Annotated in this window: 53 protein-coding genes, 2 tRNA genes and 1 other RNA gene; 30 read left to right on the top strand and 26 right to left on the bottom strand. The window is 65.1% G+C overall.

The features are described 5' to 3' along the window. From BLP96_RS19965 to smpB, 4 genes are all read right to left on the bottom strand, one after another. Positions 1–276: transposase (locus BLP96_RS19965; protein ID WP_143005133.1), on the bottom strand; the 276-nt coding region annotated here is incomplete at its 3' end. Next, entirely contained in the window at positions 254–466 is a 213-nt protein-coding gene (locus BLP96_RS17375) for an Arm DNA-binding domain-containing protein (RefSeq protein ID WP_089688706.1), read from the bottom strand. The genes BLP96_RS17375 and BLP96_RS19965, both read right to left, overlap by 23 nt. 270 nt (positions 467–736) lie before the next feature. Beyond that, positions 737–1,115, bottom strand: a transfer-messenger RNA (tmRNA) gene (gene ssrA / locus BLP96_RS17380). A 40-nt stretch (positions 1,116–1,155) separates the two neighbouring features. Then, positions 1,156–1,647, bottom strand: a complete 492-nt coding sequence (gene smpB / locus BLP96_RS17385; RefSeq protein WP_089688708.1) for an SsrA-binding protein SmpB — start codon at positions 1,645–1,647, stop codon at positions 1,156–1,158. Positions 1,648–1,774: 127 nt separating this feature from the next. On the opposite strand from smpB, the gene BLP96_RS17390 reads away from it, so the two are divergent. Then, entirely contained in the window at positions 1,775–2,209 is a 435-nt protein-coding gene (locus tag BLP96_RS17390; protein WP_089688710.1) for a type II toxin-antitoxin system RatA family toxin, read from the top strand. Next, entirely contained in the window at positions 2,199–2,519 is a 321-nt protein-coding gene (locus BLP96_RS17395; protein ID WP_089688712.1) for an RnfH family protein, read from the top strand. Before BLP96_RS17390 ends, BLP96_RS17395 begins: the two co-directional genes overlap by 11 nt. A gap of 25 nt (positions 2,520–2,544) precedes the next feature. Here BLP96_RS17395 and BLP96_RS17400 read toward each other — a convergent pair whose 3' ends face one another. Then, positions 2,545–3,039 (bottom strand): outer membrane protein assembly factor BamE, encoded by a 495-nt coding sequence (locus BLP96_RS17400; protein WP_176761555.1) that lies wholly within the window; start codon positions 3,037–3,039, stop codon positions 2,545–2,547. A gap of 72 nt (positions 3,040–3,111) precedes the next feature. Between BLP96_RS17400 and fur the strand changes: the two genes are divergently transcribed. Then, positions 3,112–3,558 carry a ferric iron uptake transcriptional regulator gene (fur, locus tag BLP96_RS17405; RefSeq protein ID WP_089688716.1) on the top strand — a complete coding sequence of 149 codons (447 nt, stop codon included), beginning with the start codon at positions 3,112–3,114 and terminating at the stop codon, positions 3,556–3,558. Positions 3,559–3,640: 82 nt separating this feature from the next. Here the strand turns inward: fur and recN are convergent, their stop codons facing one another. Further along, positions 3,641–5,317: a DNA repair protein RecN gene (gene recN / locus BLP96_RS17410; RefSeq protein ID WP_089688718.1), complete on the bottom strand. Its 1,677-nt coding sequence runs from the start codon at positions 5,315–5,317 to the stop codon at positions 3,641–3,643. A 229-nt stretch (positions 5,318–5,546) separates the two neighbouring features. On the opposite strand from recN, the gene grpE reads away from it, so the two are divergent. The 4 genes from grpE to BLP96_RS17430 all read left to right on the top strand — a co-directional run bounded on the left by grpE (position 5,547) and on the right by BLP96_RS17430 (position 10,591). Continuing rightward, complete coding sequence (gene grpE / locus BLP96_RS17415; RefSeq protein ID WP_089688811.1) at positions 5,547–6,194, top strand: nucleotide exchange factor GrpE; 648 nt, start codon at positions 5,547–5,549, stop codon at positions 6,192–6,194. Positions 6,195–6,313: 119 nt separating this feature from the next. Next, complete coding sequence (gene dnaK / locus BLP96_RS17420; protein WP_089688719.1) at positions 6,314–8,248, top strand: molecular chaperone DnaK; 1,935 nt, start codon at positions 6,314–6,316, stop codon at positions 8,246–8,248. 105 nt (positions 8,249–8,353) lie between these two features. Next, positions 8,354–9,505, top strand: coding sequence for a molecular chaperone DnaJ (gene dnaJ / locus BLP96_RS17425; protein WP_089688721.1), 1,152 nt, complete (start codon positions 8,354–8,356; stop codon positions 9,503–9,505). A 186-nt stretch (positions 9,506–9,691) separates the two neighbouring features. Further along, a complete protein-coding gene (locus BLP96_RS17430; protein ID WP_089688723.1) occupies positions 9,692–10,591 on the top strand; it encodes a DMT family transporter in 900 nt (299 codons plus the stop codon). Here BLP96_RS17430 and BLP96_RS17435 read toward each other — a convergent pair. Genes BLP96_RS17435 through BLP96_RS17445 form a run of 3 tightly spaced genes read right to left on the bottom strand, consistent with a single transcriptional unit; the run spans position 10,569 to position 13,502 of the window. Next, the gene (locus BLP96_RS17435; protein WP_089688724.1) at positions 10,569–11,318 is read right to left on the bottom strand and encodes an ABC transporter ATP-binding protein; all 750 of its coding nucleotides are present in this window, start codon (positions 11,316–11,318) and stop codon (positions 10,569–10,571) included. The two genes, BLP96_RS17430 and BLP96_RS17435, sit on opposite strands and share 23 nt — an antisense overlap. Then, positions 11,312–12,406 carry a FecCD family ABC transporter permease gene (locus BLP96_RS17440; protein WP_218118630.1) on the bottom strand — a complete coding sequence of 365 codons (1,095 nt, stop codon included), beginning with the start codon at positions 12,404–12,406 and terminating at the stop codon, positions 11,312–11,314. The genes BLP96_RS17435 and BLP96_RS17440 overlap by 7 nt, the downstream gene beginning before the upstream one ends. Position 12,407: 1 nt before the next feature. Next, the gene (locus tag BLP96_RS17445; RefSeq protein ID WP_422666828.1) at positions 12,408–13,502 is read right to left on the bottom strand and encodes an ABC transporter substrate-binding protein; all 1,095 of its coding nucleotides are present in this window, start codon (positions 13,500–13,502) and stop codon (positions 12,408–12,410) included. Positions 13,503–13,870: 368 nt separating this feature from the next. Between BLP96_RS17445 and BLP96_RS17450 the strand changes: the two genes are divergently transcribed. The 6 genes from BLP96_RS17450 to greA all read left to right on the top strand — a co-directional run bounded on the left by BLP96_RS17450 (position 13,871) and on the right by greA (position 21,081). Further along, positions 13,871–14,149, top strand: coding sequence for a DUF2218 domain-containing protein (locus BLP96_RS17450; protein WP_089688728.1), 279 nt, complete (start codon positions 13,871–13,873; stop codon positions 14,147–14,149). Beyond that, positions 14,146–15,054, top strand: a complete 909-nt coding sequence (locus tag BLP96_RS17455) for a DMT family transporter (protein ID WP_245682302.1) — start codon at positions 14,146–14,148, stop codon at positions 15,052–15,054. Before BLP96_RS17450 ends, BLP96_RS17455 begins: the two co-directional genes overlap by 4 nt. Positions 15,055–15,124: 70 nt before the next feature. Continuing rightward, positions 15,125–15,928, top strand: a complete 804-nt coding sequence (gene dapB / locus BLP96_RS17460) for a 4-hydroxy-tetrahydrodipicolinate reductase (protein WP_089688730.1) — start codon at positions 15,125–15,127, stop codon at positions 15,926–15,928. A gap of 253 nt (positions 15,929–16,181) precedes the next feature. Then, entirely contained in the window at positions 16,182–17,327 is a 1,146-nt protein-coding gene (gene carA, locus BLP96_RS17465; RefSeq protein WP_089688732.1) for a glutamine-hydrolyzing carbamoyl-phosphate synthase small subunit, read from the top strand. Positions 17,328–17,377: 50 nt separating this feature from the next. Then, positions 17,378–20,608: a carbamoyl-phosphate synthase large subunit gene (gene carB, locus BLP96_RS17470; RefSeq protein ID WP_089688733.1), complete on the top strand. Its 3,231-nt coding sequence runs from the start codon at positions 17,378–17,380 to the stop codon at positions 20,606–20,608. Continuing rightward, positions 20,605–21,081, top strand: a complete 477-nt coding sequence (gene greA / locus BLP96_RS17475; RefSeq protein WP_089688736.1) for a transcription elongation factor GreA — start codon at positions 20,605–20,607, stop codon at positions 21,079–21,081. The genes carB and greA overlap by 4 nt, the downstream gene beginning before the upstream one ends. Positions 21,082–21,185: 104 nt before the next feature. Here greA and yhbY read toward each other — a convergent pair whose 3' ends face one another. Further along, positions 21,186–21,512 (bottom strand): ribosome assembly RNA-binding protein YhbY, encoded by a 327-nt coding sequence (gene yhbY, locus BLP96_RS17480; protein ID WP_089688738.1) that lies wholly within the window; start codon positions 21,510–21,512, stop codon positions 21,186–21,188. Positions 21,513–21,668: 156 nt separating this feature from the next. Here yhbY and rlmE point away from each other — a divergent pair, with 156 nt between their 5' ends. The 15 genes from rlmE (at position 21,669) to pnp (ending at position 37,482) form a co-directional block, all read left to right on the top strand. Continuing rightward, positions 21,669–22,316 carry a 23S rRNA (uridine(2552)-2'-O)-methyltransferase RlmE gene (gene rlmE, locus BLP96_RS17485; RefSeq protein ID WP_245682303.1) on the top strand — a complete coding sequence of 216 codons (648 nt, stop codon included), beginning with the start codon at positions 21,669–21,671 and terminating at the stop codon, positions 22,314–22,316. 209 nt (positions 22,317–22,525) lie between these two features. Continuing rightward, positions 22,526–24,514 (top strand): ATP-dependent zinc metalloprotease FtsH, encoded by a 1,989-nt coding sequence (ftsH, locus tag BLP96_RS17490; RefSeq protein ID WP_089688742.1) that lies wholly within the window; start codon positions 22,526–22,528, stop codon positions 24,512–24,514. Between the two features lie 100 nt (positions 24,515–24,614). Next, on the top strand, positions 24,615–25,472 hold the full coding sequence (folP, locus tag BLP96_RS17495) for a dihydropteroate synthase (protein WP_176761556.1): 858 nt from the start codon (positions 24,615–24,617) through the stop codon (positions 25,470–25,472). Next, entirely contained in the window at positions 25,472–26,821 is a 1,350-nt protein-coding gene (glmM, locus tag BLP96_RS17500; protein WP_089688744.1) for a phosphoglucosamine mutase, read from the top strand. Before folP ends, glmM begins: the two co-directional genes overlap by 1 nt. Positions 26,822–26,893: 72 nt before the next feature. Continuing rightward, positions 26,894–27,643 (top strand): triose-phosphate isomerase, encoded by a 750-nt coding sequence (tpiA, locus tag BLP96_RS17505; protein WP_089688746.1) that lies wholly within the window; start codon positions 26,894–26,896, stop codon positions 27,641–27,643. Between the two features lie 4 nt (positions 27,644–27,647). Then, positions 27,648–28,007 (top strand): preprotein translocase subunit SecG, encoded by a 360-nt coding sequence (gene secG, locus BLP96_RS17510; RefSeq protein ID WP_089688749.1) that lies wholly within the window; start codon positions 27,648–27,650, stop codon positions 28,005–28,007. A 23-nt stretch (positions 28,008–28,030) separates the two neighbouring features. Beyond that, a tRNA-Leu gene (locus BLP96_RS17515) sits at positions 28,031–28,117 on the top strand. Between the two features lie 135 nt (positions 28,118–28,252). Further along, positions 28,253–28,329: transfer RNA gene (locus BLP96_RS17520), tRNA-Met, on the top strand. 211 nt (positions 28,330–28,540) lie between these two features. Further along, a complete protein-coding gene (rimP, locus tag BLP96_RS17525) occupies positions 28,541–29,002 on the top strand; it encodes a ribosome maturation factor RimP (RefSeq protein WP_089688751.1) in 462 nt (153 codons plus the stop codon). Between the two features lie 40 nt (positions 29,003–29,042). Next, entirely contained in the window at positions 29,043–30,536 is a 1,494-nt protein-coding gene (gene nusA, locus BLP96_RS17530) for a transcription termination factor NusA (RefSeq protein ID WP_089688753.1), read from the top strand. Between the two features lie 28 nt (positions 30,537–30,564). Beyond that, a complete protein-coding gene (infB, locus tag BLP96_RS17535) occupies positions 30,565–33,123 on the top strand; it encodes a translation initiation factor IF-2 (RefSeq protein WP_089688755.1) in 2,559 nt (852 codons plus the stop codon). A 12-nt stretch (positions 33,124–33,135) separates the two neighbouring features. After that, entirely contained in the window at positions 33,136–33,543 is a 408-nt protein-coding gene (gene rbfA / locus BLP96_RS17540; protein WP_089688757.1) for a 30S ribosome-binding factor RbfA, read from the top strand. Beyond that, entirely contained in the window at positions 33,543–34,457 is a 915-nt protein-coding gene (gene truB, locus BLP96_RS17545; RefSeq protein ID WP_089688759.1) for a tRNA pseudouridine(55) synthase TruB, read from the top strand. The genes rbfA and truB overlap by 1 nt, the downstream gene beginning before the upstream one ends. Before the next feature lie 101 nt (positions 34,458–34,558). Beyond that, positions 34,559–34,828: a 30S ribosomal protein S15 gene (rpsO, locus tag BLP96_RS17550; RefSeq protein ID WP_089688760.1), complete on the top strand. Its 270-nt coding sequence runs from the start codon at positions 34,559–34,561 to the stop codon at positions 34,826–34,828. Between the two features lie 524 nt (positions 34,829–35,352). Continuing rightward, positions 35,353–37,482 carry a polyribonucleotide nucleotidyltransferase gene (pnp, locus tag BLP96_RS17555; RefSeq protein WP_176761557.1) on the top strand — a complete coding sequence of 710 codons (2,130 nt, stop codon included), beginning with the start codon at positions 35,353–35,355 and terminating at the stop codon, positions 37,480–37,482. Positions 37,483–37,699: 217 nt separating this feature from the next. On the opposite strand, the gene BLP96_RS17565 is transcribed toward pnp, so the two are convergent. The 11 genes from BLP96_RS17565 to dksA all read right to left on the bottom strand — a co-directional run bounded on the left by BLP96_RS17565 (position 37,700) and on the right by dksA (position 50,024). Beyond that, positions 37,700–38,875 carry an acetyl-CoA C-acetyltransferase gene (locus BLP96_RS17565; RefSeq protein WP_089688764.1) on the bottom strand — a complete coding sequence of 392 codons (1,176 nt, stop codon included), beginning with the start codon at positions 38,873–38,875 and terminating at the stop codon, positions 37,700–37,702. Positions 38,876–39,022: 147 nt separating this feature from the next. Further along, the gene (gene panD / locus BLP96_RS17570; RefSeq protein WP_089688767.1) at positions 39,023–39,403 is read right to left on the bottom strand and encodes an aspartate 1-decarboxylase; all 381 of its coding nucleotides are present in this window, start codon (positions 39,401–39,403) and stop codon (positions 39,023–39,025) included. A 49-nt stretch (positions 39,404–39,452) separates the two neighbouring features. Continuing rightward, positions 39,453–40,301: a pantoate--beta-alanine ligase gene (gene panC / locus BLP96_RS17575; RefSeq protein ID WP_089688770.1), complete on the bottom strand. Its 849-nt coding sequence runs from the start codon at positions 40,299–40,301 to the stop codon at positions 39,453–39,455. Positions 40,302–40,320: 19 nt separating this feature from the next. Continuing rightward, complete coding sequence (gene panB, locus BLP96_RS17580) at positions 40,321–41,112, bottom strand: 3-methyl-2-oxobutanoate hydroxymethyltransferase (RefSeq protein WP_089688772.1); 792 nt, start codon at positions 41,110–41,112, stop codon at positions 40,321–40,323. A gap of 111 nt (positions 41,113–41,223) precedes the next feature. After that, positions 41,224–41,721, bottom strand: coding sequence for a 2-amino-4-hydroxy-6-hydroxymethyldihydropteridine diphosphokinase (folK, locus tag BLP96_RS17585; RefSeq protein WP_089688774.1), 498 nt, complete (start codon positions 41,719–41,721; stop codon positions 41,224–41,226). Further along, positions 41,718–43,124 carry a polynucleotide adenylyltransferase PcnB gene (pcnB, locus tag BLP96_RS17590; RefSeq protein WP_089688776.1) on the bottom strand — a complete coding sequence of 469 codons (1,407 nt, stop codon included), beginning with the start codon at positions 43,122–43,124 and terminating at the stop codon, positions 41,718–41,720. The genes folK and pcnB overlap by 4 nt, the downstream gene beginning before the upstream one ends. Positions 43,125–44,093: 969 nt before the next feature. Further along, on the bottom strand, positions 44,094–45,488 hold the full coding sequence (locus tag BLP96_RS17595; RefSeq protein ID WP_089688778.1) for a sigma-54-dependent transcriptional regulator: 1,395 nt from the start codon (positions 45,486–45,488) through the stop codon (positions 44,094–44,096). Next, positions 45,466–48,438: an ATP-binding protein gene (locus BLP96_RS17600; RefSeq protein ID WP_089688780.1), complete on the bottom strand. Its 2,973-nt coding sequence runs from the start codon at positions 48,436–48,438 to the stop codon at positions 45,466–45,468. The genes BLP96_RS17595 and BLP96_RS17600 overlap by 23 nt, the downstream gene beginning before the upstream one ends. Beyond that, the gene (locus BLP96_RS20170; protein WP_163576102.1) at positions 48,428–48,604 is read right to left on the bottom strand and encodes a hypothetical protein; all 177 of its coding nucleotides are present in this window, start codon (positions 48,602–48,604) and stop codon (positions 48,428–48,430) included. The genes BLP96_RS17600 and BLP96_RS20170 overlap by 11 nt, the downstream gene beginning before the upstream one ends. A gap of 11 nt (positions 48,605–48,615) precedes the next feature. After that, on the bottom strand, positions 48,616–49,509 hold the full coding sequence (gluQRS, locus tag BLP96_RS17605) for a tRNA glutamyl-Q(34) synthetase GluQRS (RefSeq protein ID WP_089688782.1): 894 nt from the start codon (positions 49,507–49,509) through the stop codon (positions 48,616–48,618). 77 nt (positions 49,510–49,586) lie between these two features. After that, the gene (gene dksA, locus BLP96_RS17610; protein WP_089688786.1) at positions 49,587–50,024 is read right to left on the bottom strand and encodes an RNA polymerase-binding protein DksA; all 438 of its coding nucleotides are present in this window, start codon (positions 50,022–50,024) and stop codon (positions 49,587–49,589) included. 217 nt (positions 50,025–50,241) lie between these two features. Here dksA and BLP96_RS17615 point away from each other — a divergent pair, with 217 nt between their 5' ends. Together BLP96_RS17615 and sfsA are read left to right on the top strand one after the other, a co-directional pair. Beyond that, positions 50,242–51,402 carry an aminotransferase class I/II-fold pyridoxal phosphate-dependent enzyme gene (locus BLP96_RS17615; RefSeq protein WP_089688787.1) on the top strand — a complete coding sequence of 387 codons (1,161 nt, stop codon included), beginning with the start codon at positions 50,242–50,244 and terminating at the stop codon, positions 51,400–51,402. Further along, a complete protein-coding gene (gene sfsA, locus BLP96_RS17620; protein ID WP_089688789.1) occupies positions 51,402–52,127 on the top strand; it encodes a DNA/RNA nuclease SfsA in 726 nt (241 codons plus the stop codon). Before BLP96_RS17615 ends, sfsA begins: the two co-directional genes overlap by 1 nt. Positions 52,128–52,139: 12 nt before the next feature. Here sfsA and BLP96_RS17625 read toward each other — a convergent pair whose 3' ends face one another. From BLP96_RS17625 to proC, 5 genes are read right to left on the bottom strand one after another with little or no spacing between them, the layout of a single operon-like run. Continuing rightward, on the bottom strand, positions 52,140–52,598 hold the full coding sequence (locus tag BLP96_RS17625; RefSeq protein ID WP_089688791.1) for a DUF4426 domain-containing protein: 459 nt from the start codon (positions 52,596–52,598) through the stop codon (positions 52,140–52,142). Then, the gene (gene metW, locus BLP96_RS17630) at positions 52,595–53,206 is read right to left on the bottom strand and encodes a methionine biosynthesis protein MetW (RefSeq protein ID WP_089688793.1); all 612 of its coding nucleotides are present in this window, start codon (positions 53,204–53,206) and stop codon (positions 52,595–52,597) included. Before metW ends, BLP96_RS17625 begins: the two co-directional genes overlap by 4 nt. Then, positions 53,206–54,363 (bottom strand): homoserine O-succinyltransferase MetX, encoded by a 1,158-nt coding sequence (gene metX / locus BLP96_RS17635; RefSeq protein ID WP_089688795.1) that lies wholly within the window; start codon positions 54,361–54,363, stop codon positions 53,206–53,208. The genes metW and metX overlap by 1 nt, the downstream gene beginning before the upstream one ends. Before the next feature lie 46 nt (positions 54,364–54,409). Then, complete coding sequence (locus BLP96_RS17640) at positions 54,410–55,003, bottom strand: YggT family protein (protein WP_089688797.1); 594 nt, start codon at positions 55,001–55,003, stop codon at positions 54,410–54,412. A gap of 52 nt (positions 55,004–55,055) precedes the next feature. After that, positions 55,056–55,880, bottom strand: coding sequence for a pyrroline-5-carboxylate reductase (proC, locus tag BLP96_RS17645; protein ID WP_089688798.1), 825 nt, complete (start codon positions 55,878–55,880; stop codon positions 55,056–55,058). Positions 55,881–55,887: the final 7 nt, after the last annotated feature.

Raw genomic sequence — 55,887 nt, forward strand, 5'->3', positions numbered from 1 at the left:
GGGGTAGAGCCCACGCTCGCGGCAATAGGCGCTGAGTTCGGCCTCGTTCATCGGGGCCGTCTCCAGGACGATCTGGAATTTCTCCTGGCTGGTCCACTGGTCGGGCTCGTTCGAACGTGATGGCAAAACCTGTCCTCGTGCTCTGGCCTGTTTCCGCCAATTGTAGAGGGTTGTCGCGGTGATGCCTTCCTGCTCGGCCAGTTCCGGGATGGTTATGCTCATCGGCGGCGCCATCTTCTTGAGGATGGCTTCCTTACGCTCTGCGGGGTAACGCATGTTGATCACCTCTCAATCCGTTTAGGTGACAACTACGTTGACGCATAGGGTACTTCATGCGCCAGTACTTGCTGCCGGTTGGAGTGATCTCCAGGTAGAGGCCACCACCGTCGGCCAGTTTGACGGTCTTGTCCTTGGGTTTGGCGTTGCGTACGGCAGTTGCGGACAGCTTGTTGGTCAGGCGGCTCATGGGGGCATCTCGTCCTATGATGGTGTCTTGCCCCGCTCAAGATGCCCACAAGGCTGCGGCAAATGATTCGACTCCGCATGCATGCTGTGCTAGCGCCAGCATTGTTTTGGGGGCATCATCTTGAGGCTTCGACGTTATGCCCCCACATATGCCCCTTCGGATGGGGGCATGTCAAGGAATCTTCTGGGATCTTCTGGCAACAAAAAAGGGCCGTGAGGCCCTTTTTTGTGCGGTTCCTGGTGTTGTTTGGAACTACCTGGAACTGCTTGTTGGTGGAGGCGGCGGGAATTGAACCCGCGTCCGCCGGCACTCGCCCATTGGCTCTACATGCTTAGGTCCGTCTTTTCATTTAACGCCGCTGGCTCCGACGGGCAGGATCCAGCAGCGCGATTCCTCTAAAGTTTAACGATCGACGGGAGGACGCCGCCGACCGCGATCCCATCAGTCTTGGCTCATATCCCCTCCGCGATGAATGGGCACATCGCTTCGGGGCCGGGCTAGAAGCCAGCAGGTTTAAGCTGCCAGCGCGCCCTGAGCGTAGGTGTCGTCGTTTGCGACTATTTAGTCGTGATGTTGGATTTACGAGATACATCACGCTCTCGGCATGCACCGCAGGGGTTGTCACCGGCGTCGAAACCATGTCGCCCCCGTAACACGCATCCTATCAGGATACGCACCGTTACGACACCTCAGGCGCGGTTTTGTTCCCGCATGATGCGCCCTTTCTGGCGCTGCCAGTCGCGGTCCTTTTCGGTGGCGCGTTTGTCGTGGAGCTTCTTGCCGGTCACCAGCGCCAGTTCGCACTTCACCCGATTGCCTTTCCAATACAGCTTGAGCGGCACGCAGGTGTGCCCCTTCTCCTGGGAACGCGAGAAGATCTTGGCGATCTCCTTGCGATGCAGCAGCAGTTTGCGCGTCCGCGTGGGATCGGCCACCTCGTGGGTGCTGGCGGTGTTGAGCGGCATGATATGACTGCCCAGCAGCCAGGCCTCGCCGTCCTTGACCAGGATGTAGGTGTCGGTGAGCTGTGCCTTCCCGGCGCGCAGGCTCTTCACCTCCCAACCGGCGAGCACCAGGCCCGCCTCGAAGGTCTCGTCGATGTGATACTCGAAGCGTGCCTTCTTGTTCTGGGCGATGACGTTGTTGCCGGGGCCCTTTCCTTTGCCTTTCTTGTTGGCCATGGAACCTCGTGTCGTGTTCTGCCGGTGGCTTCGACCCTTCGATGTGGGGGGAAGCGTGATACCATTCAAGGCGTGAAACAACGGCTCATCATACGCCCTGGGCCCAGTGAAGTCAGCGGAGAGCGCAATGCCAACGGTCAACCGGTCCGCCCTGGTGCGGCACCCGCCACGGGACATGTTCGAACTGGTCAATGACTTCGAACGCTATCCGGAATTCCTGCCGGGGTGTCGGCATGCGCGGTTGCTCGAACGTGACGATTCGCACCTGATCGGCGAGATGACGCTGGGTCGGGCCGGCATCGAGCAGAGCTTCACCACGCGCAACGACCTGATCGAGCCAGAACGCATCGAGATGTCGCTGGTCAGCGGACCTTTCAAGCGCCTGCGCGGACGCTGGCTGTTCCTGCCCATGGGCGAGAATACCTGCAAGGTGTGCCTGGAGCTGGAGTTCGAGTTCGCCAATCGCCTGCTCGGCATGGCATTCGGCAAGCTGTTTCAGCAGGTGGCTGGGCAGCTGGTGGACTCTTTCACGCGCCGCGCTGACGAACTCTATGGCCGCTAGCGATGCCACGCCTGCCGAAGGCGCGACCCTCACCGTCGAAGTGGCTTTCGCCCTGCCCGAGAAGCAGCGCATCGTCTCGTTGCGAGTGCCTGCCGGCACCACTGCCAGCCAGGCCGTTCGGCAGGCGGGGCTCGAGGCACTCTTCCCAGAGGTGGCGCCGGCGACATTCGCCGAGCCTGATTTGGGCATCTTCGGGCAGCGCTTGCGCGACCCGGATGATCATCGCCTGCGTGACGGAGATCGAGTCGAGGTCTACCGGCCGCTCACGATCGATCCCAAAGTCGCCCGTCTGGCGCGTGCTGGCCGCTGAGACGGGCGGTCAGGCAGTGCACCGCTCAGTCGACCAGTCCATCATCGTCTGATGGTTCTCCGCCGGAGGGCACCGTGCCTCCGGTCTCCGGTGCGTCAGGAGTGGTGCTGGGGGCCGGTCCCGGCAGCGCTTCCGTGGGATCGGTGCCCTCGACAGCCGGTCCGGCTCCCTCCTGCGGACGCAACTCGATATCGGTCTCGAAGTCGCCTTCGCGATCGATGTCGGCGAGCTGACCGTTGCTGAAGGTGAGGGTCAGGCGGCGCTGCTGCACGTCGCCGTAGGCTTCGTCCAGGCGGAAGACATAGTCCCACTGGGTGGCATCGAAGGGAGCCTCGAGAAGGGGGCGGCCCATCACGTCCACCACCTGCTGCTGGCTCATGCCGGGTCGCAGTTGTTCGACCATGTCTTCGGTAACCAGATTGCCCTGGGGCAGGTCGCGTTTGTAGACACCTACGTAGCTGCAGCCACCGGCCAGGGAGAGGGCAGCAGTAAGACAGACGGTTTTGATCAGCTTTTGCATTTGAGTCGGTTCTTCACTATCGTGGATTCGGTCGATCATACCCGACCCTACCTGATACTGCGAAGAGCGACCATGGCCGACCAAAACCATGAACTGCGCAAGGCGGGCCTCAAGGTCACCTTGCCGCGCGTGAAGATTCTGCAGATCCTCGAGAACGCTGAAGGCCAGCATCACCTCAGCGCCGAGGATGTCTACAAGACCTTGTTGGATGCCGGCGAAGACGTAGGCCTGGCGACGGTGTACCGCGTGCTGACGCAGTTCGAGTCGGCCGGCCTGGTCATCCGCCACAACTTCGACGGTGGGCATGCCGTGTTCGAGCTCTCACAGGAAGAGCATCACGATCACATGGTGTGCCTGGAAAGCGGCGAGATCGTCGAGTTCTTCGATGAGGTCATCGAGCGGCGCCAGCAGGAGATCGCCGAGGAGCACGGCTACGAACTCGTCGATCACGCTCTGGTGCTGTACGTGCGGCCCAAGGGCTCGAGCGCCACTCGACAGGAAGGCATCCAGAAGAAGTAGCCTGTCTTGCTGATGCGATTTTCGATTCCCCGGTACGCTGCTTTAGCGCACCGGGGTTTCGTCGTGCGTGGATTTCGGGCGGTCAGTGATGAGCGCTGAGCTGACCGGCATCGAGCATTTCACGGGCATGTGCCAGGGTCCGGTCGGAAAGCTTCACCCCGCCCAGCATGCGGGCCAGTTCGCTGACCCGGCCGGCCTCGTCGAGTAGCGCCATCTCGGTATGGGTGGCTTCTTCGCGTGCCTGTTTGGCGATGTGCAGATGCTGGTGGGCCTGCGCCGCCACCTGTGGCAGGTGGGTCACGGTCATCACCTGGCCGCCGTCGCCGAGGCGGCGCAGCAGGCGCCCGACGATTTCTGCAGTGGCGCCGGAGACGCCCACGTCGACCTCGTCGAACACCAGGCTGGGAATGGTGGAGTGCTGGGCTGCCACCACCTGAATGGCAAGGCTGATGCGTGACAGTTCGCCTCCCGATGCCACCCGGGCCAGGGGGCGCGGGGGTTGGCCCGGGTTGGCGCTGATCAGAAAGCTCACCCTTTCCATGCCTTCGGCCTGGGGCGTTTCGCGCTCGCTGACATCCACTTCGAAGCGCGCCTTGTCCATGGCGAGTAGGCCGAGTTGCTCCTGCACCGCCTTGGCGAAGCGGCCAGCGGCCTGCCGGCGCGCCTCGCCCACCCGCTGCGCCTGACTGCGCCAGCTGTCGCGCAGGGACTCCACTTCGGCGCGCAGTGCCTCGACCTGTTGGTCGCTGCCCTCGAGCCCGTCGAGCTCCTCGCGCAGTCGGCGATGGTGCGCCTCGAGTTCGTCCGGCATGACATGATGCTTGCGGGCGATGCGATGCACATCGGCGAGCCGGGCCTCCACCCAGGCGAGTCGTTCCGGATCGAGTTCGGTGGTGTCGACGAAGCGGTGCAGCTCGCGGGCGGCTTCTTCGATCTGGATGCGGGCTTCTTCGAGCATGCCCAGCGGTTCCGCCAGTCGCTCTCGCGCTTGGGGCGGAAGAGCATCGAGCCGTCCGGTGGCGCGCGTGAGCAACGCCAGCGCGCTGCCCTCGTCATGGTCGCAGCACTCGGCGGCGAACTGGGCATCGTGCAGCGTTTCCTCGGCGTGGGCGAGTTCGGCCTGCTCCTGCTCCAGGCTGGACAGCTCGTCTTCAGCCAATGCCAGTTGATCGAGCTCCTCTACTTGATAGTGAAGCAGTTGACGGCGCGCCTCGGTTTCGTCGCCGCTGGTCGTGAGCTGCTTGAGGCGGCGCCGGCTCGTCTGCCAGCGGTGAAAAGTGTCGGTGAGCTCGGCGACGGCAGCACGCTGGCCGGCCACGTCGTCGAGCAGTCGCTGGTGGGTCTCTTCGCGCAGCAACGCCTGATGGGCGTGCTGGCCGTGAATCTCGACCAGACATTCGCCGAGTGCCTTGAGGTCGGCGATGGTAGCCGGCTGGCCGTTGATCCACGCTTTGGAGCGACCGGCAGCAGTGACCACGCGGCGCAGCAGGCAATCATCGACGGGCAGCTCGCGAGCTTCCAGCCAGGATTGCGCCGCTGGCAGCTCGGCGATCTCGAAGCGGGCGCTGACATCGGCGCGTTCGCATCCGTGGCGCACGCTGGCGCTGTCGGCCCGTTCGCCCAGACATAGCCCCAGTGCGCCGAGCAGGATCGACTTGCCGGCCCCGGTTTCGCCGGTGATGGCGGTCATTCCGCCGGTGAACTCCAGGTCGAGGCACTCGACGATGGCGTAGTCGCGAATGGCTAGCTGCGTGAGCATCATTCCCTCCTGGTCTCCAGCCCGGGCTAGGGCCTGGATGTCCGTACAATATCATTGGGTTTATATACAGTAGCTCAGGGACGCTCTCAATGCACGCGGGACATCCGCTGCAGGCGTTGCCTTGAGATCGACGCGATGGCCCCCATATAGGCGGCAGATTGCCACCTTACACCGATACCCGTTCATGGCCCGCCAGTCGCGGGCCGAGTCACAGTTGCAGGAGACCTTCATGGCCAAGCAATCCCAGACCCCGCTGGACGACGAGCTGGCGAGACAGGAGCAGGAGGCCGAGATGCAGCCCGAACAGACGCCGGACGAGGCCGGTGCGATCGAGGGTGCCGACGAGGCCGAGGCGCTCGCCAGCGAGGCCGAGCCCGCCGACGCCGAGACGAGCGGCGACAACCCCGAGGCCGAAGTGCTGGCCGCCAAGGTGGAGGAGCTCGAGCAGAGCCTGGCCGAAGCCAAGGACCAGGCTCTGCGCGCTGCTGCCGAGGCACAGAACGTGCGCCGCCGGGCCGAGCAGGAGGCCGAGAAGGCGCGCAAGTTCGCCCTCGAGAAGTTCGTCAAGGAACTGCTGCCGGTCATCGACAGCCTCGAAAAAGCGCTCGACGCCATGGGCGAGGATGCCACCGAGGCGCATCGCGAGGGCGTGTCGATGACGCTCAAGATGCAGCTCGACGTGCTGGGCAAGTTCGGCGTCGAAGTGATCGAGCCCCAGGGCGAGCCCTTCGATCCGCAGTACCACGAGGCCATGGCCATGGTGCCCAACCCCGAGATGGAGCCCAATAGCGTGATGGAAGTGGTGCAGAAGGGCTACCTGCTCAACGGCCGCCTGGTGCGCCCGGCGATGGTGGTGGTCAGCCAGAGCGCCGACTGAGGCGGTCAGCGAAAGGGCGGCGGCGGACTTGAAAAGTCATGCCCCGCCCCCCAGATAGACGACAAACCCGCGGCAAGCGCCGCAGACACGGATCAAGGCAACGAATTCGAGGATTTCCTATGGGACGCATCATCGGTATTGACCTGGGGACCACCAACTCTTGCGTGGCCCTGCTCGAAGGCGACAGCGCCAAGGTGATCGAAAACGCTGAAGGCGCCCGTACGACGCCTTCCATCATCGCCTACACCGACGACGGCGAAACGCTGGTGGGGCAGGCGGCCAAGCGCCAGGCGGTCACCAATCCGCACAACACCCTGTACGCCATCAAGCGCCTGATCGGCCGTCGCTTCAAGGACGATGTCGTCCAGAAGGACATCAAGATGGTGCCCTACAAGATCACCGAGGCCGACAACGGCGACGCCTGGGTCGAAGTGAAGGGCAAGAAGCTGGCTCCGCCGCAGGTCAGCGCCGAAGTGCTGAAGAAGATGAAGAAGACCGCCGAGGACTACCTTGGCGAGGAAGTCACCGAGGCGGTCATTACCGTGCCCGCCTACTTCAACGACAGCCAGCGTCAGGCCACCAAGGACGCCGGCCGCATCGCCGGCCTCGAGGTCAAGCGCATCATCAACGAGCCCACTGCGGCGGCGCTGGCCTACGGCATGGACAAGTCGCGCGGCGACAAGACCATCGCGGTCTATGACCTGGGCGGCGGCACCTTCGACATCTCCATCATCGAGGTGGCCGACGTCGACGGCGAGACCCAGTTCGAGGTGCTGGCCACCAACGGCGACACCTTCCTGGGCGGCGAGGACTTCGACCTGGCGTTGATCAACTACCTGGTCGACCAGTTCAAGGCCGACAGCGGCATCGACCTCTCCGGCGACAACCTGGCCATGCAGCGCCTCAAGGAAGCCGCCGAGAAGGCCAAGATCGAGCTCTCCAGTGCCCAGCAGACCGACGTCAATCTGCCCTACATCACGGCGGACAACACCGGTCCCAAGCACCTCAACGTCAAGGTGACCCGCGCCAAGCTGGAGTCGCTGGTGGAGAATCTGGTGAAGCGCTCGATGGAGCCGTGCAAGGTCGCGCTCAAGGATGCCGGACTGTCCGCTTCCGAGATCGACGACGTCATCCTGGTCGGTGGCCAGACTCGCATGCCCATGGTGCAGAAGTCCGTGGCCGAGTTCTTCGGCAAGGAGGCTCGCAAGGACGTCAACCCAGACGAAGCGGTGGCCGTGGGCGCAGCCATTCAGGGCGGCGTGCTGGGCGGCGACGTCAAGGACGTCCTGCTGCTCGACGTGACCCCGTTGACGCTGGGCATCGAAACCCTGGGTGGTGTGATGACTCCGTTGATCGAGAAGAACACCACGATTCCGACCAAGAAGACTCAGACCTTCTCGACCGCGGACGACAACCAGACCGCCGTGACCATCCACGTGCTCCAGGGCGAGCGCAAGCAGGCTGGTCAGAACAAGTCGCTGGGTCGCTTCGACTTGGCCGACATTCCGCCGGCACCGCGCGGCGTACCCCAGATCGAGGTCGCCTTCGACCTGGATGCCAACGGCATTCTCAACGTCTCGGCCAAGGACAAGGCCACGGGCAAGGAGCAGTCCATCGTCATCAAGGCGTCCAGCGGTCTCTCCGAAGAAGAGATCGAGCAGATGGTCCAGGACGCCGAGGCCCATGCCGACGAGGACAAGAAGTTCGAGGAACTCGTCCAGCTGCGCAACCAGGCCGACGGCATGGTTCACGCTGCGCGCAAGACCCTCGAAGAAGCCGGCGACAAGGCCAGCGACGACGAGAAGCAGAAGATCGAGAGTGCCATCGACGAGCTCGAAGAAGCCGTCAAGGGCGACGATCAGGAAGCCATCCAGGCCAAGCTGGATGCCTTGACCGAGGCCTCGGGCCAGCTGGCCCAGAAGCTCTACGCCGAACAGGCCGATGCGGAGCAGTCGCAGGCCGGCGACGGGGACGGTGATGGTGCCAGCAAGCCCGACGAAGACGTGGTTGACGCCGAGTACGAGGAAGTCAACGACGACCAGAAGAAGCGGTAACCACCAGGCCTTGCCAGGGATGACGGCAGCGCGGGGGCACGACTCCCGCGTTGCCGTTTCCGCGGCTGGGGCGGACACTGCCTAGACCAGGAGGCGCAAGGACTCATGTCCAAACGCGATTTTTACGAGGTGCTGGGCGTCGGGCGGGATGCCGACCAGAAGGACATCAAGAAGGCCTACCGACGCCTGGCGCAGAAATATCACCCGGACCGCAACCCGGATGACGACACGGCGGCGGAGAAGTTTCGCGAAGTCTCCGAAGCCTACGAAGTGCTGGCCGACAGCGAGAAGCGCGCCGCCTACGATCAGTTCGGCCACGCCGGGGTCGACGGCCAGGCCGGTGGGTTCGGCGGCGGCCAGGGAGGCTTCGGCGGTGCGGGTGCCGGCGGTTTCAGTGACATCTTCGGCGACGTTTTCGGCGATATCTTCGGCGGAGGGGGGCGGCGCAACCCCAACGCGCCGCAGCGCGGCAGCGATCTGCGCTACAACCTCGAGCTGGATCTGGAGAGCGCCGTGGCCGGCACCAGCGTGGACATCCGCGTGCCACGCCACGTCGAGTGCGAGCGCTGCGACGGTGCCGGTGCCGAGCCGGGCTCCAGCAAGGAGACCTGCCCGACCTGTAACGGCATGGGACAGGTACGCATGCAGCAGGGCTTCTTCGCCGTGCAGCAGACCTGCCCCACCTGCCACGGCAGTGGCCAGCACATCAAGGTGCCGTGCCACAAGTGCCACGGCGAAGGCCGGGTACGCGAGACTCGCACGCTTTCGGTGAAGATTCCCGCCGGCGTGGACACCGGCGACCGCATTCGTCTCAATGGCGAGGGCGAAGCCGGTATCAACGGGGGCCCGCCGGGCGACCTCTACGTTCAGGTGCACATCAAGCCGCACCACATCTTCCAGCGCGACGGGCGCCACCTGCAGTGCGAGGTGCCGATCAACTTCGTCGACGCCGCACTCGGCGGCGAGCTGGAGGTGCCGACCCTGGATGGCCGGGTCAAGCTCAAGATTCCGCCAGAGACACAGACCGGCAAGCTGTTCCGCCTGCGCGGCAAGGGCGTCAAGCCGGTGCGTGGCGGCCCGCCGGGCGACCTGCTGTGCAAGGTGGTGGTCGAGACCCCGGTGCATCTCAACGAGGAGCAGAAGGACTTGCTGCGCAAGTTCCAGGAGAGCCTCGACGGCAGCAACAGCCGCCACTCCCCGAAGAAGACCAGTTTCTTCGACGGCGTTAAGAAGTTCTTCGAGGACATGAAGCCGTAAGGCAACGTTCTCGACGGCACGTTCGAGGCCCCGCGCTCCACAAGGAGGCGGGGCCTCGTCGTGTTTTGTCCCATGAAATGCCGGCCGAACATAGGAATGTTTCCCATCCCCGGGGTACCATAGCCGCCTCTCTCGTGCACGCGGAGCGCTGTATCCGTTCGACTCGAATGACGCTCAAGGACACTCATGGACAACGTCGCGGACCGGCCGTTGGCCGGCATCGTGCTTCGGCTGCTGTCGGGCATTCTTTTCTCAGGGATGATGGTGTGCGTCAAGGCGGTGAGCGCGGAGGTGCCCCTGGGCCAGGCCGTCTTCTTCCGTTCGGCCTTCGCACTGTTGCCTATCGTGGCCTTCATGGCCTGGCGTCGGGAGTTTCCCGCAGCCTTGGCTACTCGGCGGCCTGCCGGACACCTGATGCGGTCGGGGCTGGGCGCGGCGGCGATGTTCGCCTCCTTCGCCGCGGTGGCCCGGTTGCCGGTGGCCGAGGCGACGCTGCTGGCGCAGCTGGCACCCGTGGTGATGGCAGTGGGCGGCGTGGTGCTGCTGGGCGAGCGTTTTTCCCGGCATCGAGCGGCGGCGCTGGCCCTGGTGCTGGCGGGCGTGGCCGTGCTGGTCGTGCCCGAGCTGGGCGATGGGCAGGAGCGGGGGCGAATCCTGGGCTATGCACTGGGGGTCCTCGCCGCCGTGCTGACGGCGGGCGCGCTGGTGACGGTGCGACGCATTTCGCGCACCGAGACCCCGGCCTCCATCGCCTTCTACTTCGTGCTGGCCACGACCCTGGCGGGCCTGGCAACCCTGCCGCTGGGCTGGACGGCCGTGTCGGGATCGACGCTGGTGCTGCTGGTGCTGGCCGGGCTGTTCGGCGGTGCCGCCCATATCTGCATGACCCTGGCGCTGCGTTACGCCGAGGTCTCTCGGCTGGCGCCCTTCGAGTACGTGGCGTTGATCTGGCCGGTGTTGGCTGACCTGTTGATCTTCGGGTTGCCGTTGTCCAGTGGGTTCCTGCTGGCCTTGCCCCTCGTCCTGGGCGGGGCGGGTCTGGCGGCGCTGGAGGGGCGCCGGGTCAGACGGCCTCTTCGACAATGAGTTGCGGCCGCCCTTTCGAGCAGGGCTCGATCCGGGCGGTCACCTGGTAGACGCGGTGCAGTAGCTCGGGGGTGACTACCTCCACGGTCGGTCCGCAGGCGACCAGCCGGCCTTTCTGGAGCACCATTGCCTGGTCGGTGAAGCGCAATGCATGGCCGAGGTCATGCAGCGCTGCGATCACCAGCATCTGCCGCTCCCGGGCCAGCCGGCGCAGGATCGACAGCAGCTGAATCTGGCGGTGCAGATCCAGCGCCGAGGTCGGCTCGTCGAGAAGCAGAATCTCGGGGTTCTGCACCAGGGCCTGCGCCGCGCCCACCAGCTGGCGCTGGCCTCCGCTGAGATCGCCGATGTCGCGCTCGCCGAGCGAGGCGATTCCCAGCTCGGCCAAGGCACGGTCGACCTCGCAGAGGTCGTCGTCCTGGACCTTCAGGGCCCGCCCCTGCATCCGTGCCAGCAGCACCGACTCGTAGACCGTCAGCACCGCGTTGGCGCCGGTGTCCTGGGGCATGTAGGCCATGGGGCGATCGGTGACAGCACCGCTGATGCGTACCTCGCCGCCGCCCTTGAGCAGCCCGAGGATGCGCCGAAAGAGGGTCGACTTGCCCGCGGCGTTGGGACCGAGCAGCGCCACGATCTGTCCGCCCTCGAAACCGGGCGTGGTGACTTCGGAGAGGATCGGCTGCCGGCCATAGTGAGCCGACAGCCTGTCGAGCGTGAGCGTTACCATGAGGCCTTCTTGTGATTGAGTACGAGGAATAGGAAGAAGGGAATGCCCACCAATGAGGTGATGATCCCGATAGGGATGATGGTTCCCGGGATCAGGATTTTCGACAGCACCGAACCGATGGAGAGGATCAGTGCACCGCACAAAGCCGAGCCCGGCAGGAAGAAGCGCTGATCCTCGCCCAGTAGCAGGCGAGCGATATGCGGACCGACCAGACCGATGAAGCCGATGGTGCCGACGAAGGCCACGGCGATGGCGGCGAGCAGCGAAACCAGCACCAGCACTTCCAGACGCAGGGCGCGAGGCTTCACCCCCAGGCTCTCGGCCTTGGCATCGCCCAGGCGCATGGCGGTCAGCGCCCAGCCGTGGCGGGCCAGCAGCGGCAGAGCCGCGGCCAGTACGCCCAGGGCGATCCACAGTTTGGGCCAGGTTGCCTTGGTCAGGCTGCCCATGGTCCAGAACACCACCGCGGACACGGCCTGCTGGCTGGCGAAGAACTGAATCAGCGCCATCAACGCGTTGAAGATGAACACCATGGCGATGCCCAGCAGCACGATGGTCTCGATGGTCACCCCGCGCTTGAGGCTCAGCGCGTGGATCGCGAAGGCGGTCAGCATGGCCATGATGAAGGCGTTGATCGGAATCACGTAGTCGATTGCCGCCGGCACGATCACCACGCCGAAGGCCAGTGCCAGGGCGGCACCGAAGCTCGCCCCGGCGGAGATGCCCAGTGTGAAGGGGCTGGCCAGCGGGTTGCTGAGGATGGTCTGCATCTGGGCCCCGGCCACCGATAGGCTGGCGCCCACCACCAGGGCCATCAGCGCCACCGGCATGCGGATTTCCCAGAGGATGACGCGAACCTGCTGGCTCACCGCCTCGGGGGCGAGCAGGGCGGCGATGACCTCGCCTAGGCCGAATCGGGCCGGCCCCAGGGCGAGGTCGGCACACAGGCTCAGGAACAGCGTCAGCGTCAGGGCGGCGAGGATCAGCTGACGGCGGACGACCAGAGCGCGGTAGAAGCCGCGCCCCGCTGGGCTATCGTCGGCCGTGGCGAGCCGCTCGGGATTCGGTGCGCTCGTGCCAGTGGACATCTCAGTGCTCCTTCAGCGACAGCCAGTAGCCCGGCTCGTAGTCCACCGGCAGGAAGCGCTCGTGCAGCTCCCGCAGCGTGGTTTCTGGGTCGAGGTCGGCGAACAGCTCCGGGTGGAACCACTTGGCCAGCCGCTGTACGGCGACGAAGTAGTAGGGACTGTTGTAGAACTGGTGCCAGATGGCATGGAAGTTGTCGGTGTCGACGGCCTCGATGCCGGTCATGGCGGTGCGCTCGGTCAGCGCATCGAGCTTGGCACGGGCGGCGTCCATGTCGGCGCCGGGACCCACGCCGACCCAGGCTCCGCCGGGTACGTAGGCGTCCCAGTTGCCGCCGGTGACAACGACGTGGGCCGGGTCGGCAGCAATGATCTGCTCGGGGTTCAGAGAGCCGAAGGTGTTCGGAATGATGCCGTCGGCGATGTTGGTGCCCCCGGCGATCTCGACGTATTCGCCGAAGTTGCCGGGGCCGAAGCTCATGCAGCAATCCTCGGAATAGCCGCCGGCTCGGTCGACGAAGACGCGCGGGCGCTCGGGGTCGGCGCTCTCGATGGTTTCGGTGACGCGTGCCATCTGCGCCTCGGCGAAGTCGATGAAGGCCTCGGCGGCCGCTTCTTCACCCAGCAGTTTGCCCATCAGTCGCATGGAGGGGATGGTGTGCTCGAGCGGTGCCTCGCGGAAGTCGACGTAAAGGATGGGAATGCCCAGCTCGGCGAGCTTGTCGTCATAGGCGGCGTCCTCGGTAGCGGCCTTGGCCTCCAGGTTCATCAGCACGACGTCCGGCTCGAGTGCGGCGGCCTGCTCGACATCGAAGGTGCCGTCCTTGAAACCACCGAAGGTCGGAATGTCTTTCAGTTCGGGGAACTTGGCGGCGTAGGCGGCGTAGTTGTCCGGGTCGGCCTGGGGAAAGTCCTCACGCCAGCCCACCACATGCTCGAAAGGGTCTCTCGGCTGAAGTGCGGCCAGTAAGTAGATCTGGCGCCCCTCGCCGAGAATTACGCGATCCACGGGGGCATCGACGGTGAGCTCGCGGCCGGCAACGTCGGTGACGGTGATCGCCCCGGCCTGGGCGACCGTGCCGCCGAGGGCGAGTGCCATACCGCAGGCTGCTTTGAGCAGTTGGGGTATCATGTGCGGGTCCTTATCGCGTGTTGAGGGTCATCGCTGAAATCGGGCAAAGACATCGTGTCGGGTGAAGCGGCGCCACAGGCAGCAACTGAGACGAAGCAACGCAACACAGCGCCCCGGCCTCGTCGGCGCTTAAGGGTGACATTGAGGATCATTGCGATTCGTAAGACGGAAGTATGGCGAAATCTCGTCTCACCGTCGAGGTGACGCCACGGGAACGGGCTTGCCAAGGGGCGACGCTCATCGTCTTGCGGGCTGCTTGATCGAGACGAGGGCTGGCGCCGAGGGCTTTTCTGGCCTTAGGCTGAGCAGGTAAATCCACACGAGCGGAGGCAGCGATGCCGATTTCACGAGCCGAGATTCCCGTCGACGATGCGCCGAGCCTGATCGAGCGCCTGTGCGAGGAGTGGTCCGAGTCGCAACAGGTGCGCCGCGAGAGCGAACGGGTGTGCGTGGTGTTCTCCGAAGGCACCTGCGTTCTCTACCCCGAGGCGGAAAAGCTCATCGTGGCGCTGGAGACGCTGGACGACGAGTCGCTCGACCAGCTCGAGGCCAAGGTCGATGCCGCCCTCGAAGCGCTGGACGGTGAGAACCTGGATATCGTCTGGGAGACGTGAGTGGGGCGCTCTCGCCCCGCGCGGCCCACTTCGGCATGCTGCTGTGGGCGCTGCTGGTCGGGCTCTCCTTCCCGGCGGTGGGTTTGATGCGGGAACTGCCGCCATTCACGCTCACCGCACTGCGCTTCGCCATCGCCTGCGCCGGGCTCTACTGGCTGGCACGGCGTGCGCCGGGGTTCCTGCCTGCCCTGCAGGCGTTGCCGCTCTATGGGATCATGGGGCTGTGCCTGGCCGGTTTCTTCGGCGCCATGTTCTGGGCGGCGCACCATGCCACGGCGCTGGCCATGTCGACGCTCTACGTCAGCGTGCCGCTGCTCGCCTATCTGTTGGGTCTCGGTTTCGGCGTGGAGCGCCTGGCCTGGCGGTTACCGGCCATCCTGGCGCTGGGCGCCGGTGGCGCCCTGGCCCTGGCCTTCGCCGAGTCGTTGGGTCAGGCGGGCGAATGGCGCTTCGGCCGTGGTGAGACGGTGTTCTTTCTAGGCTGCATCGCTTCGGCTCTCTATCCGGTGCTCAGCAAATGGGGGCTCGCCACCGGCCGGCTGGCCGACTCGGCGGCGGTGCGCACGTTCTGGAGCCTGGGAGTGGGCGGAGCGCTGATCGGGGCGCTGGGCCTCGCCATCGAGCCGGTGGAGCGGCTGGCGGCGATGCGTATCGGCGATGCCATGCTGCTCGTCTACCTGGGGCTTTTCTCCAGCGCCCTGACCTTCTGGCTGCTGCAACGCGCCACGGCGGTGCTCACCCCCGGGGCCGTCACCGCCTATGGCTACCTGGTGCCCTTCGTTTCCATGCTGCTGCTGTTCGTCGAGTCGCCGGGGCGCCTGGGCTGGGAGTGGCTGCCGGGCAGCGCGCTGGTGATCGTGGCCATGGCTTTGCTGATGTGCCAGCGCGAGCCTTCGGCCCACTGATGGCGAGGGTGTCGGCTCTGGTATACTGCTGCCCATTCTCGAACCGCTAGCGCTTTTCACAGGAGTGAACATGACCCGTATCGCCATCGTGGGTGTCGCCGGCCGCATGGGCCGCACTCTGGTCAATGCCGTGCAGCAGGATGATGGCGCCACCCTGGCCGGCGGCGTCGTCGAACCGGGCAGTTCACTGGCCGGGGCGGACGTCGGAGAGCTGGCCGGGCTCGGCAGGCTGGGCGTGGCGGCGGCGGATTCGCTGGAGGCCATCGTCGATGAGTTCGACGTGCTGATCGACTTCACCGCCCCTCGGGTGACGCTGGCCAACCTGGCGTTCTGCGCCGACCATGGCAAGCGCATCGTGATCGGCACTACGGGCCTCGACAGCGACCAGCTCGCCGAGCTCGATGGCTATGCCGACAAGGTGCCCATGGTCTTCGCGCCCAACATGAGCGTCGGGGTGAATCTCACCCTAAGTCTGCTGGAGACGGCGGCCAGGGCGCTGGGCGACGAGGGTTACGACATCGAGGTGATCGAGGCGCACCATCGTCACAAGGTGGACTCGCCCTCCGGTACGGCGCTGAAGATGGGCGAGGTGGTGGCCGAGGCCCTGGGTCGCAACCTCGATGAGCACGGCGTCTTCGAGCGCGTCGGCCAGTGCGGGCCCCGCGACCCCAAGGAAATCGGTTTCGCCACGGTGCGCGCCGGTGACATCGTCGGCGAACACACGGTGATGTTCGCCACCGAGGGCGAGCGCATCGAGATCACTCACAAGGCCTCGAGCCGCATGACCTTCGCCAAGGGTGCAGTACGCGCGGCGCGCTGGGTGGCCGAGCGGAGCAACGGCCGCTATGGCATGGCGGATGTGCTGGGGCTGTAAGCTGACGGGGGTAGGCGTCGAACGCCATATCCTGTAACATCCCTAAAATTTTGGCCGGGCGCTGGGTCGAAAGCCCCTTCAAAGCGCTTGTTGCTTCGGCCCAGGCATTCCGAGCGAATGACAACAAGCGGGATGAAACCGGTCTGCATCGGGTTTCGTCCCGCTTTTTTGCGACTGCTCGACGGTCGAGCCCGGTCGTCGGCAGATGCGCGAGCCGACTAGAATTCCTTGACGAGCATGGGAGGACGTTGCGTTGAACAGACCCGCGATACTGGCCCTGGAAGAGGGCAGTGTATTCCACGGCACGGCCATTGGTGCCGATGGGCAGACCAGCGGTGAGGTGGTGTTCAATACGGCCATGACCGGTTATCAGGAGATCCTGACCGATCCTTCCTATACCCGCCAGATCGTGACCCTCACTTACCCGCACATCGGCAATACCGGGGTCAACGCCGAGGACGTCGAGTCCGGCGCCATCGCCGCCGCCGGCCTGGTGATCCGCGACTTGCCACTGCTCGCCAGCAGCTTCCGCTGCGAGCGGACGCTTTCCGACTACCTGGCCAGCCAGAACGTGCTGGGCATCGCCGACATCGATACCCGCCGCCTGACCCGCATCCTGCGCGACAAGGGCGCCCAGAACGGCGCGATCCTCGCCGGCCCCGCCGCCGAGGGCGACGACGCCGTCGAGCGGGCGCTCGCCGCAGCGCGCGATTTTCCCGGCCTCAAGGGCATGGACCTGGCCAAGGTGGTCTCCTGCCAGACGCCCTACGAGTGGAGCGAGGGCGAGTGGGCGTTGGGTGAAGGCTATGCCGATGCAACGGCCATCGAGCGGCCCTATCACGTGGTCGCTTATGACTACGGCGTCAAGCGCAACATCCTGCGCATGCTTGCCTCGCGCGGCTGCCGTCTGACCGTGGTGCCGGCCCAGACCCCGGCTGCCGAAGTGTTGGCCATGAATCCCGACGGCGTCTTCCTGGCCAACGGCCCCGGCGATCCCGAGCCCTGCGACTACGCGATCGAGGCCATCCGGGAGATTCTCGAGACCCAGCTTCCGGTATTCGGCATCTGCCTGGGGCATCAACTGCTGGCACTGGCTTCCGGGGCCAAGACGGTGAAGATGAAGTTCGGCCATCACGGGGCCAATCATCCCGTGCAGGATCTCGACAGCGGTCAGGTGATGATCACCAGCCAGAACCATGGCTTCGCCGCCGACGAGGCGACCCTGCCGAGCAACGTGCGCGCGACCCATCGTTCGCTGTTCGACGGCTCGTTGCAGGGCATCGAACGCACCGATTGCCCGGCCTTCAGCTTCCAGGGACACCCTGAAGCGAGTCCCGGTCCGCGCGATGTCGCGCCGCTGTTCGACCGTTTCGTCGCGATGATGCAGGCGCATCGCTAGCGACCGGGAGCCGCCCCTCGTCCGTCATCCTTTATTCTGCGGGAAGCACCATGCCCAAGCGTAACGACATCCACAGCATCCTGATCATCGGCGCCGGCCCCATCGTCATTGGCCAGGCCTGCGAGTTCGACTATTCCGGCGCCCAGGCCTGCAAGGCCCTGCGCGAGGAGGGTTACCGGGTCATCCTGGTCAACTCCAACCCGGCCACCATCATGACCGACCCGGTGATGGCCGACGCCACCTACATCGAGCCGATCACCTGGCAGGCGGTGGAGAAGATCATCGAAGCCGAGCGCCCCGACGCCATCCTGCCCACCATGGGCGGCCAGACAGCGCTCAACTGCGCCCTCGACCTGGACAAGCACGGCGTGCTCGCCAAGCATGGCGTGGAGATGATCGGCGCCAACGCCGATGCCATCAACAAGGCCGAGGATCGTGACCTCTTCGACCAGGCCATGAAGCGCATCGGCCTGGAGTGCCCCAAGGCCAAGGTGGCCCACAGCATGGACGAGGCCTGGCAGATCCAGGGCGAACTCGGCTTTCCGGTGATCATTCGCCCCTCCTACACCATGGGCGGCTCCGGCGGCGGCGTGGCCTACAACAAGGAGGAGTTCGAGGAGATCTGCACCCGCGGCTTCGAGCTCTCCAACAACCACGAGTTGCTCATCGACGAGTCGCTGCTGGGGTGGAAAGAGTACGAGATGGAGGTCGTTCGCGACCGCAACGACAACTGCATCATCGTCTGCGCCATCGAGAACTTCGACCCCATGGGCGTGCACACTGGCGATTCGATCACCGTGGCCCCGGCCCAGACGCTGACCGACAAGGAATACCAGATCATGCGCGACGCCTCGCTGGCGGTGCTGCGCGAGATCGGCGTCGAGACCGGCGGCTCCAACGTGCAGTTCGGCGTCGATCCGGACAGCGGGCGCATGGTGGTCATCGAAATGAACCCGCGGGTGTCGCGCTCCTCGGCGTTGGCTTCCAAGGCCACCGGTTTTCCCATCGCCAAGATCGCCGCCAAGCTGGCGGTGGGCTACACCCTGGACGAGCTCGCCAACGACATCACCGGCGGGCGCACTCCGGCCTCGTTCGAACCGTCCATCGACTACGTGGTCACCAAGATTCCGCGCTTCACCTTCGAGAAGTTTCCCCAGGCCAACGACCGCCTGACCACCCAGATGAAGTCGGTGGGCGAGGTGATGGCGATCGGCCGCACCTTCCAGGAGTCGTTGCACAAGGCGCTGCGTGGCCTGGAGACCGGCAACGACGGTCTCGACCCCAAGGTGACCGAATTCACCGATGACGCCATGGCCCACATCAAGGGCGAACTGCAGGCGGCTGGGGCCGATCGCATCTTCTACGTGGCCGACGCCCTTCGCGGTGGGCTCAGCGTCGACGAGGTCTTCGCCCTGACCCGGATCGATCGCTGGTACCTGGTGCAGATCGAGGAGCTGGTGCGCCTCGAGCAGGACGTGGCCAAGCGCTCGCTCTCCGAGCTCACCCCTCGCGAGCTCTTCCGGCTCAAGCGCAAGGGTTTCAGCGATGCCCGCCTGGCGAGCCTGCTGGGCGTTGCCGAGAAAGAGTTCCGCAAGACCCGCCAGAAGGCCGGCATCCGCCCGGTCTACAAGCGCGTCGATACCTGCGCCGCCGAGTTCGCCTCGGACACCGCCTACATGTATTCCACCTACGAGGAGGAGTGCGAGGCGGAGGTCTCCGATCGCCAGAAGATCATGGTGCTGGGTGGCGGGCCCAACCGCGTCGGCCAGGGCATCGAATTCGACTACTGCTGCGTGCATGCTGCGCTCGCCATGCGTGACGACGGCTATGAAACCATCATGGTCAACTGCAATCCGGAAACCGTCTCCACCGACTACGACACCAGCGATCGGCTCTACTTCGAGCCGGTGACCCTGGAGGACGTGCTGGAGATCGCCGACAAGGAGCAGCCCGTCGGGGTGATCGTGCAGTTCGGCGGTCAGACGCCGCTCAAGCTCGCCCGCGAGCTGGAGGCCGCCGGCGTACCGATCATCGGCACCACGCCGGATGCCATCGACCGCGCCGAGGATCGCGAGCGCTTCCAGCAGATGATCGACAAGCTCGACCTCAAGCAACCGCCCAACGCCACCGCGCGCAGCTTCGACGAGGCCTTCGTCAAGGCCGAGGCGATCGGCTACCCGCTGGTGGTGCGCCCCAGCTACGTACTGGGCGGGCGCGCCATGGAGATCGTCTACGATGCCTCCGAGCTGGAGAACTACATGACCCACGCGGTCAAGGTCTCCAACGACTCGCCGGTGCTGCTCGACCACTTCCTCAATGCCGCCATCGAGATCGACATCGATGCCGTTTCCGACGGTGAGCGGGTGGTGATCGGCGGCATCATGCAGCACATCGAGCAGGCCGGGGTGCACTCCGGCGACTCGGCGTGTTCGTTGCCGCCCTACTCGCTGCCCGCCGAAGTGCAGGACGAGATGCGCCACCAGGTCGAGAAGATGGCCGTGGAGCTCGGCGTCAAGGGGCTGATGAACGTGCAGCTGGCCTGGCAGGACGACGAGATCTACGTCATCGAGGTCAACCCGCGTGCCTCGCGCACCGTGCCTTTCGTCTCGAAATGCATCGGCACGTCGCTCGCTCAGGTGGCGGCGCGTTGCATGGCCGGCACCAGCCTTGCCGAGCAGGGTTTCGAGCGGGAAGTCGTGCCGCTTTTCTACAGCGTCAAGGAGGCCGTCTTCCCGTTCAACAAGTTCCCCGGGGTCGACCCCATCCTGTCGCCGGAGATGAAGTCCACCGGCGAGGTGATGGGCTCGGGCGATACCTTCGCCGAGGCCTTCTACAAGGCGCAGTTGGGTGCCGGTGAGGCAATCCCGGCACTGACCGGCGAGCGCAAGGCGTTTCTCTCGGTGCGCGATCCGGACAAGGTGGGTGTTATCGAAGTGGCCCGTTCTCTGCTAGCATTGGGATTCGTTCTGGTGGCCACGCGTGGTACCGCCGCCGCCCTGGAAGCGGCCGACCTGCCGGTCGAGATCGTCAACAAGGTCTATGAGGGCCGCCCGCACATCGTCGATCTGCTCAAGAACGACGAGATCGCCTATATCGTGAATACCACCGAGGGTCGTCAGGCGATCAATGACTCCTCGGTCATCCGCCGTACCGCGCTTGCCCGCAAGGTGCCCTATGCCACCACCCTGGCAGGGGCGAGCGCCGTTTGTCTGGCGCTCGAATACGGCAATGCCATCACGGTGCGGCGGCTTCAGGAACTGCATGCAGGAGCAACGCAATGAACAAGGTCCCGATGACCGTTGCTGGGGAGGCGCGCCTGCGCAAGGAGCTCGAGGAACTCAAGAGCGAGGCGCGCCCCAGGGTGATCGCCGCCATCGCCGAAGCCCGTGAGCACGGTGATCTCAAGGAGAATGCCGAGTACCACGCCGCCCGAGAGCAGCAGGGCTTCATCGAAGGGCGCATTCAGGAGATCGAGAGCAAGCTCTCCAGCGCCCAGGTGATCGACGTCACCAAGCTGCCCAAGACCGGCAAGGTGATCTTTGGCGTTACGGTGGAGCTGATCAACCTCGATACCGACGAGGAGGTGCGCTACCGCATCGTCGGCGAGGATGAGGCGAACATCAAAGAGGGACGTATTTCGGTCACCTCGCCCATCGCTCGGGCCTTGATCGGCAAAGAGGAGGGCGACGTGGTGGTGGTCAAGACACCTGGCGGCGAAGTCGAGTACGAGATCGCCGGGGTCGAGCATCTCTGAGCTACGAGCTACGAGCTACGATCCAGCGAAAGCCCGCGACAATCGATCGCGGGCTTTTTGTGAAGTTGCTCGCCGCCCGGAGCCCGAAGCTCACCGCTGGCGCGTCAGCGCCGCCCGTGATGGTTCTCGAAGCGTTTGACGTTGGAGAGTTTGGGGTTGCCTTGGGGGCTCGCCCGGTAGAGCAGGGCCACCTTGCCGATGGTTTGCACCGCTTCGGCGTTGCTGGCTTTCAGCAACTCGTCGAGCATGGTGGCGCGGTCGTCGCGCTCGGCCAGGGCGAGCTTGACCTTGATCAGCTCATGGTCGGTCAGCGCCCGGTCGAGTTCGTCCAGCACGCCCTCGGAGAGGCCGTTCTCGGAGACCGTGACCACCGGGTTCAAGTAATGCCCGATGCTGCGAAATGCTTTCTTTTGTGCCTGTGACAAGCTCATGGTATCTTGCGTCTTCCCGGTTGCGCGCAGCCCGCTATGGTACGGGGAAACGCCAGTTGGCGAAAGCATGGCGGAGCCCCGCCAATTCGCATCCTACGCCGCCCGTGGGCCCCTGGCCCTCTTCACGCTTACCCGTTTCGTTGTCAAGGTGATGTCGTGGCTCGTTCCACTCCTTCCTCGCGCGATGGCGCCTCGCGTCGTCGATCCGGCTGGCTCAAGGAGCATTTCGACGATCGCTTCGTGCAGCAAAGCTGGCAGGACGGCTATCGCAGCCGCGCCAGTTACAAGTTGTTGGCGCTCGATGAAAAGGACCGCCTGCTGCGGCCCGGCATGACGGTGATCGACCTGGGGGCCGCGCCCGGCGGCTGGAGCCAGGTGGCGGCGGAAAAGGTGGGGCCCGAGGGGCTGGTGATCGCTTCCGACATTCTCGAGATGGATGCCCTGGCCGGCGTCGAGTTCATTCAGGGCGATTTCACCGAAGAGGCGGTGCTCGAGTCGATTCTCGCTGCGCTGGGCGATCGCGAGGTGGACCTTGTGATGTCGGACATGGCCCCCAACATGAGTGGCATGGCCGCCATCGACCAACCCCAGGCGATGTACCTGGTGGAGCTGGCCATGGACCTGGCCCAGCAGACGCTCAGGCCGGAGGGGCGTTTCCTCGCCAAGGTGTTCCAGGGTGAGGGTTTCGACGCCTATCTCAAGGCGCTGCGCGAACGCTTTCGACGGGTCGTCACGCGCAAGCCGGAGGCGTCACGTTCGCGTTCTCGTGAGGTCTACCTGCTGGCAGACGGATTTCGTGGCTGAGCGAAGCTCGGCCGCTCGATGTCCGGCAGCCGAGGGCTCGGCTGCCGATAGAAACAGACTAATGGCGTAATGGCCGGACAAGGCGGCTCATCTGTGTCACAGTGAGTCTAGACGGCCAAACGGCCATGGCGTGGGAACGCCAGTGTCGTACGCGTGGTCCCAGACCTAGGCGTCATTGGCCGACAGTTGCTTGTAGTGAGGGTACTCCCTTGAATGATATGGCAAAGAACCTGATTCTGTGGTTGGTCATCGCGGCAGTGCTGCTGACGGTGTTCAACAACTTCAGCGTCGATAGCACCCCGCAGACGATGAACTACTCGCAGTTCGTCCAACAGGTGCAGAATCAGCAGGTACGCAGCGTCACCATCGATGGCTACACCATTACCGGTGAGCGCAACGATGGTTCGCAGTTCCAGACCATCCGACCGGCGGCGGATGATCCCAAGCTGATGGATGATCTGCTGGCCAACGACGTGACGGTGGTGGGCAAGGAGCCCGAACAGCAGAGCCTGTGGACTCGGCTGCTGATCGCCAGCTTCCCGATCCTGCTGATCCTTGCCATCTTCATGTTCTTCATGCGTCAGATGCAGGGCGGCGGCGGCGGCAAGGGCGGGCCGATGAGCTTCGGCAAGTCCAAGGCCAAGCTGCTCTCCCACGATCAGGTCAAGACCACTTTCTCCGACGTGGCCGGCTGCGACGAAGCCAAGGAAGAAGTCGAGGAACTGGTCGACTTTCTGCGCGATCCTTCCAAGTTTCAGCGCCTGGGTGGGACGATCCCGCGTGGCGTTCTCATGGTGGGCCCGCCCGGTACCGGCAAGACGTTGCTCGCCAAGTCCATCGCCGGCGAGGCCAAGGTACCCTTCTTCTCGATATCCGGTTCGGACTTCGTCGAGATGTTCGTCGGCGTGGGCGCGTCGCGCGTACGCGACATGTTCGAGCAGGCCAAGAAACAGGCGCCGTGCATCATCTTCATCGACGAGATCGATGCCGTGGGCCGCTCGCGCGGCGCCGGCATGGGCGGCGGCAACGATGAGCGCGAGCAGACGCTCAACCAGCTGCTGGTAGAGATGGATGGCTTCGAGGCCAACGAAGGCATCATCGTCATCGCCGCCACCAACCGTCCCGACGTGCTCGACCCGGCGCTGCTGCGCCCGGGCCGCTTCGACCGGCAGGTGGTGGTGCCGCTGCCCGACATTCGCGGTCGCGAACACATCCTCAACGTGCATCTGCGCAAGGTGCCGTTGGCCGACGACGTCAAGCCGACGTTGATCGCCCGCGGTACGCCGGGCTTCTCGGGTGCCGACCTGGCCAACCTGGTCAATGAGGCGGCGCTGTTCGCCGCACGGCGCAACAAGCGCCTGGTGGGCATGGAGGAGCTGGAGCTGGCCAAGGACAAGATCATGATGGGCGCCGAGCGCCGCTCCATGGTCATGACCGAGAAGGAGAAGCTCAATACCGCCTACCACGAGTCCGGGCACGCCATCATCGGTCTGGTGATGCCGGAGCATGACCCGGTCTACAAGGTGACCATCATTCCGCGCGGTCGCGCGCTGGGCGTGACCATGTTCCTGCCCGAGCAGGACCGCTACAGTCTGTCGCGTCAGCAGATCATCAGTCAGATCTGCTCGCTGTTCGGCGGCCGCATCGCCGAAGAGATGACGCTGGGTCCCAACGGCGTCACCACCGGTGCGTCGAACGACATCAAGCGTGCCACCGAGCTGGCCCACAACATGGTCGCCAAGTGGGGGCTCTCCGAGGAGATGGGGCCGGTGATGTACGACGAGGACGAGTCGCACCAGTTCCTCGGCGGCCCGGGTCAGGGCGGCAAGCTCAAGTCGGGCGAGACCACTACCAAGCTCGACAAGGAAGTGCGCAAGATCATCGACGAGTGCTATGCCAAGGCGAAGCAGATTCTCGAGGACAATCGCGACAAGCTCGATGCCATGGCCGAGGCGCTCATGCAGTACGAGACCATCGATGCCGATCAACTCAAGGACATCATGGAGGGTCGTACGCCTCGCCCACCCAAGGATTGGGAAGATGGCGATTCTTCCGGCAGCGGCTCGCCGGTCACCGCCGATGACATCCAACCGGCCGACAACGAACCGGCGGCCGATGATGGGAACGGGGACGACGAGGAGGACGACGAGCCGCGTCGCCGTCCTTCCGACCCATTGGGCGGGCCGGCCGGTTCCTGAGGCCGCGAGCTCGCAGCAGCAGGCGCCCTGCGGGGCGCCTTTGCCGTTTGTGGTACCCTTGGCGGATTCTTCGTGATCCTTTTCGCCACAGGAACGAGACATGATGGATAGCGCGTCGCCCACCTGGCTGCCGTGTGGCCGCCACCGGCTCGACATCTCCTTTCCCCGCGTGATGGGGGTGCTCAACGTCACTCCCGACTCCTTCTCGGATGGCGGTCGTCACAATGCTCGTGACGAAGCGCTGCGCCATGCCGAGCGACTGCTGGCCGAGGGGGCGGCGATCGTCGACGTGGGCGGTGAGTCGACTCGCCCCGGGGCGGTACCGATTCCGGTGCAGCAGGAGCTGGACCGCGTGCTTCCGGTGGTCGAAGCGCTCGTCAGCGAGCTCGATGCCTTGGTGTCGGTGGATACCAGCAGCCCGGAGGTGATGCAGGCGGCGGCTCAGGCCGGTGCCGGCATGCTCAATGACGTGCGGAGCTTGCAGCGGGAAGGGGCCATGAAGGCGGCGGCCACCAGCGGCCTGCCGGTGTGCCTGATGCACATGCAGGGCGAGCCCGGCGACATGCAGAATGCCCCGTATTACGACCGGCCCGTAGAGGAGGTCGTGTTCGACTTCCTGGCCGCCCGGGTGGCTGCCTGCGAGGCGGCGGGCCTGCGTCGCGAGCGGCTGCTGCTCGATCCCGGGTTCGGCTTTGCCAAGACCGTGGAGCACAATCTGCGCCTGCTCAACCGGCTCGACCGCCTGGAGCGGCTCGGCCTGCCGTTGCTCGTGGGCATGTCGCGCAAGAGCATGATCGGCAAGGTTCTTGCCCGGCCGGTGGAGGAGCGTCTATCGGGGGGGCTGGCGCTGGCGGCGCTGGCCGTCGAGCGCGGGGCGAGGATCGTGCGCGTCCACGATGTCGGGCCTGCACTCGACGCCATCAACATGACCTGGGCCGTACTCAAGGAAGGTTGCTAATGACACGACGCTATTTCGGCACCGACGGCATCCGCGGCAGGGTGGGGGATTACCCCATCACCCCGGATTTCATGCTCAAACTGGGCTGGGCCATGGGCCGCGTGCTGGCACGGGAGTCGGGGCGTACGCGCGTGCTGATCGGCAAGGATACGCGCATCTCCGGTTACATGTTCGAATCGGCGCTGGAGGCCGGCCTCTCGGCCGCCGGCGTGGACGTGGCGCTACTCGGCCCCATGCCGACGCCGGGTATCGCTTACCTGACTCGCACCTTTCGCGCCGATGCCGGCATCGTCATCTCGGCCTCGCACAACGCCTTCGCCGATAATGGCATCAAGTTCTTCTCGAGCGCCGGGACCAAGCTCGATGACGGTATCGAAGAACGGATCGAGGCCATGCTCGAAGAGCCGTTGACCACGGTGGCGGCGGACCGGCTGGGCAAGGCGATGCGCATCGACGATGCCGCCGGGCGCTATATCGAGTTCTGCAAGTCGACCATTCCCAATCGGGTCAGTCTGCATGGCCTCAAGGTGGTGCTCGATTGTGCTCATGGCGCCACCTACCACATCGCGCCCAGCGTGTTCCGCGAACTGGGTGCCGAGGTGAGTCTGGTAGGGGCCAACCCAGACGGCCTCAACATCAATCGACACGTCGGATCGACGTCACCCGCCAGCCTGCGTGCCGCCGTGATCCAGCAAGGCGCCGACCTGGGGGTGGCCTTCGACGGTGACGGCGACCGCGTTTTGATGGTGGATGCCGATGGCCGCGAGATCGACGGCGACGACATCCTCTACCTGATTGCCCGTGATCGCCATGAGCGCGGCATGATGTCGGGCGGCGTGGTGGGTACCCTGATGACCAACTTTGGCCTGGCCATGGCCCTCGAGGCCATGGGAATCCCCTTCGAGCGAGCCAAGGTCGGCGACCGCTACGTGGTGGAGCGGATGGCGGCCAACGGGTGGCAGCTCGGTGGCGAGTCTTCCGGCCACATCGTGTGTGCCGATGTCCAGACCACCGGCGATGGCATCGTCTCGGCACTGCAGGTGCTGGCGATCATGGTCAACGAAGCCAAGCCGTTGGCCGGGCTGCTGGCCGGCCTGGAGAAGGTGCCCCAGGCGTTGGTCAACGTGCGCCTGACGCCGGGTACCGATGCGGGTGCGCTGATGCGCTGCAAAGCGGTGCAGCGCAGCGTCGCCGCCGTGGAAGAGACGCTCGGTGACGAGGGGCGCGTGCTGCTGCGTCCCTCCGGCACCGAACCGTTGTTGCGCGTGATGGTCGAGGGGCGCGCCCATTTCGACGTCGATGCCCTGGCGCAGCGCATTGCCGAAGAGGTGACGAGCGAACTGGCTTGACCGCCTCGTCCATGGTTGTGTTGATACGGGGGCTCCTATACCATTTCGCACCACTTTGAAAGAGGATCGCGCATGCGAACGCTGCTGGTCGCCGGCAACTGGAAGATGAACGGCTCCCTGGCGCTGGTCGAAGCTTTCCGACAGACCTTCGCGGCCGTCGCGCTGCCGGCCCGGGTGGAAGTGGCGCTGATGGTGCCCTTTCCCTATCTGAACGCTGCGGCCGACGCTTTTCGGGACACGCCGCTGATGGTGGGGGCTCAAACCCTGAGCGATCGTACCGGCGGTGCCTTCACCGGTGAAGTGAGCGGTGGCATGCTGGCCGATGTGGGAGCGCGGCTGGTGCTGGTCGGCCATTCCGAGCGGCGCAGCCTGTTCGGTGAGGACGACGCTGCCGTGCTGGCGCGCGTCAAGGCGGCGCTGGCGCACGACCTGACACCGGTGCTGTGCCTCGGCGAAACGCTCGAGCAGCGCGAGGCCGGTCGCACCGAGGCCGTGGTGCTCGGCCAGCTCGCGGCCGTATGCGATGCCCTCGACCCCGATGAACGTAGCCGCCTGGTACTGGCCTACGAGCCGGTGTGGGCCATCGGCACCGGCAGGACTGCCAGTCCCGAGCAGGCCCAGTCGGTGCATGCGGCGATTCGTGCGTGTCTGGCGGAGTATTCTCCGACTCTCGCCGAGGGCATGCAGGTTCTTTATGGCGGCAGCATGAAGGCCGCCAACGCGGGCGAGCTGCTCGCCCAGCCGGATATCGACGGCGGCCTGGTGGGTGGAGCCTCCCTCCAGGTCGACGACTTCCTAGCCATTTGCCAGTCAGCAGGTTGAAACCATGCAAGTTGCCATTCTCATGATCCATGTGGTGATCGCGATCGCCCTGGTTGCTCTCATCCTGCTTCAGCAGGGTAAGGGGGCCGAAGCCGGCGCCGCCTTCGGTGGCGGTGCCTCGCAGACCGTCTTCGGCTCACGCGGCTCGGGCGGATTTCTGTCACGGGCCACGGCGGTGCTTGCTGCAGCTTTCTTCGTCACTTCGCTGACGCTCGCCTACTTCGCCTCTCAGGCCGGTGAGGCGCCCGAAGCGGGGATCCCCGATGCCGAGCTGATCGACCAGCAGCGCGGCACGCCGAGCCTTGACGACGAGGGCAGTGACGTGGATAATGCTGCGCCAGTGCTGGAGGAAAGCAGCGACTAGACTGCGCTTCTCCACAGTCATTTGCCGAAGTGGTGGAATTGGTAGACACGCTATCTTGAGGGGGTAGTGGCCTTACGGCCGTGCGGGTTCAAGTCCCGCCTTCGGCACCATCTGTATCCCGAAGCGCGCCGCTGGCGGGTTTCGGTCGTCGCAACGCAGGATTGGCACCAGAAAGATTGTAGCGAAAGCGCCGCTTTGTCTTGACGCTTTTCGGTCAAGCGCCTACAATCGCCGACCTGGAATGATGCGGGGTGGAGCAGCCTGGTAGCTCGTCGGGCTCATAACCCGAAGGTCGTCGGTTCGAATCCGGCCCCCGCTACCATCTTCCCGATGTCTTGCAGACGGCAAGCGTGCTTCGAGAAGTGGTGTAACAGGTTTCTTGTGAAAGGCCCCTTCCTGCGAAGGGGCTTTTTGTTAGCGGCTCATCCTCCGCAACGAGAGATGGGTCGGTTCGGGCAACGCCAATCAGCCACCTAGCTTCCCTGTTCACTCCCGGCCAGGTGCCTGATGCAACGGCTGTAGGAGCTTTCTCTGTGGCACTCAAGGACGCCGCGCTGCATGCGCTGATCGAGCCGGTGGTCACCGCCATGGGATTCGAGCTATGGGGCATCGACTACCTGTCCCAGGGCAAGCACTCCCGGCTGGTGATCTACATTGATCATGCCGAGGGCGTGACCGTCGAGCACTGTGCCGACGTCAGCCGTCAGGTGAGTGCCGTGCTCGACGTCGAGGATCCGATCGCCGGCGAATATCGCCTGGAAGTGTCCTCGCCGGGCATGGATCGTCCGCTCTTCACGCTCGATCAGTTTTCCCGCTTTCGTGGCCACCTGGTGACCCTGAAGTTGCGGGTACCGTTCGAGGGGCGTCGCAAGTTTCAAGGGTTGCTGGCCGGTACTGAAGGAGATGACGTTCTGCTGCAACTCGACGGCGAGGAATATTGCTTTCCCATCGATACCATCGACCAGGCACGCGTGGTGCCCTCTTTCGAGTCGTAAGGCCGATGGATAAGGACAGGTTTTCTGGCGAGGCAAAGGCATGAGTAAAGAAATTCTGACGGTCGTTGATGCGATCTCCAACGAAAAGGGCGTGTCCCGCGAGGTGATCTTCGAGGCCGTCGAGGCAGCATTGGCCAGCGCATCGCGCAAGCGCTTCGATGGTCAGGAAGTCAGCGTGCGGGTCAAGATCGATCGCCAGACCGGCGACTACGAGACGTTTCGTCGCTGGGTGGTGGTCGAAGACGATGAGTTCGAAAATCCCGACGCCGAGATCAAGCAATCCTTCGCCGAGCGCCGCGATCCGCCATTGACGCTGGGCGATGTGGTCGAGGAGCAGATCGAGAACGCCGCCTTCGGACGCATCGCCGCTCAGACCGCCAAGCAAGTGATCGTGCAGAAGGTGCGCGAAGCGGAGCGCGCCGAAGTGGTGCGCCAGTACGCCGAGCGAGAAGGTGAGCTGGTGGCCGGCATCGTCAAGAAGACGACACGCGATGGGCTCATCATCGATCTGGGCGACAACGCCGAGGCTTTCCTGCCGCGCAGCGAGATGATTCCCGGCGAGCGCTATCGCATGAACGATCGTGTCCGGGCACTGCTCACCAAGGTCGATGCCGAGGCACGCGGCGCGCAGTTGATCCTGTCGCGCACCTGTCCGGAGCTGATCATCGAGCTGTTCAAGATCGAGGTGCCGGAGATCGCCGAGCAGCTCATCGAGATCAAGGGCGCGGCGCGCGATCCCGGCTCGCGAGCCAAGATCGCGGTGAAGACCAACGATCGGCGCATCGATCCGGTGGGCGCCTGCGTGGGTATGCGCGGCTCAAGGGTGCAGGCGGTGTCCAGTGAGCTGCAGAACGAGCGCGTGGACATCGTGCTATGGGACGACAACCCGGCGCAGTTGGTGATCAACGCCATGGCGCCGGCGGATGTCGGCTCGATCCTCGTCGACGAAGAGACTCACGCCATGGACGTGGCGGTCGCCGAGGACAACCTGGCCCAGGCCATTGGTCGCAGCGGCCAGAACGTGCGCTTGGCTTCCGAACTCACCGGGTGGCGACTCAACGTCATGACCGAGAGCGAAGCCGAGGACAAGCGCGAGCAGGAAATCGACGATCTGGTCGAGCGCTTCATCCAGCACCTGGACATCGAGGAGGACCTCGCCCGGCTGCTGGTCGAGGAGGGCTTCACCACGCTGGAAGAGATCGCCTACGTGCCTCTCGAGGAGATGCTCGAGATCGAGGAACTCGACGAGGATCTGGTGGAAGAGCTTCGGGCGCGTGCCAAGGATGAGCTGCTCAACCTGGCGATTGCCTCCGAGGAGGAGTTGGATGGTGCCCAGCCGGCCGAGGATCTCCTTGAAATGGACGGCATGGAGCGCCACCTGGCCTTCATCCTGGCCAGCCGGGGCATCATCACCATGGAGGATCTGGCCGAGCAGTCCGTCGATGATCTGATGGACATCGAGGACATGGACGAAGAGCGCGCTGCAGCACTGATCATGACTGCCCGTGCGCCATGGTTCGCAGGCGAACAGTAAAACGGGTCACGGGCTGAGGAGGGTCAACATGTCGGAAATGACCGTTAAAGATTTTGCAGCGAAGGTGGGACGCGACGTGCCCCGCCTGCTGGAACAGATGAAAGAAGCCGGGCTCGCCCACAAGTCCGAGAGCGATGCCGTGTCCGAGGAGGACAAGCGGCAGCTGCTGGATTACTTGACCAAGAGCCATGGCGGCGGCGGTGCCGGCGCTCGTAATCGCATCACCCTGACGCGCAAGACGCGCAGTCGCATCAAGACCGGCGAACGGGGCAAGAGCATCGAAGTCCAGGTACGCAAGAAGCGCACCTACGTGAAACGTGAAGACGCCAAGGAAGACGAGCAGCCTGCGGCGGAGGAAGACGCCGGCCCGCGGCAGCTGGTCGGCGACATGGCCGACTCGCAGCAGGCAGAGGCCGAGCGCGAAGCCGAGCAGGCGCGTGCGCGCGCCGCCGAGGAGTCGGCACGCGAAGCGGCCGCCAAGGTGGAAACCGAGAAATCCGAGGCCGAGCAGCCTCCGGCTGCATCGGTCGAGCCCGAGATTCCGGTGCCGGAACTCGACAGCGAGACACCGGCGCCCGAAGAAGCCCCGGCACCGCCCAAGGAGGGTCGCCCCGAGCCGCGACGCGCGGCGGTCAAGAAAGCCAGCGGCAAGGGCGGCAAGAAGGGACGCCACGAGCGTGACGACGACGATCGCGGTGATCGCGAGGAGCGTCGTCGTGGCGGCAAGAAGGCCAAGCGTGCCGAGCGCCGCGGTGGTCGTCGGGGTGGCGTCCAGGGCGGCGGCAAGCACGGTTTTCAGAAGCCGACCCAGCCGATCGTTCGTGAAGTGTCGATTCCCGAGTCGATCAGCGTTGCCGACCTGGCCGACAAGATGTCGATCAAGGCCAACGAAGTCATCAAGACCATGTTCACCATGGGCGCGGCGGTGACCATCAACCAGACCATCGACCAGGATACTGCGGCCATCGTGGTCGAAGAAATGGGACACAAGCCCAAGCTGGTCAAGGATGACGCCCTGGAAACCGAAGTGCTCGAAGCGATCTCCTACGAGGGCGATGAGGTCACCCGCGACCCGGTGGTCACAGTGATGGGCCACGTCGACCATGGCAAGACCTCGCTGCTCGATTACATTCGCAAGGCCAAGGTGGCCACCGGCGAAGCGGGGGGCATCACCCAGCATATCGGTGCCTACCACGTGAAGGGCGATCAGGTGAAAGGCAATCACGGTAGCGGCGTGACCTTCCTGGACACGCCCGGCCACGCCGCCTTCACCGCCATGCGTGCGCGGGGTGCCAAGGCGACCGACGTGGTCATCCTGGTGGTGGCCGCCGACGATGGCGTCATGCCGCAGACCATCGAGGCCGTCGAGCATGCCAAGGCGGCCGAGGTGCCGTTGGTGGTGGCGGTCAACAAGATGGACAAGCCGGGCGCCGACCCGGACCGCGTCAAGAACGAGCTCTCCCAGCACGGCGTCATTTCCGAGGAGTGGGGGGGTGACACCCAGTTCGTGCACGTGTCGGCTCACACCGGTGAGGGCGTCGACGAGCTATTGGAAGCCATTCTGCTGGTCTCCGAGGTGCTCGAGCTGAAGGCCGTGCCCGAAGCACCCGGCAAGGGCGTGGTCATCGAGTCGCGGCTCGACAAGGGCCGCGGCCCCGTGGCTACCGTGCTGGTGCAGAACGGCACTCTGAAGAAAGGCGACATCGTGCTGGCCGGTCTGCACTACGGTCGCGTCCGAGCGCTCACCAACGAGCTCGGCAAGCAGGTCGACGAGGCCGGCCCCGGCATGCCGGTGGAGATCCAGGGCCTCGACGGCACGCCCGAGGCGGGTGACGACTTCATGGTCGTGGCCGACGAGAAGAAGGCCCGCGAAGTGGCCAACTTCCGCCAGGGCAAGTACCGCGAGGTGCGCCTGGCTCGCCAGCAGAAGGCCAAGCTGGAGAACATGTTCAGCCAGATGGGCCAGGAAGAGGCGGCCAAGCTCAACATCGTGCTCAAGGCCGACGTCCAGGGCTCTCTGGAAGCGATCAAGGGCGCGCTCGAGGAGCTTTCCACCGATGAGGTGCAAGTGTCCGTGGTCTCTTCCGGGGTGGGTGGCATCACCGGTACCGATGCCAACCTGGCGCTGGCCTCCGAAGCCATCGTCATCGGTTTCAACGTGCGTGCCGATGCCGCGGCCCGCGAGATCATCGAGCGCGAAGGGCTGGAGCTGCGTTACTACAGCGTCATCTACCAGCTGATCGATGACGTCAAGAAGGCCATGAGCGGCATGCTCGAGCCGGAGTGGAAGGAAGAGATCGTCGGCGTGGCCGAAGTTCGCGACGTCTTCCGTGCGCCCAAGATCGGCGCCGTGGCCGGCTGCATGGTCGTCGAAGGCAACGTCTTCCGCAACAAGAAGATCCGCGTGCTGCGCGACAACGTGGTGATCTACGAGGGCGAGCTCGAGTCGCTGCGCCGCTACAAGGACGACGTCCAGGAAGTGCGCAACGGCATGGAGTGCGGCATCGGTGTGAAGAACTACAACGACGTTCAGGTCGGCGACAAGATCGAGGTCTTCGATCAGGTCAAGGTCGAGCGGACGCTCTAAGCGGAGCCGAGCATGCGCGAGTTCAAGCGGACCGATCGGGTCGGCGACCAGCTGCAGAAAGAGTTGGCGGTGCTGATCCAGCGCGAGGTCAAGGATCCGCGCCTGGGGATGGTCACCGTCAGTGGCGTCACGGTCAGCCGCGACCTCGGCTATGCCGATGTCTACGTGACGCTGCTCGGCGAGGAGAGCCCGGAGCGCATCCGGGAGAATCTCCAGGTGCTTAAGAATGCCGCAGGTTTTCTGCGCAGTCAGATCGCCCGGCGCATCAAACTGCGCCACGTGCCGGAGCTGCGTTTTCATTTCGATGAGAGCGTGGTGCGTGGCCAGCGGTTGTCGTCATTGATCGACGAGGCGGTCGAGAGCGATCGTGCCCGTCACGAAGGCGAAGAGGATGGCAACGGCGGGGAAGAGCGCGGCTGATGGCACGTCGCCGTCGAGGCCTGCCGGTGGACGGGGTGATGCTGCTCGACAAGCCCCGAGGCGTGTCGAGCAACCATGCCCTGCAGCGTGCCAGGCACCTGCTGCAGGCGCAGAAAGCCGGGCACACCGGTACGCTCGACCCCATGGCCACCGGACTGCTGCCGGTGTGCTTCGGAGAGGCGACCAAGTTTACCGCCTTTCTGCTCGACGCAGACAAGGTCTATCGTACTCGAGTGGAGCTGGGAACGGTCACCGATAGCGGTGACGCCGAAGGCGAAGTGGTGGCGCGTGGCGAGGTGCCCCGGTTTCATGAAGCCGATATCGAGGGCGTTCTCGCACACTTTCTCGGTGAGATCGAGCAGGTGCCGCCCATGTACTCGGCACTCAAGCACCAGGGCCGCAAGCTCTATGAGCTGGCCCGCGAAGGCAAGTCGGTTGCGCGTGCAGCGCGGCGCGTGACGGTGTATGATGCCCGGCTTCTCGCCTTCGAGGGCGAGGCCTTCGAGCTGGAGGTGCGGGTTAGCAAGGGCACCTACATCCGCACGCTCGCCGAAGACATCGGCCAGGCACTGGGCTGTGGGGCGCACATCAGCGCACTGCGGCGGCTTGCCACCGGACCGTTCACCGGCGATGACATGGTGACGCTCGAGGCGCTGGAGGCACTGCCCGACCAGGCGGCCCGCGAGGGGATGCTGCTGCCCGCCGACGTGCTGGTCGAACACCTGCCGCGGTTGACGGTGGGAGACGAAGCGGCCAGTCGGCTCACTCATGGCCAGTCGGCCCGGGTGGCGCACGGCCTGACCGAAGGCGAAACGCCGAGACTCTACCGCGACGAGACCTTCCTGGGCCTCGGCGTGGTAACGACGCCACAGGAAGTGGCGCCGAAACGGCTGCTCAGCGGGGCAGCCCATTGACGAAGCCGCCATGTGGCGATCAGGGAGCAACGCCGAGACTGCAAATATGCGTGGTCTCACCCATTCACATCATTCAGGCATATTGCTGATTGGAGAGACAGATGGCACTGACAGCCGAACAGAAGGCCGAGATCGTCAAGGAATACGGCCGAGTCGAGAACGACACCGGTTCCCCCGAAGTACAGGTGGCCCTGCTGAGCGCCAACATCGACGGCCTGCAGGATCACTTCAAGACCAACAAGCAGGATCACCACTCGCGTCGTGGTCTGATCCGCATGGTCAACCAGCGCCGCAAGCTGCTGGACTATCTGAAGCGCAAGGACCTCGAGCGCTATCAGTCGCTGATCCAGCGTCTGGGCCTGCGTCGCTAAAGAAAAGGGTATTTCGCTACTGCGCTCGATATCCTGGTCGCCGTGCCGAAGCGTCGGACCGTCGGAATCCTCATGTAGCGAGCTACACTCCGGTTGATTCGGAACCTTCGGTTCCTCACCCCCTCGGGGCCATCCTCCGGATGTTTTGTCGCTACGCTCGGTTCTGCGCACCGGCGGCAACCAGCCTCTCGTCGCTCGTTACGCGAAATCACCTTTTCTTCAGGCCATTCGAAACGGGCAGCCATCGGGCTGCCCGTTTCGCGTATGTGAAGCCGCCGCGCGAGGGGTGCCGAGGACAGGCCGCAGAGGAGGTCTTTTGCCAGGGAAGGCAAAAGTAGCGCCCAGGGAGGGTTCACAGCGCCTCCTCGAAGGCCTGTCGCCGGATCAAGCCCGGGCTGCGTGGAGATCGACGACTGTCCGACGGAAATGTCGCTAACCGGTGGCCCCGGCGCGCGTCAACCCCTAAAATGGTCGCCGAGTCGAAACGACCCATACATGAGATCGAAAAGTTGAAGGAAGTCGCCGTGAATCCGGTCAAGAAAACGTTTCAGTACGGTCGCAGCACCGTCACCCTGGAGACTGGGCGCATCGCCCGCCAGGCTACCGGTGCCGTGATGGTCACCATGGACGATACCGTAGTGCTGTGCACCGTGGTGGCGAAGAAGGAGGCGAACCCGACCCAGCCCTTCTTCCCCCTCTCCGTCCATTATCAGGAGAAGACCTACGCGGTGGGCAAGATCCCCGGCGGTTTCTTCAAGCGCGAGGGGCGTCCCACCGAGAAGGAAACTCTCACCTCGCGGCTGATCGACCGCCCGATCCGCCCGCTGTTCCCCAAGGGCTTCATGAACGAGGTGCAGGTGATCTGCACCGTGCTCTCCACCGACCGCAACCATGACCCGGACATCGCCGCGATGCTCGGTACCTCGGCGGCGCTGGCCGTCTCCGGCGTGCCGTTCAACGGCCCCATCGGTGCCGCCCGCGTCGGTTTCACCGAGGACAAGGGCTACTTCCTCAACCCCACCGTCGAGGAGCTCACCGGCTCCGAGCTGGACATGGTGGTGGCCGGTACCGAGAAAGCCGTTCTGATGGTCGAGTCCGAGGCCAAGGAGCTGCTCGAGGACGAAATGCTCGGAGCGGTACTCTTTGCGCATCAGGAAATGCAGGTCGCCATCGGCGCCATCAACGAGCTGGTCGCCGAGGCCGGCAAGCCCAAGTGGGATTGGCAGCCACCAGCCGAGAACACCGCGCTCAAGAGCGCCGTGGCCGAGGCCTTCGAGACCAAGGTGGGCGAGGCCTATCGCATCACCGACAAGCTGGCCCGCCAGGAAGCGCTCTCTGCCCTCAAGGCCGAGGCAGTCGAGAAGCTGGGCGGTGAGGAAGAGGGCCGATTCGATGCTGCCGAGGTGAAGGGTGCCTTCGAGAGCCTCGAAAAGCGCGTCGTGCGTTCTCGCGTCATCAAGGGCGAGCCACGCATCGACGGCCGCGACAACCGCACCGTGCGACCGCTGTCCATCGAGGTGGGCACCTTGCCCAAGACCCATGGCTCGGCGATCTTCACGCGCGGCGAGACACAGGCGATCGTCATCGCCACCCTGGGCACGCTGCGCGATGCCCAGCTCATCGAGTCGCTGGAAGGCGAGCGCAAGGACCGTTTCCTGCTGCACTACAACTTCCCGCCCTACTGCGTGGGCGAGGCCGGCTTCATGGGCGGCCCCAAGCGTCGTGAGATCGGCCACGGCCGTCTGGCCCGGCGTGGCGTGGAGGCCATGCTGCCCAGCGATGACGAGTTCCCCTATACCATCCGCGTGGTTTCCGAGATCACCGAGTCCAACGGCTCGAGTTCCATGGCCTCCGTGTGCGGTTCCTCACTGGCACTGATGGACGCCGGCGTGCCGATGAAGGCGCCGGTGGCGGGCATCGCCATGGGGCTGGTCAAGGACGACGACGGCTTTGCCGTGCTGACCGACATTCTCGGTGATGAAGACCATCTGGGCGATATGGACTTCAAGGTGGCCGGTTCCGCCGAGGGCGTTACCGCCCTGCAGATGGACATCAAGATCGAAGGCATCAACGAAGAGATCATGGAGCAGGCCCTCCAGCAGGCAAACGAAGCGCGCCTGACCATCCTCGAGCAGATGAACGCCGTGATCGGTCAGAGCCGTGCCGAAGTCTCCGAGAATGCGCCCTCCATGGCCACCATCAAGATCGACCCGGACAAGATTCGCGACGTCATCGGCAAAGGCGGCGCCACCATCCGCAAGATCTGCGACGACACCGGTGCCTCCATCGATCTGGACGATGACGGTACCGTGCGCATCTACGCCGAGGACAAGGCGGCGGCCAAGAAGGCCATCGACACCGTGCTCGCCATCACCGCCGAAGCGGAGATCGGCAAGCTCTACCGCGGCAAGGTGGTGCGCATCGCCGACTTCGGCGCCTTCGTCAACATCATGCCGGGCACCGACGGCCTGGTGCACATCTCGCAGATCGTGCCCGAGCGGGTCAATGACGTGCGCGATTTCCTCAACGAGGGCGACGAGGTGGTGGTCAAGGTGCTCGACATCGACAACCGCAACCGCGTGAAGCTCTCCATCAAGGAGATCACGCCGGAAGAGAAGGCCGCCTTCGAGGCTGAAGCGGAACCCCAGCTTTAAGCGACCGCCTATGGCGGCTGAAAGCCGGAAGCTTGAAGCCGGAAGAAGAACCGCCCCCGCAGCCAGGCTGCGGGGGCGGTTTCTTTTAGGCTCTGCTGTCGAGCTTCGAGCTTCGAGCTTCGAGCTTCGAGCTTCGAGCTTCGAGCTTCGAGCTTCGAGCTTCGAGCTTCGAGCTTCGAGCTTCGAGCTTCGAGCTTCGAGCTCGCGCGTAGCGCGCTTACCGTTCGATCGCCAGCGCCACGCCTTGCCCGCCGCCGATGCACAGCGTTGCGAGGCCCTTCTTGGCGTCGCGGGCCATCATCTCGTGCAGCAGCGTGACCAGGATGCGGCAACCGGAGGCGCCGATGGGGTGGCCGATGGCGATGGCGCCGCCGTTGACGTTGACCTTGTCGGTGTCCCAGCCGAGCTCCTTGTTGACGGAAAGCGCCTGGGCGGCGAAGGCTTCGTTGGCTTCGACCAGGTCGAGATCGTCCAGGCTCCAGCCGGCTTTTTCCAGGCAGCGGCGGGTGGCCGGTGCCGGGCCGATGCCCATGATTGCCGGATCAACGGCGGCGTTGGAGTAGGCGGCGATGCGCGCTAGCGGCTCGAGGCCCAGCTGCTTGGCTTTCTCGGCAGAGCAGATCATCACCACGGCGGCACCGTCGTTGATGGACGAGGCATTGCCGGCGGTGACGGTGCCGTCCTTCTTGAAGGCGGGCTTCATGCCGGACAGCTTCTCGGCGGTGACTTCGCGGGGGTTCTCGTCGGTGTCGAAGACCAGCGGGTCGCCCTTGCGCTGCGGAACCTCCACGGGAACGATCTGCCCCTTGAACTTGCCTTCCTTGATGGCCGCAGCGGCTTTCTGCTGGGAGGCGGCGGCGAAAGCGTCCATGGCCTCGCGGGTGATGCCGTACTTTTCAGCCAGGTTTTCGGCGGTGACGCCCATGTGGTAGTTGTTGAAAGCATCCCACAGGCCGTCATGGACCATGGAGTCGATGGCCTTCCAGTCGCCCATGCGCTGGCCGGTGCGCGAATTGGGCAGCACGTGAGGGGCCAGCGACATGTTCTCCTGACCGCCGGCGAGGATCAGTTCGGCGTCGCCGCAGCGAATCGCCTGGGTAGCCAGGTGCAGTGCCTTGAGGCCCGAACCGCATACCTTGTTGATGGTCATGGCGGGCACTGCATCGGGCAGCCCGGCCTTGATGGAGGCCTGGCGTGCCGGGTTCTGGCCGACGCCGGCCGTCAGCACCTGGCCGAGCAGCACTTCGTCGACCTGGTCGCCGGTGACACCGGTGTTGGCGAGAATGTCCTTGATCACCAAGGCGCCTAGGTCGCTGGCGGGGATGCCGGCCAGAGAGCCGCCGAAGGCGCCGACGGCGGTGCGGCGGGCAGCAACGATCACCACTTCTTGCATGAGAAGAACCTCCTGGAACGTGAGTACGGGCGTCTACCCCGTCAGCATAGGGGAGCCTTGTGCGGTGCGGCAACGTCCCCGTGGCCGAAACAGCGAACTCTACGACCTTTGAGTATAGCGGGGTGGCTCGAAGCGTGCTTGGGCCGTTCAGGCGAGCTGCACGGGAATGGCGTTGCTGGTATGGCTGACGGCGTTGCCTTCCTGGAGATAGACCAGTGCCGGGGCGTGTGCTTCGAGCTCCGCCTCGCTGTAGTGGGCGTAGCTGCAGATGATCACTCGGTCGCCGGCAGCGGCGAGATGGGCTGCTGCGCCGTTCACCGAGATGACCTTCGACCCCTCTTCGGCGCGGATGGCATAGGTGGTGAAGCGCTGGCCGTTTTCCACGTTGTAGATCTGGATCTGCTCGTTCTCGCGGATGCCGGCCATGTCGAGCAGTTCGCCGTCGATGGCGCAGGAACCCTCGTAGTTGAGCACGGCGTGGGTGACGCGGGCCATGTGCAGCTTGGCCTTGAGCATGATGGTGTACATCGGTGGAAGGTCCTCGTGAAAGCGCGTTGGCGTAGGGAAGAATGCCGCTTCAGGACGGCAGCGTCAGTAGCAGGTTGTCGATCAGGCGCGTCGGGCCGAGCCTCGCCGCGGCGAGCAGCACGGCCTCGCGGGTCGTCGCGGTGACGGGGCCCAGGTCTCGGGCGCGCAGCTCCAGATAGTCGGGCGTGAATCCCGATTGGCGCAGAGCCTCGTTGGCTTGGGAGAGCACCGGCTCGGAGGGCTCGCCAGTTTCCAGAGCGTCGCGGGCCTGACACAGGGTGCGGTAGAGCATTGGCGCCACGCGGCGTTCGTCTTCGGAGAGGTAGCCGTTTCGCGAGGAGAGCGCCAGGCCATCTGCGGCGCGCACGATGGGCACGCCAAGAATCTCGATCGGGAAGTGCAGGTCGGTGACCAGCTTGCGGATCACCGCCAGTTGCTGGTAATCCTTCTCGCCGAAACAGGCGAGATGCGGCTGTACCAGGTTGAAGAGCATGCTGACCACGGTGGCCACGCCATCGAAGTGACCGGGACGCGAACCGCCGCACAGCCCCTCGCTCACTCCTGGTACGCATACCTGGGTCTGGTCGGTCAGGCCACGAGGATAGAGTGTGGCGGTGTCCGGGACGAACAGCAGGTCGCAGCCGGCGGCTTCGAGTCGGGTCTGGTCGTCGGCGAGGGTCCGCGGGTAGGCGTCGAGATCCTCGCTGGGGCCGAATTGCAGCGGGTTGACGAAGATGGTGGCCACGACCACGTCGGCCTGGCGACGGGCAGCCTCCACCAGGGCCAGATGGCCCGCGTGCAGGTTGCCCATGGTGGGCACCAGGGCGATGCGCTGGTCGCGCCGGCGAACGGCATGGAGTGCCTCGCGCAGGTCGGCAATCTCTCGCAGGGTGCGCATGATGGATGGGCTCCGGAAACTAGAAGCAGTGCTCTGGGGCCGGAAAGCGGCGTGCCTTGACGTCGTCGCGATAGCGGCTGAAAGCGTTCTGGATCGAGTCGGACTCGGCCATGAAATCCTTGACGAAGCGTGGCTTGCGTCCGCCGGTGACGCCCAGCACGTCGTGCATGACCAGGATCTGGCCATCGGTGTCGGGGCCGGCACCGATACCGATCACCGGTACCTCCAGCGCTTCGCTCACCGCACGCCCGAGACTCGCCGGCACGCATTCCAGCAGGATGACGGAGGCGCCGGCGTCCACCAGGGTGCGTGCGTCCTCCAGGATCTGGGCGGCGCGTTCGCTGTCGCGCCCCTGCACCTTGTAGCCGCCAAGTTGATAGACGGTCTGTGGGGTGAGGCCCAGGTGGGCGCATACCGGCACGCCGCGACGGGTCAGTTCGCGGATGCCGTCGGCCATCCAAGCCTCGCCCTCGACCTTGACCAGCTCGGCGCCGGCGCGCATCAGTTCGCCGGCGTCGTTCAGCAACGTGTCGAGAGTGGCGTTGCTCATGAACGGCAGGTCGACCATCAGCAGGCTCGCTCCCTTGGCGCGTGCCACGCAGCGGGTGTGGTAGCAGATGTCGTCGAGGGTCACCGGAAGCGTGCTGGCATGTCCCTGCAGCACCATGCCCAGGGAGTCACCCACCAGAAGTACCTCGATGCCGGCATCGCTGGCGGATCGGGCAAAGGTAGCGTCGTAGGCGGTGAGACAGCTGAAGGGCTCGCCCGCTTGCTTGCAGGCCTTCAGCGTGCTCAGGGTCACGGTTTTCATGGCGTGCTCTCATCGTTGTCGTCGGGGCCGCTCGCTTTCGGCCTCGGTGTAACCTGGAATTGTTACTTGAAAGCCCTCGAGGTGTCGATAGGTAACAGTCGATGGGACATCTCAGTCGCCCGGTAACACTGCTCGAAGCCCCGACGCGTCCAACGCTTCTGCCGCTCGAGCAATGGTACGGCCGTCGGGGAGACGGCGCTGGGCGGCCAGTTCGGCCAGCGGTACCAGCACGAAAGGTCGGCCAAGCATCTCCGGGTGTGGCAGCGTGAGACGTGCCAGGTGCAGCTGCCGTGATCCGTAGAGTAGCAGGTCGAGATCCAGACTCCTCGGCCCCCAACGCTGACCGCGTACGCGACGGTGGCGCTGTTCGAGCGCCTGCAACTGATCGAGCAGGGCGAGTGGCGAGAGCCGTGTTTCGAGCCAGGCCACGGCATTGATGAAATCGGGTTGGTCCTGAGGGCCCTGCGGGCGACTGGCATAGAGCCGTGAGGCGCCGAGTCGTCGCGTGAGCGGCAACGTGGCGAGCTCGCCCAGCGCTTGGGTGACTTGGCGGCAGGGATCGTCGAGATTGCTGCCAAGCCCGACGTAGACGTGACGCTCGAGGCTCATGCGTTGGGCGGAGTGCTGCGCCGACGACGCTTGCGAGGTCGACGACGGCGGCCGCGTCCGTTGCCGCTAGTACCCTCGTCGCCTTGTGCCTTGTCGAGCAGTCGACCGCGTTGGTGATCGTCGCCCTCCTGATAGGCGGTCCACCAGTCGCCAAGGCCCGGCGCGATCTCGCCGGCCGCCTCGCGCAGCAGCAGGAAATCGTAGGCGGCGCGAAAGCGTGGGTGTTCGCGGGTCTGGGCGGCACGCTTGCCGCTGCGCTTGGGCAGGCGCTGCTGCAGTTCCCAGATGTCGCGCATGGGTAGGCTGAAGCGCTTGGGGATCGCGACATGCTGCAGCTGGCGCGAGATGACCTGCTGTGCTGCTGCCTGCTGGGCGGGAATCGGTGGCATGCCGTCGGCTTCCAGCACCGCCTGGCGCTGCTGGCTGGGGCCCCACAGCAACGCAGCGAACAGGAATGCCGGCGTTACCGGCCGTTCCTCGTGGATGCGCCGGTCGGTACTGGCCAGGGCTGCCTCGATGAGCGGTTCCGCCCAGGGCTGTTCGGCCATGACTTCCTCGGTTTCCGGGAAGAGCATGGCGAACAGGCCATAGTGGCGCAGCAGGCGGAAGGTAGTGACGCCATGGCCGGCCATGAACAGCTTGAGGATTTCGTCGAACAAGCGGGCCGGGGGGATCTGCAGCAGCAAGGGGGCCAGGTCGCGGATGGGGGCTTCGGTGGCCGGTGCTAGCTGGAAGTCGAGCTTGGCAGCGAATCGCACGGCCCTCAGCATGCGCACGGGATCTTCCCGGTAGCGGGTTTCCGGATCGCCGATCAGACGCAGAGTGCGGGTCTCGATATCATGGACGCCATCGGTGAAATCGTGAATCGAGAAGTCGGCGATGCTGTAGTACAGGGCGTTGATGGTGAAGTCGCGGCGCAGGGCATCTTCCTCGATATTGCCCCAGACGTTGTCGCGCAGCAGCAGGCCTTCCTCGGACCGCTGGGCGATATGATCGCCATGGTCATCGCCGTGCCGGCCACGAAAGGTGGTCACTTCGATCACCTCGCGCCCAAAGCGTACGTGCACGATGCGAAAACGTCTGCCGATGATCCGAGAGTTGCGGAACAGGTCGCGTAGCTGCTCCGGCGTGGCATCGGTGGCCACATCGAAGTCCTTGGGCATTCGCCCGAGCAGGGAGTCGCGAATGCAGCCACCCACCAGGTATGCTTCGAAGCCGGCGTTGTGCAGGCGGTAAAGCACCTTGAGGGCGGACTCGCTGAAATGCTGACGCGATACGGTATGCTCGCTGCGGGGAATGATGCGAGGCCCGGAACGGCCGCCGGACGCGGTTTCTTCGGGGCCGAAGAGAGTGCGCAAGTGAGTGCCCGGGCTCTGTAGAAAACGGGAAAATCCTTTGAACATGCGGCGATATCGCCTCGCGGTGTGCGAAAACCATAGAGTGTAGCTGACCCCCGACACCTAGGGAAACACTGCGCAAGTGGTTGCAGGGGCAAATCGCTGCGTTGCGCGGTGCCGATGCGCCAGACCGTTCGGCATCCTCCCATACTCCATGGGCTGTGGCTTCTGCGTTCCGTACGGCTAGCGCTTTACCACTTACCTCGCTCGCCTGCCCTCCTTGAACGCCGCCCACAGCAAAAGAGGAGGCCCGAAGGCCTCCTCTGACAGGTCGTAAACGCTGCATCCATGCGGCTGTTTCTTCTTCGTGATGGCGCATCGCCTTGAATACGCACCACAGTCACCAAGGAGTTCACAGGCAAGCAAGGTTGTTGTGATTGTTGACGTTCCTGGTGGCGACCGCCTCGTATTCAAAACAATAATCCAACCACGACGGCATTCGGGATTGCCTTCCTTCGGCTTGTTGATGTTGTTTGCCGAAGGTGCGCCGTGACGGCCGTTGTTCTTGTTGGAGGCCGGTGAGCGCGTCGCGTCCTGATGGATCCGGTGCTTCGCTGCTTGTTGTTGTTAGGAAGCGAAGGGCGGAAGTGTCGGGGCCCGTATTATTGTTGTTGCGCCCGTTTCCGCGTCACTACACAGCCCATGATTGTTGTTGTTGGCATGGGCCCTGTCTCGCCTGGCCGCCTGATTGTTGTTGTTGGCGCGGGGACAGTCGGATGTTGTTTTTCTTGCCATGGTAGTTGCATGGGGTGTGCCATCGTTATTTTAATCCTTTTTTTTCAGCTGGTTATGAGATTTCTTTGCGATGGTGCCGGTCATGTGAGGGTCGGGTGTTACCGCTCTTGCGCCAATCTGGCGCGCAGGCTGTGTGGGAAGGTAACACCTGGTGCATGATCGGCCGACATGGCATGGCACACTCGCCTGTGATGCGATGCATCGGGCCTTGAACGATGGTCGTAGGAGGGCGTGGCAGAATCAGCCGACGTTGCGGCGTGCCTGCTTCTTGCGTGGGATGCCCAGGCGCTGGCGGCGCTCCCACAGGCACTTGCGGCTGATGCCGAGCTTCTGGGCGAGCTCGGTTTCGCTCATGTGGTCCTGGTGCTCGAGCACGAAATGCTGGAAGTAATCCTCGAGCGACAGGTCGTCATCGTCTTCGGGAGGCTCGGCCGGGGCAGGTTCGGCGGAGCGCAGCGACGGTTCGGCGGGTGAACGGGTAACGCTGGCCGGCGCTGGGATGAGTCCCAAGTCGTCGGGATGGATCAGGTGGCCTTCGGCGAGGATGACGCCACGCTCCAGGGCGTTTTCGAGTTCGCGTACGTTGCCGGGCCAGGGATACTGACGGATTTCTTGCCGAGTGGCGCGCGACAGACGCAGCCCACTGCGCTCATGGCGGCGGCAAGCCTTGTCGAGCAGTACGTCGGCGATCAACAGGATGTCGTCCTCACGGTCGCGCAGCGGTGGCAGATCGATCTGCATCACGTTGAGGCGGTAGTAGAGGTCGAGGCGGAACTCCCCGGTCTTGGAGAGCGCACGCAGGTCGCGGTGGGTAGCGGCGATCAGGCGTACGTCGACATGGCGGGTCTCCACCGAGCCGATGCGTCGGATCTCGCCCTCCTGAAGGACCCGCAACAAGCGCGCCTGGGCATCCAGCGGCAGCTCGCCGATCTCGTCGAGGAACAGGGTGCCGCCGTCGGCGGCTTCCACTAGGCCGGTGCGGGCGGCGCTGGCGCCGGTGAAGGCTCCCTTTTCGTGGCCGAACAGCTCGGACTCGATCAATGTCTCGGGGATGGCGGCGCAGTTCACGCAGATCAGCGGGGCATGGGTACGCCGGCTCTGTTGATGGAGGGCGCGGGCCACCAGTTCCTTGCCGGTGCCCGATTCGCCTTGGATCAGCACGGTGACGTCGGCCGGGGCGGTCTTGCGAATACGCGTGTAGACCGCCTGCATGGCCGGGCATTCACCGATCATCTGGTGGCGGGTTCCTGCCTCGTCGGTGATGTCCGGGGGCTGAGTGCGGCGCGATGCCTGCTGGTGAAGCACGCGTGCCACGGTTTCCAGTAGCTCGTCGTGGTCGAAGGGCTTGGCGACATAGTCCACGGCGCCTCGTTTCAGGGCGTCGACCGCCGAGCGCATGCTGGCGTAGCTGGTCATGATCAGCACCGGCGTCGGTGCGGATTTGGCGATCAGCTCGGTCCCGGGCTCGCCGGGCAGGCGCAAGTCGCCGATCACCAGATCGAAGCTTTGCGGTTCCAGCGCCAGGGCGTCGCTTACCGAGCCGGCTTCGCTGACTCGGTAGTCGTGGCGCTCGAGTAGCCGGCGCAGAGCCGTGCGGATGATGGCTTCGTCTTCAACGATCAGTATCCGGCTCATCGGTGGTGTCACCATCTCCTCGTTCGGTAGGCAGCCAGAGGCTGATGCGGGTGCCGCGCGCTCGATCGGGCGGCGGCGAGTCGATCTCGATGCGCCCATGGTGTTCGGCAATGATGCTGTAGACCAGTGGCAAGCCCAGGCCCGTCCCCTCGCCCGGCGGTTTGGTGGTGGTGAACGGCTCGAACAAGTGCTCGCGGACCCGGTCGTCGAGGCCGTGGCCCTCATCGGTGACGCTGACCAGGACCCAGTCGCCGTCGCGTCTGGCATCGACGATGACCTGTCCTCCGGGTTCGCTGGCGTCACGCGCATTGCTGAGCAGGTTGATCATCACCTGCTGCAGCCGCTGGGCGTCGCCGACTGCCTCCAGATCGGGCGGGCAACGATTGTGATAGTGGACATCCTCGCCCGAGCGCGCCAGGCGGATCAAGTGCAGCGCTTCATCGGTCACCGATGCGATGGCCACCGGTGCAAAGTGACCGCCGCCCACGTGGCGTCCGCCGTGGGCGAAGCCGACCAGCGAGGAGACGATGCGCGAGACGCGGTCGGTGAGCTGCTGGATCTGCCCGGCCGTCTCCAGGACGCCAGGGTCTTCGGTGTCGTAGCGCAGATTCTGGGCCAGCGAGGAGATGCCGGTGATGGGGTTGCCGATCTCGTGGGCCACCCCGGCGGCTACCTGGCCGATGGAGGCGAGCCGGGCCGCATGGACGAGTTCGTCCTCCAGCCACTTGAGCTCGCTATGTTCCTCGACCAGGATCACCGTACCGCCGCGCAGGTCGTCGTCAGCGGGCAGCTCGGCACGATGCAGTGTCAGGTAGCGGGTGGTACCGCCGAGTTCGACGGGCTGCTTGTAGAGATGGTCGCACTGCTCGACGAGCAGGCGGCCGAGCAGCTCGCTCCAGGGAACGGGCAGACCGTCGCGACGAGCCCCGACCACACTGGAGCCGTCGATGCCGGAGAGCTCGGCCAGGGCGTCGTTCCACATCAGCAGCTCGTCGTCGACGCCGAACAGGCACAGCCCCACGGGCAGGCGGGTGAGGATGCGCCGATGATAGCGGCGCAGGCCATCGAGCTCGCGAGCCAGGCCGGTGAGCCGCGAACGGTAGGCTTCGAGGCGGTTCTCGACGAAGTGGATGTCGTCGGTGGCCTCCTCGCTATCGTGGCGATAGGGCAGGTAGCGGTCGACGATGTCCTGGGCCACCGAGGGGCCCATCAACCCGGAAAGGTTGGCCTGGATGCGGTCGCGCAGTCGCCTCAGGGCGTAGGGGCGCCCGTCGAGGGGCGACAGGCCGAGGTCGCTCAAGGCGCGTTCGACCTCTCGCTCGGCGACGTCGGTGCCCAGGGCACGGGCCAGGTGATGCTTGAAGTCGGCGCCGGTCGTTGCCAGCAACGGCCGGCGCTTGGGGCGAATCACTGCATCCACCGAGCAGGCCTCGGCGGCAGCGCGTTCGCCAGCGGACGTGTGGGTGGCCAATGACACCAGGATGAGCGTCAGGCCGTTGGCGGCCAGCGATACCAGAGCGACCACGTACCAGACTGGCTCCCCGGCCAATGCCTCCAGGCCCAGGGGGACGATGACCAGCGCCGGGAGGCCGGTGAGCAGGGGAATCCATAGCCCGGCCAGCCAGGTCACGGTGCCGACGACCAGCCCCGAGACCATGCCCTTGCGGTTGGCGCCCGGCCAGTAGAGCAGTGCCAGCAGGCCCGGCAGACACTGGGCCATGCCCACGAACGCCGCGAGCCCCAGGGTGGTCAGGTCATGGTGAACGCCGATCAGGCGATAGAACAGCCAGCCACCGAGGATCACCGCGACGATCAATGCCCGACGCAGCCAGCGCAGCCAGCGATAGAGGTCCGGCTGTGCTTCGGGGGGGTGGGCGACCAGCAGCATGTGATTGAGGATCATGCCGGACAGCGCCAGAGCGATGATGATCATGGTGCCGCTCGCTGCGGCGAGGCCTGCCAGGAAGGCCAGCGCCCCTACCCAGGGGGTGTCGGCGATCACGAAGGCCAGGTAGGCCGCGCCCACGGCTTGATCGTGCCCCTGTGCCTGGGCCGCCCACAGGATCAGAGGTACCGGGATCGCCATCAGCAGCAGGAACAGCGGCAGGGTCCAGCTCGCCTGCAGCAGCGTGCGCCGAGACAGCGTTTCGGCGAAGGTGATGTGGAACATGTGCGGCATGAGCAGTGCCGCAGCGAAGAACAGCAGCAGCAGCGTGCGCCAGTGGGCGGCATCGGGCTGGGCGCTGGCGGCCTGGTGCAACTGGCCGGGACCGTCGAGCCAGGCCTGGAGGTCGGCGGGACCGTCGAAGACCCCGAACAGGGCGATCGCACCCAGAGTGAGCATGGCGCCCAGCTTGATCACCGATTCGAAGGCGATCACCGTCAACAGCGTGTCGTGACGGGCATGCAGGCGGCTATGGCGCGCTCCGAAGAGCACCGCGAACAGGGCACTCAGGGCGCAGAAAACGAGTGCCAGCAGGCCCGGAGAAGCGGCACCGGTCAACAGGTGGATACCGTCGCCCAGCGTTTGTACCTGCAGGGCGAGCAGCGGCAGCACGGCGAGCAGGCTGACCACGGTGATCAGGGTGCCCACCCAGCGCGAGCGGAAGCGGAAAGCGAAGAGGTCGGCCAGCGAGGCGAGCTGATAGGTGCGCGTCATGCGCTGTATGGGGACCAGCAGCACTGGTGCCAGCAGGAAAGCACCGGCCACGCCCAGATAGTAGGCCAGGTAGCCGTAACCGTTGCTGGCAGCGAGTTCCAGGCTGCCGTAGATCGCCCAGGCGCTGGCGTAGACCCCGAGGGCCAGGGTGTAGACAGCGGGATGTCGGGTCACGGTCTGGCCGACCCAGCCGCGTTCGACGGCCAAGGCGAGCAGAAACAGCACCAGCAGGTAGCCGATGCCCAGGAAGAGCAGGCTGGCCGGGGAGAAGCTGGCCAGTTCAGCGTTCATCGAGCTTCCTCTTCTGCTCCAGCCACAGGGTGAGGGCGATCAGTACGCCCCAGATGGCGAAGGGACGGTACCAGGCCACGCCCGGGCTCGACCAGCCGCTCATCAGTAGCGGCGAGAGCAGGTAGCCACCGAATACCAGCAGCAGCATGATGCGGTAGACGTACATGGTTCCCTCCCTCAGTCGCGATGTGGCGCGTCGTGACGCAGGGCTCGTGGATGAATGCGCGTCACCGACCAGTGAGACAGCGCCCACTCCAACTGTTCGTCGACCGGCGTAGTGGCCAGTGCGTCGGGTGGCGCCTGATCCAGTGCTACGAGAGCCGCATGCAGCAGCGGACGGGCCGCGTGCTCGCTTTCCGGCAGAGGCGGGGCATGGTTCTGCTTCGACAGCTTCTGGCCATCGGGGCCGAGAATCAATGGCAGATGCAGGTAGCGGGGCTCAGGAAGGCCGAGAGCATGCTGCAACTGGCGCTGCCAGGGGGTGTTGTCGAGCAGATCGAAGCCGCGCACCACGTCGCTGATGCCCTGGTCGGCGTCGTCGACCACCACGGCGAGTTGATACGCCCAGAGGCCGTCCTTGCGTTTGAGTACCACGTCGCCGAGCAGTGCGGGGTCGAAGTGCTGGTGGCCGAACAGGCGATCCTCCCAGATGACCGGACGCAGGCCGCGGTCGCTACGCAGGCGCCAGGCGGTCGGCTTGTGCGGTTCGCGGATGCCGTCACGGCACCAGCCGGGATAGATGGCATGCGCGCGCCATTGTCGGCGCGAGCAACTGCAGAGATAGGCCAGGTCCTGGGCAATGATGGCGTCGAGCGCGGCTTGATAAGCGCCATCGCGCTCGTGCTGCCAGTGGATGGGGCCGTCCCAGTGCAGGCCGAACGCCTCGAGCTGTTTCAGGATGGTATCGGCAGCGCCGGGCGGGCAGCGCGGCGGATCGATGTCCTCGATACGCAAGAGCCATTCACCGCCGACGTGGCGGGCATCCAGAAAGCTGGCCAGAGCGGCGACCAGCGAGCCGAAGTGCAGCGGTCCGGAGGGTGTGGGGGCGAAGCGGCCGCGGTAGCGAGGCATGGGCGACTCCTGGGGCTGGCCGTCATGCAAACGGGCACCCTGGGGTGCCCGTCATGAGAGTGCAGCGATGCTGCGGCTCAGCCACCGAGCTGCTTCTCCTTTAGCTCGGCAAGAGTCTTGCAGTCGACGCACAGCGTCGCGGTGGGGCGGGCTTCCAGGCGGCGGATGCCGATCTCCACGCCGCAGGCCTCGCAGAATCCATAGTCTTCCTCGTCGATCTTCTCGAGGGTCTCGTTGATCTTCTTGAGCAGCTTGCGTTCGCGGTCGCGGGTGCGCAGCTCGAGACTGAAGCCCTCTTCCTGGGTAGCGCGGTCGGCGGGGTCGGCGTAGTTGTTCGCCTCCTCCTGCAGGTGGCGCACGGTGCGATCCACCTCCTCCATGAGCTCCTGTTTCCAGCCCAGCAGGATCTGTCGGAAGTGCTCCAGCTGCTGCTCGTTCATGTACTCTTCACCCGGTGCGGCTTCGTACGGGGTGAACTTCTTGGGCGCTTCCGTCTTGGTGTCGGCTACTGGCATGGGAGTGCCTCGTGTCTTGAGTGACTGCTGATCGATACTTGGCCTCTGGCCAGGTATCTCACGCCAAAGGGATGCTTGTTTAGCGGAAAAATGGCGGTTTTGCAACCTCTGGCGCCCAGCATTTAGGCGTGATTCGCCAAAGTCGTTAGAATGGCCCCGTGATCGAGAGGTGGGCCGAGCTGGCTCGCCGCCCCTTAGCGCTGCCGAGGAGCCTGCCATGCCCTGGAACCCGCGTGTCGCGCGTGTTGCCCCCTTTCGCGTAATGAGCCTGCTGGAGACGGCCCAGGCTCGAGAAGCCGCCGGCCATGACGTCATTCACCTGGAGGTGGGTGAGCCCGATTTCGCCACGCCGGAGCCGGTAGTGGCGGCGGGGCAGGCCGCACTCGCCGAGGGCCAGACCCGCTACACGCCGGCGGCCGGTCTACCGGCGCTGCGTGAGGCGATCGCCGGCCATTACGCCGAGCACTTCGGGGTGACGGTCGATCCGGCACGCATCCTGGTCACTCCGGGTGCTTCCGGTGCCCTGCTGCTGGCCAGCCAACTGCTGGTGGGCACCGGCGATCGGGTGCTCATGGCCGATCCCAACTACCCTTGCAACCGTCACTTCATGGCGCTGGCCGGCGCCGAGGTGGATGCCGTGCCGGTGGACGACGGCTGTGCATGGCAGCTGGATGCCGAACGAGTGGCCCGCTACTGGGGCGACGCCACGCGCCTGGCGATGCTCGCAACGCCCTCCAACCCCACCGGCCACATGCTCGATGCCGGCCAGCTCTCCGCGGTCGCCGAGACGGTGGCGGCGCGTGGCGGCCACCTGCTGGTCGACGAAATCTATCAGGGGCTGTGCTATGACCTCGAACCGCTGTCGGTAGCCGCGATCAGCCCCGATGCCTTCGTGGTCAACAGCTTCTCGAAGTATTTCGGCATGACCGGCTGGCGACTGGGCTGGCTGGTGGCTCCCGAAGCGGCCGTGGAGCCGCTGGCCCGCCTGGCGCAGAATGTCTTCCTGGCCGCTTCCACGCCGGCCCAGCATGCCGCCCTGGCGGCCTTCACGCCCGAGTGTCGCGACATCCTCGAGCAACGGCGTAGCGAGCTGCGGCGCCGTCGCGATGCGCTGCTCGCCGGGCTCGCCACGCTGCAGCTCGCGCCGAGCCTGCCGCCCCAAGGCGCCTTCTACCTGTGGCTCGACATCTCCCGCTACAGTCGCGACAGCGAGACCTTCTGCCGAGCACTGCTCGAAGAGGAGAACGTCGCCATCACGCCGGGCACCGACTTCGCCGTCGCTGGCGGCGAGCACTACGTGCGCATCGCCTTCACCACCGGTATCGCGCGGCTGGAAGAGGCGGTGGCGCGTCTCGAGCGTTTCCTGGTGCGCCGCTGATGGACTACCCACGGCTGAAGCCCGGCACCCTGCTGCGCCGCTACAAGCGCTTTCTGGCCGACGTACGGCTCGATGATGGGCGTGAAGTGGTGGCCCACTGTCCCAATACCGGCTCGATGCGTGCGGTCGACGTGCCGGGATGCCGGGTATGGCTGGCGCCGAGTACCAACCCGGCGCGCAAGCTGGCCTGGACCTGGGAACTGATCGAACTGCCTCAGCCCGATGGCACTACCGCCTTCGCTTCGGTGCACACCGGTCGGGCCAATCGTATCGTCGAGGAGGCGCTGCGTGCCGGCCGACTTGCCCGGCTTTCCGGCTATGCATCCCTCCAGCGCGAAGCGGCGGTGACGGGCGCGCGGCTCGACTTTCGCCTCGACGATCCGGTGCGCCCTACCGCTTACGTGGAGGTCAAGCAGGTCACCCTTCGCGAGGCCGACGGCCACGGTTACTTTCCCGATGCGGTGAGCGAGCGTGGACGCAAGCACCTCGAAGCGCTGGCGACGCTGGTCGCCCGGGGGCAGCGTGCCGTGTTGCTGTTCTGCGTGGCCCACGGGGGCATTCGTGATGTGGCGCCGGCGGCGCATCTCGACCCCGCCTATGCGGCAACGCTGGCGCGCGTGGCGGCGACCGGTGTCGAGGTCCTGGCCCACGGCTGCGAGGTCGAGTGGCGTCGTGGAGAGCCCTCGGCGATCCGCCTGGGCGAGGCACTGCCGGTGCGGCTGTGAGTCGATCCTGGCTCAGCGCTCGATATAGAAACGCTGGATGAAGCTCACTTCGGCAGGTTCGGCGTTGCGGTCATAGCGCACGTCGAGGTCGAAGCGCATGGGAGCGTCTGCGTGGATGCGGAATACGGCGATCTGCGATACCACCCCCTCGCCGTCGCGAAGGGTGCGGAAGGTCAGGGGCTCGCCATCCTCGCTGTCCAGCCCGCCGACCCGGCCGTCGACCTGGGCGGTCACTGGCCGAGTGGTGCCGTCGTCGCGCTCTTCCAGCACGCTGACGTTGAGTAGCGCCATGGCTGCATTGCGCGGAATGTCGTGGGCGCGGGCGATATCCTCGGAGAGGAAGCTGGTATTCACGGCGCTGTAGTGGATCTGGTAGTCACCGACCTGCTCGAACTGCTGGGCCGCGAGCGGCAAGGAGAAAGCGAACAGCAGGACGGCGATCAGACGGCCTAGAACGATGCGATGCCTCATGGTGCGCTCCTCATTGGCTGACGGCCGACGCGGAAGATGGCGATCTCGCCGAATAGATTCGGCCACAGGCGCGAGGTCCAGTGTCCCTCGTGGTCGCGGATGCCCACGGCGCGATCGGTGATGCTCAGACCCTTGTCACGGCATAGATGTTCAAAGTCGTTGAAGGTCGACAGGTGGATGTTGGGGGTGTCGTACCAGGCGTGGGGCAGCGACTTGGAAACCGGCATGTAGCCGCGGATGCCGAGATGCACCCGGTGGCGCCAGTAGGCGAAGTTGGGAAAGGTGATGATGCACTCGTCGGCGACCCGCAGCATCTCGTCGAGCATGCGGTCGGGACGGCGCAGCGCCTGCAGCGCCTGGGTCATCACCACCAGGTCGTAGCTGTCGTCCTCGAAGTTGGCGAGTCCCGCGTCGAGATTCTGCTCGATGACGTTGACGCCCTTGGCGATGCAGGCGGTGATGCCCTCGGGATCGATTTCCAGGCCGTAGCCGGTCACGCTCTTGTCGCGCGCCAGGGCGGCCAGCAGGGTTCCGTCGCCGCAGGCCAGGTCGAGGATATGGGCTCCCTGCGGAATCCAGCGATGGATCAGCTCGAGGTCGGTGCGCATCAGGTCGTCTCCTCCGCCAAGCCCAGGTCGCGTGCCGCACGGCTCATGAACGCCGCAAAGACCGCCTGGTAACGGGGGTCCGGCAGCAGAAAGGCGTCGTGGCCGTGGGGCGAGTCGATGTTGACGTAACTCACCGGCTTGCCGGCATGGATCAGGGCATCGGTGAGTTCGCGCGAGCGCGACGGGGGGAAGCGCCAGTCGCTGGTGAAACTGACGACCAGAAACGGGCACACGGCGGGAGCCAGGGCGCGTGCCAGGTCGCCGCCGTGAGCGGCGGCGGGGTCGAAGTAATCCAGTGCCTTGGTCATCAGCAGGTAGGTGTTGGCATCGAAGGCACTCGAAAAGGTGTCGCCCTGATAGCGTAGGTAGGACTCGACCTGGAACTCCACGTCGTAGCCGAAGTTGAGGTCGTTGGTGCGCAGGTCGCGGCCGAATTTGCTGCCCATGGCATCTTCCGAGAGGTAGGTGATGTGACCCACCATCCGTGCCAGCTTGAGGCCACGGCGCGGTGCAGTGCCGTGCTCTGCGTACCACCCACCGTGGTAGTCGGGGTCGGAGCGGATCGCCTGTCGGGCGACTTCGTTGAAAGCGATGTTCTGGGCCGACAGTTTTGGCGTGGCGGCGATGACCACGGCGTTGGCGATGCGCTCCGGATAGGTGAGCGTCCACTGCAGGACTTGCATGCCGCCGAGACTGCCGCCGACTACCGCAGCGAAGCGCTCGATCCCCAGGCGGTCGGCCAGGCGTGCCTGACTGTGGACCCAGTCGCCTACCGTCACCATCGGAAACTCCGGCCCCCACAGCCGGCCGGTTTCCGGGTTGATGCTGGCCGGACCGGTGCTGCCGTGGCAGCCGCCCAGGTTGTTCAGCGAAACCACGAAGAAGCGGTTGGTGTCGATGGACTTGCCCGGGCCGATATGCGCATCCCACCAGCCGGGCTTGCGCTCGTCGTCGTGATAACCGGCCGCGTGGTGGTGGCCCGACAGCGCATGGCAGATCAGCACGGCATTGTTGCGCTCGGCATTGAGCGTGCCGTAGGTCTCGTAGGTCAGGTCGTAGGCCGGCAGCGTCATGCCGCAGGCCAGGGTCAAGGGGTCGTCGAAGTGCGCCGTCTGCGGCGTCACCAGGCCGACCGAGTCATCGGGAAACTCGGGCATGGGGCGTGGGTGTCCCGTCATTGGTGTCCGGCTGGGTGGCGGTGCCTTAAAGGCCGACCAGCGCACCGGCAATGCCGGCGGCACGGGTCAGCGAGCCCACCACGATACCATCGATCAGGCTGATGGCGATGAAGACCACGATGGGCGACAGGTCGATCATGCCCAGCGGCGGGATCACCTTGCGCACCGGGGCCATGATCGGCTCCACCAGTTGCATGACCAGCAGCGCCCCAGGGTGGCTGGCATTGGGGGCGACCCAGCTCAAGATGATCATCACGATCAGCGCGAAGAAGTAGATCTTGAGGATGGCGTTGGCCACTGCCGCCACGCTGCCGATGGCCACGCCGGCAATGGGTGGCATGCCGAAGCCGGCCACCTGCAGGATCGCCACGATGGTGACCGCCTTGAGCACGAATCCGGCGGCCAGGGTGGCCAGGTCGAAGCGTCCCATCACCGGGCCGAGGAAGCTCTGGAAGGGACCCACCACCGGCTGAGTGATCTTCACCACAGACTGGCTCAGTGGATTGTAGTAGTCCGCGCGGGATGCCTGCAGCAGAAAGCGCAGCATCAGCAGGAACAGATAGATGTTGATCAGGGTGTTGACCAGCAGCAGGCCGGCGTTTCCCAGTTGACTGCCCATGTGGGCTCCTCCGTGTCGTCGATTGGGCACCGACGGGCGGTGCCCCGTTGGGCTAGCGCTTGCCGAGTTCTTCGGCCATTTCACGGGCGCGGGAGGCGCAGGCATCCATGGCGTCGAGCATGGCCTGGCGCAGGCCGGCCTGTTCGAGGTGCTCGATGGCGCGCTCGGTGGTGCCGCCAGGGGACATCACGTTGCGCTTGAGTTGCCCCGGCGTCTGGTCGCTCGTCTGCGCCATGCGCGCGGCTCCCAGCGCCGTTTGGATGGCCAGGCGGCGAGCCGTCTCGGCGGGTAGGCCGAGCTTGACCCCGGCTTCCTCCATGGCTTCGAACATCAGGAAGAAGTAGGCGGGGCCGCTGCCGGAGACCGCCGTGACGGCATCCAGCAGGGCTTCGTCGTCGACCCATTCGACCAGTCCCACGGCTTCGAGCAGTTCGGTGGCCAGGCGGCGCTGGGCGTCGCTGACGTTGGCGTTGGCGTATAGGCCGGCGGCGCCGGCGCCCACCAGCGATGGCGTGTTGGGCATGCAGCGGATCAGCGGCAGGCTGCCGCCGAGCCATGCGTCCAGGGTCTCGGCGGAAAGGCCGGCCGCTACCGAGATCACCAGCGGGCGCTGGCGCTGCAGGCTATCGCGCAGGTCCTCGCAAACCTCGCGCATGACCTGCGGCTTGACCGCCAGCACCACGACATCGGCATCGCGTACGGCGGCGACGTTATCGGTGTCGGTATGGATGCCGAAGCGCTCATGCACCGGCGCCAGGAAGGCATCGCTCGGCGAAGTAGCGGTGATGGCGGTGGCGGGATGGCCATCGTCGATCATTCCGCCGATGATGGCGCTGGCCATGTTGCCGGCGCCAATGAAGGTGACTCTGCTGGCCATGCGTTGT

Origin of the sequence: Billgrantia gudaonensis (assembly GCF_900100195.1) — a bacterium.
Taxonomy (GTDB): domain Bacteria; phylum Pseudomonadota; class Gammaproteobacteria; order Pseudomonadales; family Halomonadaceae; genus Halomonas; species Halomonas gudaonensis.

Bases quoted from the DNA above. Each gene is read 5' to 3' on its own strand.
- BLP96_RS17375 (WP_089688706.1), bottom strand. From the start codon at position 466: ATGAGCCGCCTGACCAACAAGCTGTCCGCAACTGCCGTACGCAACGCC.
- smpB (WP_089688708.1), bottom strand. From the start codon at position 1,647: ATGGCCAACAAGAAAGGCAAAGGAAAGGGCCCCGGCAACAACGTCATC.
- BLP96_RS17390 (WP_089688710.1), top strand. From the start codon at position 1,775: ATGCCAACGGTCAACCGGTCCGCCCTGGTGCGGCACCCGCCACGGGAC.
- BLP96_RS17395 (WP_089688712.1), top strand. From the start codon at position 2,199: ATGGCCGCTAGCGATGCCACGCCTGCCGAAGGCGCGACCCTCACCGTC.
- BLP96_RS17400 (WP_176761555.1), bottom strand. From the start codon at position 3,039: ATGCAAAAGCTGATCAAAACCGTCTGTCTTACTGCTGCCCTCTCCCTG.
- fur (WP_089688716.1), top strand. From the start codon at position 3,112: ATGGCCGACCAAAACCATGAACTGCGCAAGGCGGGCCTCAAGGTCACC.
- recN (WP_089688718.1), bottom strand. From the start codon at position 5,317: ATGCTCACGCAGCTAGCCATTCGCGACTACGCCATCGTCGAGTGCCTC.
- grpE (WP_089688811.1), top strand. From the start codon at position 5,547: ATGGCCAAGCAATCCCAGACCCCGCTGGACGACGAGCTGGCGAGACAG.
- dnaK (WP_089688719.1), top strand. From the start codon at position 6,314: ATGGGACGCATCATCGGTATTGACCTGGGGACCACCAACTCTTGCGTG.
- dnaJ (WP_089688721.1), top strand. From the start codon at position 8,354: ATGTCCAAACGCGATTTTTACGAGGTGCTGGGCGTCGGGCGGGATGCC.
- BLP96_RS17430 (WP_089688723.1), top strand. From the start codon at position 9,692: ATGGACAACGTCGCGGACCGGCCGTTGGCCGGCATCGTGCTTCGGCTG.
- BLP96_RS17435 (WP_089688724.1), bottom strand. From the start codon at position 11,318: ATGGTAACGCTCACGCTCGACAGGCTGTCGGCTCACTATGGCCGGCAG.
- BLP96_RS17440 (WP_218118630.1), bottom strand. From the start codon at position 12,406: ATGTCCACTGGCACGAGCGCACCGAATCCCGAGCGGCTCGCCACGGCC.
- BLP96_RS17445 (WP_422666828.1), bottom strand. From the start codon at position 13,502: ATGGCACTCGCCCTCGGCGGCACGGTCGCCCAGGCCGGGGCGATCACC.
- BLP96_RS17450 (WP_089688728.1), top strand. From the start codon at position 13,871: ATGCCGATTTCACGAGCCGAGATTCCCGTCGACGATGCGCCGAGCCTG.
- dapB (WP_089688730.1), top strand. From the start codon at position 15,125: ATGACCCGTATCGCCATCGTGGGTGTCGCCGGCCGCATGGGCCGCACT.
- carB (WP_089688733.1), top strand. From the start codon at position 17,378: ATGCCCAAGCGTAACGACATCCACAGCATCCTGATCATCGGCGCCGGC.
- greA (WP_089688736.1), top strand. From the start codon at position 20,605: ATGAACAAGGTCCCGATGACCGTTGCTGGGGAGGCGCGCCTGCGCAAG.
- yhbY (WP_089688738.1), bottom strand. From the start codon at position 21,512: ATGAGCTTGTCACAGGCACAAAAGAAAGCATTTCGCAGCATCGGGCAT.
- folP (WP_176761556.1), top strand. From the start codon at position 24,615: ATGATGGATAGCGCGTCGCCCACCTGGCTGCCGTGTGGCCGCCACCGG.
- glmM (WP_089688744.1), top strand. From the start codon at position 25,472: ATGACACGACGCTATTTCGGCACCGACGGCATCCGCGGCAGGGTGGGG.
- tpiA (WP_089688746.1), top strand. From the start codon at position 26,894: ATGCGAACGCTGCTGGTCGCCGGCAACTGGAAGATGAACGGCTCCCTG.
- secG (WP_089688749.1), top strand. From the start codon at position 27,648: ATGCAAGTTGCCATTCTCATGATCCATGTGGTGATCGCGATCGCCCTG.
- nusA (WP_089688753.1), top strand. From the start codon at position 29,043: ATGAGTAAAGAAATTCTGACGGTCGTTGATGCGATCTCCAACGAAAAG.
- infB (WP_089688755.1), top strand. From the start codon at position 30,565: ATGTCGGAAATGACCGTTAAAGATTTTGCAGCGAAGGTGGGACGCGAC.
- rbfA (WP_089688757.1), top strand. From the start codon at position 33,136: ATGCGCGAGTTCAAGCGGACCGATCGGGTCGGCGACCAGCTGCAGAAA.
- truB (WP_089688759.1), top strand. From the start codon at position 33,543: ATGGCACGTCGCCGTCGAGGCCTGCCGGTGGACGGGGTGATGCTGCTC.
- rpsO (WP_089688760.1), top strand. From the start codon at position 34,559: ATGGCACTGACAGCCGAACAGAAGGCCGAGATCGTCAAGGAATACGGC.
- BLP96_RS17565 (WP_089688764.1), bottom strand. From the start codon at position 38,875: ATGCAAGAAGTGGTGATCGTTGCTGCCCGCCGCACCGCCGTCGGCGCC.
- panD (WP_089688767.1), bottom strand. From the start codon at position 39,403: ATGTACACCATCATGCTCAAGGCCAAGCTGCACATGGCCCGCGTCACC.
- panC (WP_089688770.1), bottom strand. From the start codon at position 40,301: ATGCGCACCCTGCGAGAGATTGCCGACCTGCGCGAGGCACTCCATGCC.
- panB (WP_089688772.1), bottom strand. From the start codon at position 41,112: ATGAAAACCGTGACCCTGAGCACGCTGAAGGCCTGCAAGCAAGCGGGC.
- folK (WP_089688774.1), bottom strand. From the start codon at position 41,721: ATGAGCCTCGAGCGTCACGTCTACGTCGGGCTTGGCAGCAATCTCGAC.
- pcnB (WP_089688776.1), bottom strand. From the start codon at position 43,124: ATGTTCAAAGGATTTTCCCGTTTTCTACAGAGCCCGGGCACTCACTTG.
- BLP96_RS17595 (WP_089688778.1), bottom strand. From the start codon at position 45,488: ATGAGCCGGATACTGATCGTTGAAGACGAAGCCATCATCCGCACGGCT.
- BLP96_RS17600 (WP_089688780.1), bottom strand. From the start codon at position 48,438: ATGAACGCTGAACTGGCCAGCTTCTCCCCGGCCAGCCTGCTCTTCCTG.
- BLP96_RS20170 (WP_163576102.1), bottom strand. From the start codon at position 48,604: ATGTACGTCTACCGCATCATGCTGCTGCTGGTATTCGGTGGCTACCTG.
- gluQRS (WP_089688782.1), bottom strand. From the start codon at position 49,509: ATGCCTCGCTACCGCGGCCGCTTCGCCCCCACACCCTCCGGACCGCTG.
- dksA (WP_089688786.1), bottom strand. From the start codon at position 50,024: ATGCCAGTAGCCGACACCAAGACGGAAGCGCCCAAGAAGTTCACCCCG.
- BLP96_RS17615 (WP_089688787.1), top strand. From the start codon at position 50,242: ATGCCCTGGAACCCGCGTGTCGCGCGTGTTGCCCCCTTTCGCGTAATG.
- sfsA (WP_089688789.1), top strand. From the start codon at position 51,402: ATGGACTACCCACGGCTGAAGCCCGGCACCCTGCTGCGCCGCTACAAG.
- BLP96_RS17625 (WP_089688791.1), bottom strand. From the start codon at position 52,598: ATGAGGCATCGCATCGTTCTAGGCCGTCTGATCGCCGTCCTGCTGTTC.
- metW (WP_089688793.1), bottom strand. From the start codon at position 53,206: ATGCGCACCGACCTCGAGCTGATCCATCGCTGGATTCCGCAGGGAGCC.
- metX (WP_089688795.1), bottom strand. From the start codon at position 54,363: ATGCCCGAGTTTCCCGATGACTCGGTCGGCCTGGTGACGCCGCAGACG.
- BLP96_RS17640 (WP_089688797.1), bottom strand. From the start codon at position 55,003: ATGGGCAGTCAACTGGGAAACGCCGGCCTGCTGCTGGTCAACACCCTG.
- proC (WP_089688798.1), bottom strand. From the start codon at position 55,880: ATGGCCAGCAGAGTCACCTTCATTGGCGCCGGCAACATGGCCAGCGCC.